We start from the raw sequence: 57671 nt of genomic DNA, 5'->3' as shown, positions 1-57671 counted from the left end.
GATGCCATGCTGAGCGCTGCCGATTACGAAAAAGCCATCGGCTGATCGCTTCTGCTTAATCAATCCTAAAACCCAAATCTTGAAACACGGAGAACACGGAGAAAACCTTCGAGAATTTCTCCGTAAATCTCCGTGTTCTCCTTTTCCCCTGTGGTTAAAGACTTGGGTTTGATGGGGTTTTGACCTTTTGCCTTGTACACTTTTACGGTTGCCGCCATGACCACTGCATCTCTTAGCCATCTTGAAGATCACGCCGCTTTTGTAGCCCGCCATATCGGCCCTAATGCTGCGGAAGAAGCCGCCATGCTGGCCACGCTGGGCTACGCAACACGCGCTGAGCTGATTAAAAATATCGTTCCTGCGGCCATTGCCCGCCAGGATGCTTTGCCGCTGGGTGAATTCACTCAAGCCAAAAGCGAAGCCGAGGCTTTAGCCAAGCTAAAAGCCATTGCAGGCAAGAATGTGCTCAAAAAGAGCATGATTGGTCAGGGCTATTACGGCACCCACACACCCAGCGTGATTCTGCGCAATATCTTAGAAAACCCTGCCTGGTACACGGCTTACACACCATACCAGCCAGAAATCAGCCAGGGCCGTCTGGAAGCCATTATTAACTTCCAGCAAATGATTACCGATATGACCGGCATGGCCATTGCCAACGCGTCGATGCTGGACGAAGGCACGGCCGCAGCCGAAGCGATGACACTCTTGTTGCGTATGAGCAAAAGCAAATCGACCATTTTCTATGTCGCCGCCGATGTGCTGCCACAAACCCGCGAAGTGATTGCCACCCGCGCAGCACCGCTGGGTATTGAAGTGCGCACAGGTCTTGGCGAAGCAGGCGACGGTTTTGGTGTACTGCTGCAATACCCTGGTGTAAACGGCGATGTGCCGGATTACCGTGCACTGGTCGCTGATTTACACGCCAAGGGCACTTTAGTGGTAGTCGCCGCTGATTTGCTGGCGCTCACCCTGCTGGCAGCGCCCGGCGAATGGGGTGCAGATGTGGTTGTAGGTAATAGCCAGCGCTTTGGTGTGCCGCTTGGCTTTGGTGGCCCGCACGCTGGTTTCTTAGCCACACGCGATGAATTCAAACGCTCGATGCCAGGCCGTCTGGTTGGGATTACCATCGATGCGCAGGGCAAGAGCGCTTACCGCCTAGCCCTGCAAACCCGCGAGCAACATATCCGCCGCGAAAAAGCGACATCCAATATCTGTACCGCGCAAGTATTGCTCGCCGTGATGGCCAGCATGTATGCCGTTTACCACGGCCCGAGCGGCTTAAAACGCATCGCGCATCGCGTGCACCGCCTAAGCAGCATTCTGGCTGCAGGCCTGAAGCAACTTGACATTAACGTCTTAAACGACAACTGGTTTGACACCCTCACCATTTCGGTAAAAGACGCTGCGGCCATCCACGCTCTTGCCCATGCTCAGGGCATTAACTTGCGCCAAATCGATGCTACAACGCTGGGCGTTTCACTGGATGAAACCAGCACCCGCGAAGATGTCACCACCTTATGGAGCATCTTTGCTGCAGGCAAAACCCTGCCAGCGGTAGATGCCATCGACGCAGAAATCGCAGGTGCATTACCTGGCGAATTGCTGCGCCAGACAGATTTCCTGACTCACCCAACCTTTAACCGCTATCACTCCGAAACAGAGATGATGCGCTATCTGCGCAGCTTGGCAGATAAAGACCTAGCACTGGATCGCACCATGATTCCGCTTGGCTCTTGCACCATGAAGCTCAATGCGGCCAGCGAAATGATGCCGGTCACCTGGCCAGAATTTGCCAATGTGCACCCATTTGCGCCCAATGCACAAACTGCGGGTTACCGCGAAATGATCGCCCAGCTGGAAGCCATGCTGTGCGCGGCAACCGGCTACGCCGGGGTCAGCTTGCAGCCGAATGCCGGCAGCCAGGGTGAATACGCTGGCCTCTTGATTATCAAGGCTTACCACGCTTCGCGTAACGATTTAGCGCGCAATATCGTGCTGATCCCGGCTTCTGCACACGGCACCAACCCTGCTTCTGCACAGATGGCAGGGCTGACCGTGGTCGTGGTGGCATGTGATGAAGCCGGTAATATCGATCTGGCCGATTTACGCGCCAAGGCCGATAAACACAGCCAGAATATCGCTGCGATTATGATTACCTACCCAAGTACGCACGGCGTGTTTGAAGAATCGGTCAAAGAAGTCTGCGAAATCGTGCATGGCCATGGCGGCCAGGTGTATATCGACGGCGCAAACATGAACGCCATGGTGGGCCTGTGCGCACCTGGCCAGTTTGGCGGCGATGTCAGCCACTTAAACCTGCACAAAACCTTCTGCATTCCGCACGGCGGCGGCGGCCCGGGTGTTGGCCCAGTGGCTGTGGCAGCACACTTAGTCCCATTCTTGCCTAATCAGCAAAGCAGCGGCTACTTACGTGGTGAGCAAGGCATTGGCGCAGTCAGCGCAGCGCCTTACGGCTCAGCCGCGATTTTGCCTATCTCATGGATGTATATCGCCATGATGGGAAGCGACGGGCTGAAAAGCGCTACCGAAGTGGCCATTCTTAACGCCAACTACATCGCCAAACGCCTCGCGCCTTTCTACCCTGTGCTTTACAGCGGCCACGATGGCTTGGTGGCGCACGAATGTATTCTGGACCTGCGCCCACTGAAAGACGCCAGCGGCATCAGCAATGAAGATGTGGCCAAACGCCTGATGGATTACGGTTTCCACGCACCCACCATGAGCTTCCCGGTACCGGGCACACTGATGGTAGAGCCAACCGAGAGCGAATCAAAAGTCGAACTCGATCGCTTTATCGACGCCATGATTGCTATCCGCAGCGAAATTGATCGCGTAGTCAGCGGCGAATGGACATTGGCAGATAATCCGCTAGTCAACGCACCGCATACGGTAGAAGTGTTAACGGCCGAAACGTGGGAGCACGGCTACAGCCGCGCGACTGCTGCATTCCCGCTGGAAAGCATCAAACGTAATAAATACTGGCCACCCGTTGGCCGTGCTGACAACGTGTACGGCGATCGCAACCTATTCTGCGCTTGCCTGCCGATGTCTGATTACGAATAAGCCGCTTTTAAAGCCTAAAGCAAAGGCCATCCGCAAGGGTGGCCTTTTTAATTCAAACCCGAATTTGCATGGTGAAATCAACACCGCTGCAGCCTATACAACCCTTCAGACTGCAGGCTGCATCGCAGCCATTTAATTAGCTATATTGCAATGAATAACAACATGAATGTGGAGTGCGAAATGCAATTAATGCGTCTTCTATTGTGTGCAGCTTACCTATTAGCAACCGCTGCAGCAGCAGCCCCGCTTAAGGCCGTTTTTATCCCCAAGGGGTCGACACAAATTTTCTGGAAAGAAATGGCGCGTGGCGCAGAAGACACGGCAAAAAATTTGCATATTGAAATGGTCTGGCGAGGGCCCAGCCAGGAAGATGGGGTTGATGCCCAAGCCCGCATTATTGATTTTTATATTCAGCAAAAATACTCAGGCATTATTTTAGCGCCCAATTCTACGGCACAACTCGATAAACCAATTCGTGAAGCCATCAATAAGGGGATTAAAGTTGTTATTGTGGATTCTCCATTAACAGGGCAAAACACCCTGCCCTATGTAGGCACCAATAATAAAGAAGCTGGCGCGCTGGCTGCTGCACAGGCCGCTAAAGATTTTCCGCAGACAAAAAAAATATTACTGCTTCGGTATTCAGCACAACATGGCTCTACCGCAGAGCGAGAAAAAGGATTTTTAGAGCATATCCATAAACTACTGCCCAATGCAGAGGTCATTGATACGCAATATGCTGGCATTACGATGCAAGCTGCCGAATCCAGTGCAAGTGCCATTCTGAGCCGAATCCCGGGCATTGATCTTATTTTCACCCCCAATGAATCGAGTACAGAGGGTACAGTACGTGCACTTAAAGCTAAAAACCTTACAGGCAAAATACACCATTATGGCTTTGATTTTAATCACAAAATTAATCAGGCAATAAAAGACGGCAGCCTGAATGGTGCAGTCATTCAAGACCCTTTTTTAATGGGGCAAAAAGCCATGCGCACCCTCTTTGAATTACTGGAAAAAAAACAAACCCCCGCCCTACTGGAAACGCCCGCGATTATGATCACCACAAAAAATATAAATCATCCGGAAATCCGGCTAAAAACCGATCCATTTCTAAAACTCTATCCCAGATAATAACGATGGCAATAAACAAGCATCTGCAAGCAGCCTGACCCGCTTAAGGGGCCTCAATTGATTTGATCAGACAGAGGAAGAACCCAGGAATACTGCGAATAAACCTAGGGTGTCTTCCGGCTTTGTCATTAAGACTTAAATATCGGCGTACGATTTGCCGCTTTGCTGCGGCCATCTAATTCCGCAATCAATACCGGTAATTTGGCTTTAGCCGCCTGCTTTAGCTGATCACTGGCTTCGGTATACACTTTGGTGCTGCGAAACCAATCTGCGCTGATGCTGTCACCCAGTCGATCTGAAATCAAATGCCATGCATAGGCATCAACTAGATTATTTTCTTGCAGATAAAGCTCAGCAATAATCCCTGCAGAGCGGATATTCCCCGCCACCAATGCATCTTTGAAGGTAGATTTAGCCTGATTGGCATAGTCAGTTTGCGGATCATAATCAGGGTTTTCCGGGTTTTTATTTAATTCAAAATAATACTTTTCACCCAAATGCACCATGGCATAAGCATCCCCCGATTTCGCCAGCTTTTTTAAGCTTTGCAAATCTTTCGTTAAATAATCGGCAGGCACCATATAACCTAAAGCTTCCATCTTTTTACGCCGAGCAGCTTCTTCTGGGCTTATCACTTCTTTATCCGGTGTATTCATGGCGGTATTCAGATGCGGGTCGGTTTTTACTTCGTCGTTACTTAAATCAATCCTTTTATCTTTAGAAAAAGGCGATGCTTGCAGCATGGCAGACTGGCTGATGTTTTTATCTTTTGCCTGTAAAGCAGCTGTAGAGATTGTTTCAGCGTGATCGGGCTCTGCCGGCGATTTCACGGTCGCAACTAGGCTGGATAAAACAGCAGCAGGTGATTGCCAAAAAGAGAGAATCACGCCACCGGCTAACACCAGCATGAGCAACAGAATTGGTTTTTTCATATTTTGCCTCACTCCATTCTCTCTGATATCTAGCATCAGATATCAGAGAGATTATTTTAATTAATTATTTTGGCAAATTATTAAAACACTTCAGCAAATCACCCTGAGCATAGCCCCAACGCGTAAACGCATCGCGCTGGGCTGGCGTGCCATGCGTGCTGTAATCCGCGGCCGCCCGGGCGCTGCTTACGGCGGCTTCCAGGAAAGACTGATAGCCCAGCTTATTCACGGCATAGCGAATAAATGATCCGCCATTGCAATCCGCTTGCAACTCCATATAAGGCGCTTGCAAGCGAATATTATTAGCAAACTGAATGGAATGACCCCATTCATGGGCCAATACCATTTTGGCTGCGTAATTACCGTGCTGGCTTTCCTGAGTCTGCAGAAATTGTGTGCCCACGCTGATAATAGAAGGGCCACAGGCCATCGCATTCGGGCTTGGTTCACCACAAGCACGTTGGTCGGTATAAATGGTTGGCCGTGCATAGCGGCCTTTTTCCTGACTTATTTCAGAGCCAGTTTTATTGATGTAAGTCTGATTCACCGTAACTGCATTTACAGCTTGAGTCAGGCCTAAGCCCATTACAAGTGCAAAAGCCATGCGAGCTTGCTTTGTCATCGTTATCTCCATTTTTTACTGGTTGCTTATTGCGCACGTTTCGTTTTGAAAGCAATTAACCATTAAGAATCAATCACTTTCTGCCACAGATCATCAACCGCATGACATTGCCATGTCAAGATGTGAAAAATAAACCCATATGAAACACAACAATAAAGCAACACAAATATTACCAACGCATACGCAGGCCTTTTTATTCCTATCAGGCACTCCCCTCTGCCACTGCAAAACACCACCCAATATGGCTAGGGTCTGCTGACGCTTCATTCACAATGGCCCTGAGGCGGAAAATGGCTAGGCTTAAAGCAGGACTGAAACTTTCGATGAACCTCAATGGTAACGGCTACGACAATGCCCTAATGGCAAGCTTTTTTTTGGGGGGTATAAAAAGCCAAGCCAGCGTTTTATCTTTTGTACTGGAAGGCTTTGAAACGACAGAAGTAGACGCATTGCTCAATAATGAAGGCATTGCAGTGCGCTCTGGTCATCATTGTGCGCAGCCTGTTTTGCGGCGTTTTAGGCTGGAAGCCACCGTGCGGCCATCTTTGGCTTTTTATAATCATTGCGGCGATATTGATACGCTGCTTGCCACCCTGATCAAGATCCAAAGTGGCCGCAGCAAGTTGTAATGCATTAAGCGGCCCCCGCAGCAGCGGGTGTCGTTTTACTCCAGACTTCTAGCCAGCATCAGCAGCATTCCCGCTGTCGCCCCCCACACCACACGACCATCATGCTCTAAGAAATGAGTAAAGCCGCGCTGGCCGTTGCGCTCTATCATCCGGCGCTCAAAACGGCGCGTATCCAGTAAAACAGAGAGCGGCAGCTCAAAGACATCCGCCACCTCATCAGGATCTGGCATTAAATCAAACCCCGGCTGCAACACCCCCACTACGGGCGTCACCCTGAAACGGCTGATGGTGAAATATTCAGCCAGGCTGCCCATCACTGCCACCCGCTCCGGCGAGAGACCAATTTCTTCCTGCGTTTCACGCAAAGCCGTGGCGATTAAATCTGCATCCTGCGTTTCATACGCCCCGCCCGGAAAACTAACCTGGCCGGCATGGGTAGAAAGATGCGCCGCACGCTCAGTAAACAAAACGGTGGGGCCATCAGGATGCAGCACCAGTGGGATCAGCACCGCAGCCTTACGGCTTTCCGGCATCACCTCTCCGCCCAAATCACCTGCAGTGATATGTGTTGCTGCATCCAGTTTGGATTGCAGCCATGGGATCATTAAACCCGAGCTTGGCAAAATCACGACAGTACCTGTTATTTTTGTTATTCATATTCTGAAAATACCGCTTAGCGCATCAGCGCTCACGTAAGCGCTGCCCAACAGCACTGCCTAAAGTCAGAATCTTCGCATGATACGGCCATGCATCATCTAATGCTTTTTCACGCCCGGTCTGCTCTACTTTTTTGCATAAATCGGCTAGGGACTGCGCCCCCAGCTGAGCGGCCGCACCCTTTAATTTATGGGCACAGCTCACCACGGCATCCCCGTCGCCCGACTCTATCACCGGGCCTAGGTTGGCTAGGCACTCATCCAGTGTAGGCAAAAACAATTGAATCAGCTCATCCGTCATGTCCATACCCAACATGGTTTTTAAATCTTCAAAGGTATGGTTAATACTAGCCATTTCTTTATCCAGCTCTTCATTACCCGCAGGCGAAGTCATATGATCTCCATTCAGAGCATTAGCAATCTGCCCCTGTGACTGATTGAAAAAAAACCGCGACAAAACACGAATCAATTGTTCAGCACTAATCGGCTTGGCAATAAAATCATTCATGCCCGCCTCATAACAACGATCTTCATCGGCCTTAAACGCATTAGCGGTTAAAGCAACTACAGGCACCTGGCTTTGCGGCCCCGCCAATGCACGAATCAGCGCAACCGAGGTATAGCCATCCATTTCCGGCATCTGGCAATCCATAAAAACCAAATCGTAATTGCCTTTCTGAACCTGATTAAGCGCTTCTAATCCATTATTTGCGACATCCACTTTACAACCCAGCTTTTTCAGCATCATCATGGCCACTTTCTGATTAATCAGATTATCTTCAGCCACCAGAATATGTAAATCCATGCCTTCTATTTCATCTGCCAATAATATATCAACCTGTGAAGACGTACTTTCACCACGCTGTAAACACTCTTCAATACAATGCCGCAACTGTTTTTCCTCTGTAAACTTCGCCAAATAAAAATCCAGCGGATTAACCTTACGATGAACCTCTTCTGCTCTGCTCAAAATCAAATGAATAATTGGCAAGGCAGCTCCATTTAAATGAGCATGAATACGGAGACTTAAATCAACGGCTTCAAAACGCTCATCCATCATCACAAAGGCAAATTCTGTACCGTCCTGATTTAAAGCGGCCATGCCCTCTTCAGGATCAGTATAACAATGCGCATGCAGCCCAAGCCTTTCCAGATTGATCGCAAGGGATTCGGCATATGCAGGAAAAGGCTCTAACACCAGCACTTTACGCCGCTGACTAGACACTGGTACCGGAGGCGCAGCATCAACAAGAGTAAAAGGCACTTCAATCCAGAAATTAGCCCCTTCACCGGGCTGACTTTCCACACCAATTTGCCCATCCATTGCATCAACTAGGCGTTTACAGATAGATAAGCCCAAGCCAGTACCGCCAAATTTACGCGTAGTTGAATTATCTGCTTGGGTAAATGGGCTAAATAATTCATTTTTCACCTGATCAGATAAACCCAGCCCCGAATCTTTTACCTCAATCCGAATCATAACGCGCTGCAAATCAATCACCTCACACAATACACGGGCAATAATATCCCCATCCCCTGTAAATTTAATCGCGTTGCTCATTATATTAACTAATACCTGACGCAAACGAGCAGGATCCCCCATTAAATGCTCAGGCACATCAGGGGAAATAAGACATGCAATTTCTAATTTTTTTTCATACGCTCTTGGTGCAGAAAAAATAAACAGCTCTTCAATAATATTCCGCAAATTAAATTCAATACATTCCAGCTCTAGCCTACCTGCCTCTATTTTTGAAAAATCCAGCAAATCATTCAAAAGTGATAATAAAGAATGGCCAGCCGTATGAATTGAATCAACCAACTCCCGCTGTTGCGGGCTAAGCTCGCTTTCAAGCACTAAAGATGAAAATCCCAATACCGCATTTAGCGGGGTACGAATTTCATGACTCATATTGGCTAAAAAATCACTTTTAGCTCGGCTTGCTGCTTCCGCCAGTAAAATGGCAGCTTGTAAGGCTGCCTCATTAATTTTTCTTTCATGAATATCAATATTCACCCCAAGCATACGCAAAGGCTTACCGTCCTGACTAAATGAACTGACCCGCCCCACGCTTAAAATCCAACGCCAGTTTCCATCCTTATTTTTTACTCTGAATTCAGCGGCACAAATAGCCAACTCGCCACTAAAGTGCGCCTGCAATAATTTCCGGGCAGCAAGCACATCATCAGGATGCGTTAAATCAGACCAGCATTCTAAGTGTGCAGGCATTTCTGCCGGATCATAGCCCAGTATTTCTGCCCATTGCCCGCCAAATAAAACCTCATTATTGCTGATATTCCAATCCCATATTCCGAGACCGGCACATTGAATGGTTAAATCCATTCTCTTTCTGCTTTCATTTAAGGCGGCTTCATGTTTCAAAATTTCAGTAATATCTTCGTGCGAACCAACCATTCTAACCACTTCGCCTGATTCATTTTTCAAATGAACGGCACGGCTGCGCACACTGACCCAATGCCCTAATTTATGTTTAAAACGCAAAGTCACTTCAAAGCGATCCATCGCCCCCTGATTAAATTCATGGGTTAAATGTAAAAACCGCTTTCGGTCTTCCGGTTCGATCAGCCTGTCCCATGTGGCAAAGTTGTTTTCTAATTCATCATCTGCATAACCAAAATTTTCTTTCCACTGGGGAGAAAACCACACCTCGCCCGTTTGCATATTCCAATCCCAAATCCCTTCTTTAGCAGCCTGCGCGGCCAAAGAAAACCGCTCACCTGATTCACGCAATGCATATTCAGCCTCAATCACACGGCTCATATCTAAATCAATGCCAATAACCCTTTCCGGCAAGCCTTTATCATCCAGAATTAATTTTCCATGCGTAGAAATATAACGCAGTGATCCATCAGGCAAAATAATTCTGAGTATTTCACTCAGCGATTCGCCGCCATGCAACATGGCATGCATCGCACCATCAAACTGAATAATATCTGCACGGCTGATACGGGCAGACCAGCTGGCGTAATCAAGATAAAACGATACGGGGTCCAGGCCATAAAGCGCATACATGGCGCTATCCCAGCTGATTTTATTCTCATCTAAATGCCATTCCCATGTCGCTAATTTTGCAGATTCAACAGCCAGACTTAACTGCTCTTTGATTAATTTTCCTTCTTCTGAAACGGTGGTGACATTAAGCAGACACATTATTTTATGATGATTCAAAAAATAAATAGCATTTAATTCAACACCAAAATCAATCCCATTCAGATCAAGTCCTTTCAGAACAAGTGGAGGATTGGTCTCGCTAGGCGATTGATTTTTTTCCGCACTCAAAATATAGGATTCAAAATCATCATAATTAAAATCAAAAAACAACCTAAACACAGGCTGACCACACACATCCGCGGCCACCTGCTTAAAAAGAGAAAGTGCATAGTGATTGATGTTGAGCACTAGGCCCTGCCTGTCCACAATAAAACCAGCTCCGGGCATGGCATTCAGCATAAGCTCTGTTTCTTTATCCTGAATTTTCGTTCTATTTTCTTCATCAATTTTATTTTTATTTACTATTTTTTTATTTAAAACCACATAATAAACTACTGCGCACAACAAACCCATCAGCACACCCAAAACCACGATCCACACATAATCATTTTTCAGATAAAATTGATCAAAAATCTGCTGACTAGATATTTGCAAAGCGAGTTGTTTACCCCCATAATCAAACACCACTTCGCGCTGATAAAGAGAAATACCATTTTCCGGTGGGTTTATATTACTCCGATACAAATTAACAGGTATTTTTTTATTATCTAAAATACTTAACTCACATTTAAACAAAGCACCATATTCACAATCAACACTTTCCATCATTTTTTTTACATCTACAGGCATATAAACATATCCCTGAAACAGGCCATGCCTGTCAAATAATTTGCTACTATTTTTATCCGTTAAATACCAAGGTAAAAAAATTAAAAAATCCGCCCGATGTAATTTTGATAAGCGTTTTGAAACAATTAAAAACGCTTGGTCTTTGTCTGCTGATGATTGCAGTTTTTCAAACAAATCTGTATATACAGAAAAATCATAGCCGCGAATTTCTTCTTTAAAAAAGCCGGGCTCCAGTGCTTCAACAATATATGCATCTGTATTTGTGCCGGAGATTTCAGCCATTTTTAAAGGCGTACTTGCAAATTCATTTGCCCATTTTTCCTGATAACGGGCTCGATCTTTATCCGCCACCCATCTAAGCAGGCCAACAGATAAAGCACCTGCATGTGTAGCAGGCAAATCTAACAGCTGCACAGTGTATAAAAACTCAGGCTGTGCCCCTCCTTTTCCGGTAAATGCACCTGCACGCCGCAAGCCCTCATCCAATGCGTTGATATGATTTTGCACAGCGGAAACATAACGGGCGCTCATTTGCAAAAACGCAGCTTCTGCCCGCTCCGCATCTAGGCGATAGGAAAAAAAAGCAAAGATAACGCCGATCAGTATTCCGGCCAGCCCAAGTAATACAGGCCCAAGCATTGTGCTTTTATTCCAATTTAACCGATGCAAAAATGACTTCATTACTCGCTGACTCTGTGAATGTTTGTTTTACAAACTGCACCCAATATGAAAAGCCCAAGAAACAATGGATCATTTCTGCCCAAGGCCGCTTAGCGGCACCTCTAAATGCAGCAAAGCCCGCAGAGAAGTACAACAATTTATGACTTATCAATATAGAGAGCACCAGGGCGGCTTGCCAGATAAAGGCCAAAAATCATGACAAAAGCATTGCGCTCCCCGTAATAAAAGCCCGAAGCCGTGGGCATATATATTTTCACTTCAGCAAACCTAAGTGATTTATGCGTGTTTACACAGGCTTTTCGCTGCAATGCCACAAATATCTGTGTATTCACCTCGCAGTCGGGCGAAATATTGGGGATAATTCCCTATTCTCTTTATTCCTTGGTTTTCGCCACGATGCCGCGCAAGATTCTCGTTACCTCAGCCCTTCCCTACGCCAACGGTGCGATTCACCTTGGCCACCTTGTTGAATATATCCAAACCGATATCTGGGTGCGTTTTCAAAAGCAGCGTGGCAACCAATGCCATTACGTCTGTGCCGATGACACCCACGGCACGCCGATTATGCTGCGCGCTGAAAAAGAAGGCCTAACGCCAGAAGCACTGATTGCCCGCGTACACGGTGAACACACCCGTGATTTCGCTGGCTTTCATGTCAATTTTGATAACTTTTACTCGACCAACTCGCCAGAAAACCGCGAGCTGGCTTACCGTATTTACGGCAAATTAAAAGAAGATGGCAAGATTGCCAGCCGCACCATTAACCAGCTTTACGATCCGGTTAAAAACATGTTTTTGCCTGATCGCTTTGTGAAAGGCGAATGTCCGAAGTGCGCGGCTAAAGATCAGTACGGCGATAATTGCGAAGTGTGTGGTGCAACTTACAGCCCCACCGAGCTGAAAAACCCTTACTCGGCCGTTTCAGGAGCAACGCCTGAGCTGCGCGAATCAGAGCACTACTTCTTTAAGCTGGGTGAATGCGAAGACTTCCTAAAGCAATGGACCACCACGCCCGGCAAGCTGCAAAAAGAAGCCTCCAACAAGATGCAGGAATGGTTTGAAGCGGGTCTTTCCGATTGGGATATCAGCCGTGATGCGCCTTATTTTGGCTTTGAGATTCCGGATGCGCCAGGCAAGTATTTCTATGTATGGCTCGATGCGCCGGTTGGCTATATGGCCAGCCACAAGAATCTGTGCGATCGCTTGGGCTTAGATTTTGACAGCTATTGGAATAAAGATTCCGATGCCGAGCTGTATCACTTTATTGGCAAAGATATTCTGTATTTCCACGCGCTATTTTGGCCAGCCATGCTGGAATACGCAGGCTACCGCACGCCAACCGCTATTCACGCCCACGGCTTTTTGACCGTAGACGGCGCAAAAATGAGCAAATCGCGCGGCACCTTTATTACCGCCGAATCCTACCTGAAACATCTGAACCCGGAATGGCTGCGCTATTACTTTGCCGCTAAATTAGGCAGCGGCGTGGATGATCTGGATTTGAACCTAGAAGACTTCAGTGCCCGGGTTAATTCGGATCTGATCGGCAAATACGTCAATATCGCCAGCCGCGCCGCGGGCTTTATCAGCAAGCGCTTTGAAGGCCGCTTGCACGATGGCATTTTCACCGCCACCGATTACCCGCTGATGGATCGCATCGTTGCACTGCAAGGCCAGTTGCAAGGCGCAGGTGAGAAACTGGCTGCACTATATGAAGCGCGGGAGTATGGCCGGGCGATTCGCGAAATCATGACGCTAACCGATGAAGTCAATCAGTACGTAGATAGCGTAAAACCTTGGGCGATGGCGAAAGACCCAGAGCAGAGCTTGCATCTGCACGTGGTTTGCAGCTTTCTGATCAACGCTTTCCGTATTCTGACTATTTACCTCAAGCCGGTACTGCCTAAGCTAGCGGCAGATGTAGAGCAATTTCTGAATGTGGCGCCATTTACCTGGAGCGATGCGCAGGTCTTGCTGCTCGATCACACCATCGAAACTTACCAGCACTTAATGACCCGTATCGATCCAAAAGACATTGCCGCCATGGTTGAAGAAAACAAGCAAAATCTGGAAGCCACCGCACCTGTGGCCAAGCCAGATTATGAAATCCCGCCGATTGCAGAAACCATCAGCATCGATGATTTTATGAAAATCGATCTGCGCGTAGCCATGATTACCGAAGCTAAAGCTGTAGAAGGCGCGGATAAACTGGTGTCCTTAACGCTGGATATTGGCAGCGAGACCCGCCATGTGTTTGCTGGCATCAAAGCAGCCTACAAGCCGGAAGACTTGCAAGGCCGCATGACGGTGATGGTGGCAAACCTTGCCCCGCGCAAAATGAAATTTGGTGTATCTGAAGGCATGGTACTGGCTGCCGGTGGGGATGGTGGTTTATACATCCTCAGCCCGGACACCGGCGCTAAGCCTGGCATGCGCGTGAAGTAAAGCGCGAGTAAACCGCCATTCGTGGCGGTTTTTTTTGCTGATCATTCCTTTTGGCAAAATTTCGGTTTGAGTACTCAAGCTCTCTGCGCCTGAAACTGGCTGCACATGCAGAGTATTTTTTTTGCCTGACCCAGCCCCAACTCAAAGAGCCCTATGCTAAAACGCCTCTTATCCATCAGCCTCTTACTGTCCAGCCAAGCTTATGCAGAGCAGGGCGACACACTGATTCAAAAACCTGCCGCATTTAAATTGGGTTTTGAAACCATCACCCTGCCAGATGATGAAAAGATGGGCATGGTGGGTGGCAGCTATTTAATCGAGACACTGCCCGGCCTCTATCTTGGCCCCGCAGCCTATGGTGCGATCACAGGCGAGCGTGGCGGTTTCTTTACCGGTGGTGGCGAAATCACTTACCGCCTTCCTGTGAGCAAAGAAATCAGCGTTGATAGCGGCTTTTATCTGGGCGGTGGTGGCGGCGGCGCGGCAGGTGTGGGCGGCGGGCTGATGCTACGCCCGCATATCGATTTGCTCTGGGATTTTGGCGGTATTCGCGCGGGGCTTTCCGCATCAGAAGTCCGTTTTCCAAGCGGCAACTTCAGCAGCCGCCAGCTGGGCGTGATGATTTCTGTAGACGATACATTCAGCTACAGCGATGCCAGCCGCATCGGCCAATACCTCACCGCTACCCGCCGGGGTGGCGTAGGTTTTGATCGCATCGCCATTGTTGCGGCGCAATCCAAGCCACAGGGCAATAGCGTTAAAACCACCACGGGTGCAGCAGCGCCGGACAGCACCTCTTATGCGGGTTTTTTAATGACGCAATCGCTGAATAATGGCTGGTTATGGGGCGTGGAAGCCGCAGGTGCAGTGAAAGGCTCTTCCGACGGCTACGCCGAAGTATTAGGCACTTTCGGCTGGGAATACGCCTTTAACTCTGCCCTGCGTGCAGGCACGCGCGTATCACTGGGCATGGGGGGTGGCGGTGCCGTAGATACGGGTGGCGGCGCTTTGGGAAAAGCAGCGGTATTTGGCACTTATCAAATCAGCCATGATCTTGATTTGACCTTAGAAACGGGTCTTTCCAAAGCCTTTGACGGCAGCTTTAATGCCCGCTATGCCAGCCTGCAACTCGGCATGGCCCTTGATCACCCCCATGCAAGCAACGATATTCTGAACCGGATTGAAGGCTGGGAATGGGATGCCAGCATGCAGCACTACACCAGCGCAGCCCGCCGTGATGGCAGTAAACGCAATATGCAAAACATCGGCTTTAAGTTAAACCGCAAGATTGACCATGGTTTTTATCTGAGCGGTCAGGCCCATAGCGCCTTAAGCGGCGGCGCAGGTGGCTACTCGGTTGGTTTGATCGGTACAGGCTGGGAAAGCCCGGAAATCATCAGCAAATTACGCCTTAGCGCAGAAATGCTGGTTGGTGCGGCCGGTGGTGGCGGAGTGGATTCAGACGGTGGAGCCATCATGCAGCCTATGGCCTATGCCAGCTATCCAATCAGCAATAACTGGCAAGTTAAAGCGGGGGCGGGCGTAGTTAAATCATTCAAAGGCGAGCTAAACAGCCCCGTACTTGATTTATCAATCGGCTACCGCTTTGGCCTGCCACGGCGCTAAGTGCCAACACTTACCCAGCCCTAGCCATGAGGCCTCAGTTTTATGCTGTTCAAATAAAACCATAAGCCTCATAGCGCGCAAAACTTCACGTAATACTGAAAAAACCAGGTATATGCAGGGCAGATGATGTGCTTGAGAAAGTTTCATCCCGAGCAAGCACAAACGCATGAGAAACATCCTTCGCAGCAAAAAGGCCGCAATAGCATTGCGGCCTTCGCAAACCTTTTTATTCAGGTGTTAATGCCTTGCCGCAGGCAGCTGTTTTAATACTTCATTGGTAAAATAAGGCTCGTCTTCTACCCAGAATATATAATCCAAGCCCAAGTAATTCTGGGCAAATTTCAGCATATCATCCACTGTATTTTTTTTGCCAGTCTTAGGGTTAATCTGGCGAAGATTGCCATCCTGTACCGCCATGCCTTTAAGCAGTTTATTAGGATAAGCTTTGAAAAAGCCATAACTCTGCGCCATATGACTTTTGCGGTAGGGCATTAAATCTGGCCCGCCAACTCCCATATTCAACGATTGAGCTAGGGCAAATAGCCCGCGCATATAGCCCTTATCATCACCAGGCAGCCATTCATCCGGCAGAAAGTTTAAATAAACCATGGCGGTAGATTGCTTAAACGATGCCGCCAGCACGCGCATATTGTCGCCAATCGCATCTACATAGGCCTTAGGGCTAAAATCTTTAGGAAAAGTCGTTGTGCCATCGGCATTTTCAGTGCCGATATCAATTGAGCTTTCGCTAAAATTAATCCCTGCAATTTTGCCATCAAATTCACGACCCAATTGCCGGATAAGTTTTTGATAGCGCTCTCGCACGGGGGGCTCCCACATTTTGGCCGACCAGCCATATTCATCATCCGTGACCGGCTTATTTGGGTCGCGCTCGGGTGCACTTAACATGCTTTGCTTAATCACACCGCCTTTAAAAACAGGATCTTGTCGCAGATAATCAGGTACATTCACACGCGGTGTGAATGATTTTTCCTGCAGCTGAATCCAAAGCTTTTTATTCATCGAATTCAAATAAATGAGATCTGCTTTAATCGCGCTAAAATCGTAATGATCTTTACTTGGCTCCAGATCCCGCCATGTATAAACAATTTGCGCCCCACTAAAACGCGGATCAAGCAGGCCCTTATCCGCCTTAATATTTTCACCACCCGCCTCGCGGTGATTAATATAAATAAAATGCTGCAAAGTGGACGCGGCAGCAAAAGCTGCCGGACTCATAAGCAATAAAACCAGCGTAAAATTGAGAAACCGGCTTAGCATAATGACTCTGCTCTGGATGAAAGTTGCTCAAGTTAACCTGAATACGCCAGAGCAGATACCCAGATTATTTACATATTCTGAATAAATCTTTTTTTGCCATTAAATGAATCCGCAGGGTGATGCCATGCCACTACCATGCAATAAAATAGAACTGCTTCTAAACTTTGACAGCGCCTATTCCAAACTAATCAAAGAGCTCGCCACCCTAGCGGAGCAAGATACAAGATTGCCCGAAATAGAAGGAGAAATATCAGCGTGCGATCTGCTTGCCTATCAAATAGGCTGGGGGCAGCTTTTATTGCAATGGGATAAAGACGAGTTACAAGGGAAACCCGCACAAATGCCTGCGCCAGGTTTTAAATGGAATCAGCTTGGGCTGCTCGCCCAAAGCTTTCATACCCGCCATTGCAATTTATCACTCAGCCAATTAAATACAGAATTTGCCGAATTAGCCGGGCAAATCCGGCAATTTATTTTGGACAACGAAGAAAGCACGCTGTTTGAACAGGGCCACAGGAAATGGGCCGGGGACAAATGGCCTATCGTAAAATGGATACAGGTCAACACCATTGGCCCCTGGCAAAGTGCGTGTGCAAAACTGCGCAGATGGAAAAAACATCAGGTCCTGCCTGCTGCTGAGCACACCAGCGATTCTGCCTCTGCAAAACCATAAAAACGCTCGCCCATCACCCGCCAGGTTCCTGCCTCACGCGCCTCAATAGCAATATCGCGCAGGGTGCCCATCACAGCCAACATTGGGCAAACGCCAAGACTTACTCGACGAACACCTGCTGCAAACAGGGCCGCCGCAGATGGCGCGCCAGGCATGGCCATGACGCTGATGGGGCCGTTTACCAACTGGCAAAGGCGAGTCAGCACGGCCACGTCAACAAGGCCAGGCACAAAAACCATATCTGCCCCAGCAAGCAAGTAGGCATTCGCCAGCTCAACAGTCATCAAAAAGCGCTCTTTCTCATCCACACCTAGGCACAGTAAAAAAGTGTCGGTACGCGCATTAATCCAGAGTAAATCTCCCGCCGCCTTGCGGGCCGCGCGGATTCGCTCCACTTGTGCGTTTAAATCAAACAGCCCCGATGAGCCATGCTGACGATCTTCTAAATTCACCCCCACAGCCCCCGCCGCAATCACTGCCCTGATGGTGGCTGCTACCGATTCGGGCGAGTAGCCATAGCCTGCTTCAATATCCGCCGTCACTGGCACATTCACCGAGCGGCAGATGGCCGCCAGCTCGCTGATCATCACCTGCGGATCAATTTGTTCGCCATCTTTAAGCCCACGCGAATAGGCGATACCGCCGCTCGTTGTGCCAATAGCCGCAAAGCCCGCTGCGGCAAAAACCCGCGCACTGCCTGCATCCCAAGCATTAGCGAGTAAAAATTGACCCTGTTCGTTTAACTGACGAAATTGTTGAGCAAGCTGCATGGTGTGTCTCCTAAAAAAACCGCATCTTGCCGTGAAGACGATAGCAAGACTGGCGCTTTTCGGACGCGAGCATAGCGGCCAAACAGTTCAGCAGGCGCAGAGAGCGGCGTGAAGCAGAAAAACCTAAATCTTGAACCACAGCGTAAAAAGAAGAACTCAGAGGACCACAGAGAAAACCCACCTCACCTTGGATTTTTCTCTGTGCTTTCTGTGGCTCAAGGTTTTGCTCGTGGATTTACTTCAACTACGGGCATTCACGTCCACCCAGCCTGTCACGTCCGAAAACAGCTGGCCCGCTTTAAATTTGCCTGTCATGATTTCGCCCATGGAACTCGATCACGACATTTGCTACAGGGCACTGGCTAGCCGCGATGCGCGCTTTGACGGGCGTTTTTTTATTGCAGTTAAAACCACACGCATCTATTGCCGGCCCATCTGCCCTGCCCGCACGGCAAAACAAGAGAATGTTTTATTTTTTCATACCGCAGCCGAAGCACAGGAGCTTGGCTTTCGTCCCTGCTTACGTTGCCGGCCAGAGGCCGCCCCGCATTCTGGCGCCTGGCGTGGCGTATCTAACTCTGGGTTTTCCAATACGGTAAGCCGTGCACTCAGGCTGATCGAAATGGGTGCTTTGGACGAAGGCTCTCTGGCCTCGCTCGCCGATAAATTAGGTATTGGTGAGCGCCAATTGCGCCGCCTATTTGAGCAATATGTAGGCGCATCGCCGCAGGGTGTGGCGCAAACACGGCGCGTGTTACTAGCCAAACAGCTGATCCACGAAACCGCCATGCCCATTACCGATATTGCTTTTGCCGCTGGCTTTGGCAGTGTGCGCCGCTTTAATGAAGTCTTTCAGCAGCTTTACCAGCGCCCACCCAGTGATTTACGCCGCGATAAACAGGCTGGGGCATCGACTGGCGTCACCCTGCTGCTGCGCTACCACCCACCTTACGATTGGCAAGCCATGCTGGCCTATTTATCTGCGCGTGCCATAGCTGGGCTGGAGCTCGTGGAAGATGGCATTTATGTGCGATCCATCAGTATCCATGGGGTGCAGGGTTTGGTATCGGTGCAACAAGCAAATAGTCACGCACTGGCAGCCACTATTCATTTCCCCAACTTGGCCGCCCTGCCACAAATTATTGCCCGCCTCAGAGCGATGTTTGATTTAGCCGCCGACCCAGACATGATTAATCAGCAATTAGCCCTCGATCCACTCATGAAAAAACTTATCGCCAAACGCGCAGGCCTGCGTGTGCCAGGCGCTTGGGATGGTTTCGAGCTAGCTATCCGTGCGGTACTCGGCCAGCAAATCACCGTCACCGCCGCTATTAAACTCGCAGGCAAAATAGTGGCTCAATATGGCGAGCCATTAGACACCCCCGATGCGCAGTATCCCTCTTTAAGCCATGTATTCCCCACAGCGGCCATCTTAAGCAAGGCAAATCTCACAGGCATGCCACAAAGCCGCGCCAACACCATCTCAGCACTAGCCGCAGCCTTTGAAGCGGAGCCTGGTTTACTTAGCACGGGTAGTAACGTTACCGAGACCTGCACCAAACTACTCGCCATTTGTGGCATCGGTGACTGGACCACCCAATATATCGCCATGCGCCAATTGCGTGAGCCAGATGCCTTCCCTGCCAGCGATATTGCCCTCATCAAAGCCATCACCCAATTAGAAGGGCCATGCAAACTCAGCGCCAGAGCCGAAGCATGGCGACCTTGGCGAGCCTACGCGGCGCAGCATCTTTGGACAGCGCTTGGGGATACGATCGCTTAGCACGGTAGGTTGGGCTCACGTTTTATCAGCCCAACGATGTAATAAAGAAACCCATGTACAATATCGAAGAGCAAATATAGCCGGTGAAATGAATTTTTACCGTTAATCTCGCCGATAGGAAAAACGTTTTATTAGTTGAGCAAGTAGATTTATTGCGAGAAACAATGCAAAAAATCCGGCAACGTCACCCCTTTAATATTATTGCAATCATGGTTTTTCCCGATCATTTACATGCTATTTGGCATTCACCTTTTGTAAGATGCTGATTCTCCATTGCGCTGGGCTTTGATTAAATCCGCTTTTTCTCGGTCGATACAAAAAACCGAGACCATTCGGAAAAGCAGAAAATTAAAACGTGAGCGAGGAATAGGGCAACGCCGTCATTGGGAGCATTTAATCAGAGACGATGGCGATTTAGAAAAACATGTTGCATATATTTATTTTAATCCAGTGAAGCATGGATATGTCACAAAGGCGGTTGATTGGCCTTATTCATCAATTTACAGAGCGATTAAGCAAGGTGATATCGATGAAAAATGGGGTACGTATTTTTCCAGTGTTAAACATTATGGAGAGCGATAAATTATTGGGTTGATAATGCTTTAACCCAAGCTACCGGGCTTGAAGTCTGTTTAGACAAGGCCAAGTGCTCCCTTTTCTATTTTATAAATCAGACAAACTGCCCCAACGGCACCCCCAATGAAATGGTGGTATTCGCAAATGCCTCAGCATGCTGATGTGCATGCTCAGACAATAGGCGAAGCAGCACCACTTTGCCTAACTCTGTACTAGATAAAGCGCCTACATCGTGGCTACCAATCACCTCCACGGAAACCACAGGCCAGCCTGCTTTGGCATAAAACGCGGCCAATGGCGGATCGCAAGTAAACAAGGCAATGTCAGCATGGCTATTTTCAATACAGCGCGTTGCTGCACTGACGACTAAGCTGCCTAGCCCTTGATTTTGATAATCAGGATCGGTTGCAACACAACTCAATGCAGCCATGCGAAAGGTCTGCCCAACATGGCTAAGCGTTAAATGCAGCACCGCAGCATAGCTCAGCAGGCGATTAGCCCGATATATAAAACAGGAAAGCGCATCCAGCGCCGAATCGTGCTCCTCTGGCACAATTGCGCCCTGAGTGGGGGCAGGCGAACTTGGCCATACACGATGCATCAACAAGGCAATATCCCACCGCACCTGATCGGAAGTCTGCCGGTAAGGCAGCATACTAAGTAAATCAGATTTCATGACGCTCACAAAATTAAAACTCCCAATATTCAATAAAACTTAGACGATAAAAGCGGTTAAATTAATTCATCAATATGCATATTATTTGCAGTGTTTTATATATTTATTGAGGTAAAGACAACTATTTGTAAAGAATGACTAAAACAACTTGAGCACCTCATTTGTAAAATAAGGCTCGTCTTCTACCCAAAAAATATAAGCCAAACCTAAATAATTTTGACCAAAATCCAGAATATCGTCCACGGTATTTTTTTGCCCGTCTTAGAGTTAATCTGGCGAAGATTGCCACCTTGCACCGCCATACCTTTACTAAGCACTTAGGATAATCCTTAAAAAAGCCATACGTCTGCGCCATATGGCTTTTACGACAGGGCATTAAATCAGGCCCCGCCAATTCCCATTTTCCGCGATTTGTCCAAAGCAAAAAGGCCACGCATAGAGCCCTTATCATCACCCAGCAGCCATTCATTTGGCAGGAAATTTAAATAAACCATGGCAGTGGACTGCTTAAATACCCAAACCAACACACACATATTGTCGCATAGGGTCTTGCAAAAGATAGGCAGGCACATTGGGGCTGAGCGAGAAACACTTTTCTTGCAGCTGAATCCATAGTTTTTTATTGATCGAATTCAAATTAACGATATCTGCTTTAATCGCACTAAAATCATAATGACCTTTAGTTGGCTCAAGATCGCGCCATTTATAGACAATCTGCGCCCCACTAAAACGTGGATCAAGCAGGCCCTTATCCGTCTTAATATTTACACCGCCCGCCTCGCGATGATTTATGTAAATAAAGTGCTGCAGAGTGGGCGCGGCGAAAGCCACGAAACTCATTACAGATAAGAGCAACGTTAAACACAATAATCGCTTTAGCATAAATACTGGGCACTCAATAATGAATACTCAATTTACTCGAACATGCTGCAGTAAGAAGCCAGATTATTTACACTTAATAAACAAAACATCAATTTGTACCGTCAAAAAAAAATCGTCATGGCAATTCTAATTAAAACTGTACTTACTCATTAATTAGCAACACCATCATGCACTTAATCAGTCAGCCCCTCTCCACCTTACCGATCGTCCCCTTTGCGCCCTTCCAATATACCCCGCATGGGTATATAGTCATCTCTAACAGGAGGGGAAAAATGACTTCAGAAATCCAACTTCGTCTTGGTGGCATGACCTGCGCAGCGTGTGCGGCGCGGATTGAGAAAATCCTTAATCGCCAGACCGGGGTCGCAGCCGAGGTGAATTTTGCAACCGAAACCGCGCATATCAGCAGCAGCGACAAGACCATTACCGCCGAATCGCTGATCGCAACAATTAGCCGCGCAGGGTTTACCGCCGAGTTAGCCAGCACCCCAGCGGCCTCAGAAAAAGATGAGCGCTGGCCACTGCTGATTGCCGCCCTCTTAAGCCTGCCACTGATGGCCAGTATGTTTAGCCCAGATCATGCCGAGCTATTACCTCGCTGGCTGCAAATGCTACTGGCTACGCCGGTGCAGTTTATTTTGGGCTGGCGCTTTTATCGTGGTGCGTTTTTTGCGCTAAAAAATGGCGGGGCAAATATGGATGTGCTGGTGGCACTGGGCACAACCATGGCCTATGGCCTCTCTGCCGTCGTCACCCTGATGGGCATGCATGAGCAACATGTCTATTTTGAAGCAAGTGCGGTGATTATTACGCTGGTGCTGGCAGGAAAATGGCTGGAAAGCCGCGCCAAAAAGAAAACATCGGGGGCGATTAGCGAACTGTTAAAGCTGCAACCTAAAACAGCCAGGGTAGAAACAGCGGAAGGGCTAATCGATTTGCCGATTGGCCAACTCAAGCTTGGCGACATCGTAATTGTGCGCCACGGCGAAGTGATTCCCGTCGATGGCGTAGTCATCGAAGGCCAAGCCGCAGTAGATGAAAGTATGTTGACCGGCGAAAGCCTGCCCATCGAAAAAACCACCGGCAGCAAAGTGTTTGCTGCCACCAAAAACAGCAGCGGCATGCTTAAAATCCGCGCCAGCAGCGTGGGCAGCAAAACCCAGTTGGCCGAAATTGTGCGGCTGGTGGCCCATGCCCAAGGCTCTAAAGCGCCGATCCAGCGACTTGCCGATCAGATTTCCGGCGTGTTTGTGCCCATCGTAGCGGCGATTGCCGTACTGACTTTCCTAGGGAGTTTTTGGTATTGGGGTAGCGCCGTTACCGCAATGATTCACGCCGTAGCCGTTCTCGTCATCGCCTGCCCTTGTGCGCTGGGGCTAGCCACGCCCACGGCAATTTCTGTAGGGATTGGCCGTGCAGCACAACAGGGTATTTTATTCAGAAACGCTACAGCACTGGAGCATGCAGGCAAAATTGAAATGCTGGTGGTAGATAAAACCGGCACGCTGACCACGGGACAAGCCAAGGTCGTGGAGATCATCAGCTTGCAAACTGATATCGCCAAAGAAGATTTACTGCAACTTGCAGCCAGCCTAGAGCAAGGATCGGAACACCCACTTGCCCATGCCATCTTGGCGGCCAACACGCGCGCCCTCTTGCCTATCAGTGACTTTGTCGCCGTAGCTGGGCAAGGCGTAATGGGTAAACTCGCCGACGGCAGTGAAGTCAAGGTTGGCATCCCCAGCTGGGCAGGCGAAATGCCTGAGAAAAACACCCAGCCACACACCTTGGTGAGCATCGCCAAGAATGGCGTTCTGCTTGGGCAGATAGCACTGGCCGATACACTCAGAGCCAGCTCGGTGGAAGCCGTTAAACGTTTGCAGGCAATGGGCATTGAAGTGGTGATGCTGACCGGCGATCAGCCTGCCACGGCCGCCGCCATTGCCAAGGCCAGTGGTATCCGCCAGCACCAAGCTTTAATGCGCCCGCAAGACAAGGCCGCGTTTATTCAGCAACAAAATAAGGTCATCGCCATGGTGGGCGACGGCGTAAACGATGCCCCTGCACTCGCCGCAGCGGCAGTGAGCTTTGCCATGGGTGCAGGCAGCGATGTGGCGATTGAGGCCGCCGATATCACCCTGCTGCATAATGATTTACTGGCGGTGAGCGACGCGATTGCCCTCTCCCGCGCCACCATTAAGAAAATCCGTCAGAATTTATTTTTTGCGTTTTTCTATAACACGCTGGGCATACCGCTAGCGGCCATTGGTCTACTCAACCCCGTTTTGGCAGGCGCGGCGATGGCGCTGAGTTCGGTTTCGGTAGTGAGTAATTCGCTCATGCTAAGGCGGTGGAAAAGTGAAGGGATTTCAGAGGAAAAATCCAGGGACAGTCAGCTCTCACAGGGTGGGTAAGGCCAATTGAAACACTAAAGAAAGAGCAAACAATTTGCTGGCCGTAACCCACCGCAGCACCATGGCGGGTACACCGCCGAAATAAACCAGCGTCTTTAATGAGCACCAAGAGCAGCCTAAATCGCCCTAATTTTTTTTATACATTTAAAGGAGTAAGCCATGGAACACAGCACACTTAAAATTGAAGGCATGACGTGCATGGGTTGTGTGCGATCTTTAACCAACGCTTTAAGCGCCCTGCCTGGCGTGAGCCATGTGGCCATTGATTTAGAAAGCGGCATCGCTAAAGTCGATCACAACGCGGCAATGACTTCGCTTGATGCTTTGGGCGATACGATTGAAGGAGCGGGCTTTGAGCTTGCCTGATTGCTGCATCCCCGATGAAGGGCCAAAAGTGGTGCAGCCGGGCAAGCAAAAACTGCTGTCCCGGCTCAACCGCATTGAAGGCCAGGTACGCGGCATCACCAAAATGGTGGATGAGGACAGATACTGCGTGGATGTGCTCACACAAATCTCGGCCATAAAATCAGCCATCGATTCAGTCGCCATGCAGTTATTAGAAAACCATGCTCATGGCTGTGTGGCAAAGGCGATTCAAGAAGGAAAAGGAGACGCGGCCATTGATGAGCTGATGATGGTCGTCAAAAAACTAAGTGGTAAAACGCTAGGGTGAAACACACCCCAAGCTCTGTAGACACAGCGCAAATAAAGAGAGGGCACGGAGAAAACCAATACTAGTTTTTCTCTGCGCCCTCTGCGTTATCCCCTTCGCGCTGTGCCTGCAGCACTTAGGGTTTCCGAATTTAAGATATTACAAGGTCAGTCCACCCGTTACTTCAATCGCAGCGCCGTTGATATAGCTGGCTTCGTCGCTGGCCAAAAACGCATAGACATTGGCGATTTCTTCGGGTTGAGCCATGCGCTTCATCGGCACGCGCTCTTCCATCGCCTGGATCACTTTTTCCGGCATGGCTTTTAAGATGGGTGTAGCAACAAAACCGGGGCACACTGCGTTGGCGCGAATGCCTTTTTTACCCAGCTCTTTGGCCCATGTTTTAACAAAGCCAATCACGCCAAATTTAGCTGCTGCGTAATTAGTCTGGCCAAAATTGCCGTAAACGCCCACGACCGAAGAAGCATTCAGAATCACGCCACTCCCCTGCTCTACCATGGTATCGACCACGGCACGGGCACAGTTATAAACGCCTTTCAGGTTGATATCGATCACGCGATCAAACTGCTCTTCGCTCATTTTGATCAGTTGAGCATCTTGCACAATGCCAGCGTTATTCACCAGCACATCGATGCGGCCAAACTGAGCCTTAACCGCAGCCACCATTTCGGCAATTTGGGTTTTATTAGTGACATCCACCACATAGCCCACCGCTACGCCACCGTTTTGCACCAAGCTTGAAACAACAGCGTCAATCCCGCTCTGGTTTACATCGCAAACCACGACTTTAGCGCCTTCTGCTGCAAACTTAACCGCAGTGGCCTGACCAATCCCGCTGGCGGAACCTGTGATAATCGCAACTTTATCTTTAAGTCTCATAACACACCTTTCATATCAATTGAAAATGGCCACGCCCAGAATGTGCTGATTACGCCAGCTCGCTGACTTATAAGCCGGTATATCAACAGCAAACAAGCAATTAATTCCAGCATAGACGTACTTGGTGCAACGCAACAAGCCAATCATCGCAAGAATCAAAAGATTCACACTTTTTGTGAAGGCATAAAACAAGCTTGTGCCTGCAGCAGAATGCACAGCAAACCAGACTAAAGAGAGGGGAAAAATGAAGATTCGCCGCCAGACAGTGTCCGGCCAGCGATAAGCAGAATCTTTATTCTGCGGGCTTATCCGCGTAATGCTCGCTCAGCAAGGAGCGGCAATCAACAATGCGCAAGTCATTGTCGCGGGCAAAGGTCATAAGGAACTCAAAGACACGCGGGTCGATTTTTTCAAGCTGCTTATCAACCGCCACACAACGCACATTGTCGTGCACCATCGGGCGAACAAAAGGAGCATAAGAAAGTTTCTGATCAACGCCAAAAGTACTGAGGATGCCAGACAAGCGATCAGCCCAGTCGCTGGGCCGAAATTCACGCCCATTACTGGTAATGCCCTGAATAATGATTTCGTATGGATTGCAGATCATTTTAACAACAGCGTATTTAATGGTGGAATATCTACCAGATTATACCATCGCAGGCCAAACTGCTGCCTTAGAAATTCTCAAACGCTTACTGATCATATCTGGCAAATAATAAAAAAAGCGGCTGACAAAGCTTGCCAGCCGCCTGCAAACGGTTGAATAATGGTTGTTTTTTTCTCAAAGTGGCTCACACCGTTTCAAAAATGAAGGCCGCATGGTCAGCATGAAAAACCTTGGCATAGCCTTGAAACCCTGTAAGAAATTGTGCAAAGCACAGCCGCTCACAGCTTCGGGCACACCAAGGTTAGTCCTTTTTTGAACCGGCAGCCCATTCGGACTGTTCCCTATGCGCCATTATCTGCAATTTACTGATTTCACCCGCGAAGAATACGAATATCTATTCAAACGCGCCGCCATTCTTAAAGCAAAACTAGCCGCTGGCGAGCTTTACCAGCCGCTGATTGGCAAAGTTTTAGCCATGATCTTTGAAAAATCATCGACCCGCACCCGCGTTTCTTTTGAAGCCGGCATGGCGCAATTCGGTGGTCATGCAATGTTTTTGCAATCCAAAGACACCCAGCTGGGCCGGGGCGAGCCCATCGAAGATGTGGCAAAAGTCATCAGCCGCATGACCAATATCGTGATGGTTCGCACTTTTGAGCAAAGCATTGTTGAGCGCTTTGCTGATAATTCTTTAGTCCCAGTGATTAACGGGCTGACTAATGAATATCACCCATGTCAGATTCTGGCCGATATTTTTACCTATATCGAAAAAAATGGTTCGATCGAAGGTAAAACCGTGGCCTGGATCGGGGACAGCAATAATATCTCCCGCACTTGGCTGCAAGCCGCCAAAATTTTTAACTTCAAGCTCAATCAGGCCTGCCCGCGTGGCTATGAAATGACCATCCTAGATGGGCAAAAATACGGCGCTGAACATTTTGAAACCTTTTACGACCCTTATCAGGCCGCCAGAGATGCTGACATCGTCACCACCGACGTTTGTACCTCAATGGGGTTTGAGCGTGAAACACTGCAGCGCAGAAAAGACTTTCTGCACTATAAGGTCAGCGAAAAAGTGATGCTGCAAGCCAAAGCTAACGCCATGTTTATGCACTGCCTGCCTGCTCATCGCGGCGAAGAAGTTGATCCCGAAGTGATCGATGGCCCGCAATCTGTAGTATGGGATGAAGCAGAAAATCGCATGCATACGCAAAAAGCAGTGATTGAATATCTATTACTGGGTAAAGTAGAGGGCTAAACGCTCAAAAATAAGCGAAACAGGTCATTTACCCTTGTTTAAAGCAAGCAGATTTAAAAAATGGCGCATTTTCAGCGCCGGATAGCCCAAGTAATACAGGATCGCACTTCATGTTTGGTATTACCGATTTAAGCAGTTATTTGCTCGGCACTATATTTATCATTTTATTGCCGGGGCCAAACTCGATTTTCGCTTTGTCCGTTGCAGCCAAACAAGGCGTACGTGCAGGTTATGCTGCCGCCGCTGGTATTGTGACCGGCGATTTAATCCTGATGTTACTCGCCAGTGTGGGTGTTGCTTCTTTAATGCGTACTCATCCTGCAGCATTTGATATGGTTCGCTACGCCGGAGCCGCCTATTTAGCATGGATGGGCATTAAAATGCTGATGCCAAGGCCTCAGGCAGGCCATCATGCAGCAGTTGAAATACCGTCTGGCCATATTTACAAGCAGGCACTGTCTATTTCGCTGGTAAATGTGAAAGCAATTTTGTTTTTTATGGCATTCTTCCCCCAGTTTGTGGATCCGACTTATGACCGGATTCCGCTCACTTTTGTAGTACTTGGCATGATCGTACAAGCCGTAAGTCTGGCTTATCTGACCTTTTTAATTTTTGCTGGTGCTGGCCTTTCCAGGCGACTAGCAGGCAAACAGTGGCTGGGCCGTTGGCTGGCTCGCCTGACTGGTGTACTTTTCATCAGTTTTGGTGCGCGGCTAGCTCTCTTTCACTAATCCTTGCCTTTCTCCCCCTCTTGGAGTTCTCATGTCTGACGTAAAAAAAGCGGTTCTTGCCTACTCTGGTGGCCTCGATACCTCGGTAATTCTGAAGTGGTTGCAAGATACATATCAATGCGAAGTGGTGACTTTTACCGCAGACCTGGGCCAGGGTGAAGAGCTAGAGCCTGCCCGCCAAAAAGCAGTGAATTTTGGCATTAAGCCAGAAAATATTTTTATTGATGATTTACGCGAAGAATTCGTTCGTGACTTTGTCTTCCCCATGTTTCGCGCCAACACGGTGTACGAAGGCGAATACCTACTGGGCACATCCATTGCCCGCCCGCTAATTGCCAAACGGCAGATTGAAATCGCCAATTTAACCGGCGCTGATGCCGTCAGCCACGGCGCTACAGGCAAGGGTAATGATCAGGTTCGCTTCGAGCTGGGCTATTACGCCCTGCGCCCGGACATCAAAGTGATTGCGCCATGGCGTGAGTGGGATTTAAACAGCCGTGAGAAACTGCTGGATTACGCCGAAAAGCACGGTATAGATATCGCCAAGAAAAAGAATGGTGGCAGTCCATATTCTATGGATGCCAACCTGCTGCATATCTCATACGAAGGCCAGGTCTTAGAAAACCCTGCCGACGAGCCGGAAGAAGATATGTGGCTATGGTCTGTTAGCCCAGAAAAAGCACCGGATGCTGCGGAATATGTAGAGCTTGAGTACGAGCTAGGCGATATCGTCGGCATCAACGGCGTCAAAATGAGCCCGGCTACCGTGCTGGCTACACTGAATCAGCTGGGTGGCAAGCATGGCATTGGCCGCCTTGATCTGGTTGAAAACCGCTTTGTGGGCATGAAAAGCCGTGGTTGCTACGAAACCCCTGGCGGCACAATTATGCTTAAAGCACACCGCGCCATTGAATCCATCTGCCTTGACCGCGAAGTTGCTCACCTGAAAGACGAGCTGATGCCTAAATACGCCAGCCTGATTTACAACGGCTACTGGTGGGCACCAGAGCGCCTGATGCTGCAAGGCATGATCGACGCAAGCCAAGCCCATGTTAATGGCTGGGTACGCGTCAAGCTCTACAAAGGGAATGTGATTGTAGTGGGCCGTGATTCTAAAGAATCGCTATTTGATGCCAACATTGCCACCTTTGAAGACGACGGCGGGGCTTATAATCAGGCAGATGCTGCTGGCTTTATCAAACTGAATGCATTGCGTATGAGAATTGCCGCTAAATTACGCACGTAAATTGAGATCTGATTAAAACAAAGCCGGCTTACTGCCGGCTTTGTTCGTCAACAGAACCTAAGGAAACACCATGCTTGAGGCGTTTAAAAACATTTCAGAGGAAACATTTACCACTTTATCGGTATCCATTCTCTGCACCGGCCTCATCATTTATATGGGTTTTATTATTTATCGCTTAGCTGCTGACTCTAAAGCCGGCCGCTATGGCTCACTCGTCTTGTTTTTCACCTTAGGCTTCGGTGTATTTGGCTTTATTGTTAAAACCGTACTGACCGAAATCATTCAAAAATAAAGAGTAAATCATGTCGCAATTCGATAATGTATCTGTATTAAAAAAAGGCAATGTCTATTTTGACGGGCGCTGTGTATCTCACACCCTCATCTTAGCAAGCGGTGAAAAGAAAACCGTCGGCGTCATTTTGCCATCTGCTTTAACTTTCAACACCGGCGCTGCAGAGATCATGGAAATCATTGATGGCCTCTGCCATGTCAAACTGGCCGGTGAATCTGAAGCCACCCCCTATACTGCAGGCCAAAGCTTCAATGTACCGGCTAACTCCAGTTTTAACATTGAAACGATAGAAACACTGCATTATGTTTGCCATTTTGCTTAAGCAGCAAACGGCCCAAATAGCTTTAATTCACTACTTACAATAAAGGAGAAGCCTGTGCCTTCTTTCGATATCAGCTCCGAACTCGATATGGTTGCCCTTAAAAATGCGATTGATGCTGTTGAACGTGTCATCAATAATCGCTTTGATTTTAAAGGCACCAGCGCCAAAGTCGATTTAAACGAAAAAGATGAAACCATCACTTTACATGGTGATTCAAACGCTCAGCTCGATCAGATCAAGGACATTTTATTTCCTGCCCTAGAAAAGAAAGAAGCTGACAGCAGCAAACGCCTAGAAAGCGGTGATGTACAAAAAGTATCCGGTAACAAAGTCAAAGTAGAAATGAAAATCAAGGCTGGGATTGATCAGGAATTAGCAAAAAGAATTATTAAGCTGATTAAAGATGAAAAGCTGAAAGTACAAACAGCCATTCAAGGTGATACCGTGCGTGTAACAGGCGCCAAGCGCGACATCCTGCAGGAAGTGATTGCATTAATGAGAAAATCCATTACTGACTTCCCATTGCAATATCAAAACTTCCGCGACTAATACTTAGGATCAGGGCGGCAGTATTTCTGCCGCCCACACCATGAACTGGACCACTCGCCAATCTGCTTTTATCACCCTGCTTGCCATGCTTTTTGGTCTGGGGATGATATTTATTCTTGCCTACCAGGTGAATAGCTCTTATCAAGTTGAAATACAGCGCACACGCCTTGAAGCGGCCCATCAATCCAGTACAATTGCCAGCCAGATTAGCAGTTCATTAAGAGAAATTGATATTATCCTCAAAGATCTGAGTGATAAAATCAGTCCGGATGATTTAAGCAACACCGAAAAAAGCAGCGCCCGCAATCAAGAATTGCAAAATATTTTATTAGATAAACTACTGCAAATTCATCAGGCCGATAATATTATGCTGGTCAGCAGCAATAGTAATATCAGCCACCGTGCATTAGATACGCCAGGCAGCGGCCAACTTATCAATAACGATTACTTTCAACTTGTCCGCAATAATCGTTATCAGGAAAAAGTTTATGCCCGTCTTTCAAACCGCAGTGAAAATACAGGCATAATTGTTGCGCGCAGAGTGGAATCGCTGATGGCCGATTTTTCTGGCTTAATTGTTGCCAGCGTTACCCGCAATTATTTAGACAATCTGCTCAGCAACCAAAATATTGGCAAGCATGCCAGCATCCATCTTATAGACCAGAACAAAGGCGTATTAGCCAAATACCCGTCTCATGCCTCTGCGCCTATATTTGATGACTTCGTTATTCAAAATTTAATGAACGGCAAAGAAAGCAGTGCATTAATTAGCCACACCGAGCCAACACAAAGCATCAGCAGTTATCACCCGATCAAAGACACCCCATTTATTGTTGTAGTGAATGTGTCATCAGAAGACTATTTACTTCCATGGCATAAAAACACACTTTATTATTTATTTGGCGGCGGCATATTACTGATCATGGCCCTGCTGATGTGCTATTTTTTCTGGCGCTCGCACCGGCTCACGCAAAACTTACATAAAAAAGAAAAATATTTAAATGCAAGTGAAGCCCGTTTTCGCCAGATGATTGAAACCAGCCCGGTCGCTATTGTATTAGCGCGCATGCCTGATTATTTTATTACCTATATCAATCATCAAGCCGCTGAATTATTTGACCAGACGCAGGCAGGGGCGCTTTCTCAGCGTGCATTCGAACTATATAAATCTAAACTGACCTTTATGGAACAGGTGCAAAGAATTCAGCAAGGCGATGCCCAGCACAATATAGAAGTCTTGCTGCAACGCAAAGACGGGCAGCCCTTCTGGGGAAATTTATCCATGTCTGTGCATGAAACAAATCAATCAACCACAATTATGATTGGTATCAGTGATATCACCAGTAAAAAACAGCTGGAGGCCGATCTTCAGCACAGGGCAACCATAGACAGCTTATCCGGTTTATTTAACCGTGCTTATTTTACCGAGCGTGCTAACCATGAAATTGCTCGTGCTAAACGTAATCAGCAGCCCCTTATTGTGATCATGCTCGATATTGACCATTTCAAGAAAATTAATGATAACTGGGGACATGATACTGGCGATATTGCAATTCAAAGTTTAGCCGGGCTTTGCCAGTCTACTCTCAGAGATATTGATATTATTGGCCGTATTGGCGGTGAGGAATTTGCTATTTTACTGCCAGAAACTGATTTAGAAAAAGGCTTTCCGGTTGCAGAGCGCTTAAGACAGAGAATTGAAGCTCAGCGGATTTTATTAACTGACAAACAAACCTTACAATTTACAGCCAGTCTTGGGCTGACTATTTTAGAAGAGGATGATCAGAAAATTGACCGGATACTTAAACGCGCCGATCAGGCCTTATATCAGGCCAAGCACGATGGCAGAAACCAAACTGTTATTTTTAATAAGCAATGACATATAAAGCTTGATTTACATCAACACCCTAGTACGCCATTTGTATTTATATTGCATATATACAACCAGATGGCGGTCATCATGGAAAACACACCACTTCAAGCGCTATTTACTTCTGATATCGGCTTATTAAGCTTATTCACTATATTCTTCGTCTTGGGTATGGCTATCTATATTTTTTTCTATGTACGCCGTAAAGTAAGTGAAGATACTGTAGCGCATTTAAAAGCACTGGATAAAACCACCAGTAAACAATAAATATATAATTAAAGCTGTTAAAAAGGATCGCCCCGGCGATCCTTTTTTATTACTGAACCACAATGAGTGCAAAAGATTCCTTACGCTCCCCCGCCCGGTTGCCACGCCATAAAACGGTACTCCCAAGCGGCTCGCCTCCAATGGTCATTCGCAAGCCGCAAGACTCTGCCTTCGTGCCCTGCAGCAAAGTAATGCCCGCAAAATATTCAAATGAAGCCAGCGGCGCAGAAGGAATATTTCGTCCGTCGATACATCCTTTTTGCTCCTTCATCGCATCCAGCAAAGAATATGAAACCGCACGGTAGCTTTTCTGAGCATCCAGCCATGGCTGCCAAAGGCTGATTAAGACACCCCAGATTAAAGTAACCCCACACGCCCAATTAGTGACCGCCAGCCGCCCAGGCGGGCGTTTACGAGCAATAACAATGCCCCAGATCACTGTCAGGCCAATTGCAAAAATAATACCCGGCACATCCCATTGCTCCAGATAGGCTGGGCTTGCTTCTCTTAAGGTCCTTGCCAGACCTGCAGGCGTACCCGTGTGTACAGCCAGCCAACCCAGCCATAGCAAAGCCGTGAACAAGCCAAAAGTCATCAGACCAAACCAATTCAGAGCCTGAGCCGCACCACGGCGCAAATCATCCACCCCACTGGCCCCAAGAATAGACAAAGGCAACAACACGATCAGTGCATGAGATTCACGCGCATCGCCAGCCATCACAAACCAAAGCACATGCAAAAGCAGCAAAAAACTAGGCAAAAGCATTTTAGGATGAATGAGCTGCCGGCGGTTTGCCCATAAACCCCAAATAGCCAGAGGCAAAGCTGGCCATGCAAACCACAATACAATCGAGGAGAAAAAGCCAAAGGCATGGAATGCTTTAAAGTCTGCCACCCCACCAAATGGCCCCAACGCGTATTGATCAACCCACAAATTAAATACCGGGCGAGCATGCTGATAAAGATCGATAGGCCAGATTGCACTGAGCGGTACAGCAATCACCAGCGCCGAAAGCAAACTCACCCCAAAAGAGGTATTGCGCCATGGCTTAAATAAAAACAACAGCAAAGCCGATGTCAGCGCCAAAATAAACTCAGCCCAATTTCCCCCTAACAATAACAATAACCATGCAAGCCCCAATATTAAGCCTGCACGCAAAGGCTGGCGCAGGGCATAGGCTAAGCCATAAATATGCCAAGCAAACCCTGCTAAAACTAAAACCTGAGGGGATAAATGATGGCCCCAGATAATCAAGCCAATGCAGCCTATCAGCGTAATGACAGCAACCCTGCCATAGCGGCGCCCGTATAACTCACGCCCTGCCAGACCCAAGCCCCATAACGCCAGCGCCATCCAGATGCCTGTTGTTAACCGGGCCGCATCGTGGACTGCCATCCCTAGTTTTTGCAAAGGCCACGCAAGCAGCGCAGCGCTCCAATAATATAAAGGGGCATACTCTAAATAGGGCTGCCCTGCAAACTGAGGCACAGACCAATACGCTCCATGCATAAACTGCTGAATCACGGCAGCAGTTTCAACTTCGTCAGGCTTCCATGGATCATGGCCAATCAAGCCAGGCAGCAGCCAGACCAAACAAAGCAGCAACAGCAGCCAGGGCTTTTCAGCCGCTGCAGCCTGCGGCTCACGCTCTAGAGGAGGAATATAAGTCAACATGGTATTTGCCCGGGGCCTACAGGAATCCAATAATAAATATCAGATTTTTAAAGACGACTTTAAAATGCAAAAAAGGCAGCGCGCGGCTGCCTTTTTCAGATACTGCGCAGGAACAATTATTCCTTGCTGCCGTACATGCTGTATTTTTGACGGAACTTGTCGATACGACCAGCAGTGTCCACGATCTTTTGTTTGCCGGTGTAGAATGGGTGTGATTCCGAAGAAATATCCAGCTTAACCAGTGGATATTCTTTGCCGTCAGTCCAAACGATAGTTTGTTTAGCAGTCAGAGTAGAGCGGCTCATGAATGTGAAATCAGCAGCTACGTCTTGGAATACAACATCTTTATATTCTGGGTGAATACCATCTTTCATTTTACTTCCCTTTACATTTAGCGTGCTGGGGTTGTGCCAACACTAGCCATAAAAACGAGATCATCGCACAAAAGCGCATCGAGAACAAGCTGCGCTGTATGTGTTTATCGACGCATTGAATCAAAGAAATCCATATTATTTTTGGTGCCTTTGATTTTATCCAACAGGAATTCCATCGCATCCAGATCATCCATTGGATAAAGTAATTTGCGCAGAACCCAAATCTTTTGTAATTGATCCTGCTGAATCAGCAATTCTTCACGACGGGTGCCGGAACGATTTACGTTTAATGCAGGATAAGTGCGTTTTTCAGCCATACGACGATCAAGGTGGATTTCATTATTACCCGTACCCTTGAATTCTTCGTAAATCACATCATCCATACGGCTGCCGGTATCAATCAGCGCAGTGGCAATAATCGTTAAGCTGCCACCCTCTTCAATATTACGCGCAGCACCAAAGAAGCGCTTAGGGCGCTGCAATGCGTTTGCATCTACACCACCGGTCAATACCTTGCCAGAGGCAGGCACTACAGTATTGTAGGCACGGGCTAAGCGGGTAATCGAATCTAGCAGAATCACCACGTCTTTTTTATGCTCAACAAGGCGCTTCGCTTTTTCGATAACCATTTCGGCCACTTGCACGTGACGGGTTGCCGGCTCATCAAAGGTAGAAGAAACCACTTCCCCCTTCACGGAGCGCTGCATTTCGGTAACTTCTTCAGGGCGCTCGTCAATCAAGAGCACAATCAGCATTACTTCCGGGTGATTGGCACTAATTGCGTGAGCAATATGCTGCAACATCACTGTTTTACCGGTTTTAGGCGGGGCAACTAAGAGTGCGCGCTGGCCTTTACCGATAGGGGCGATCAAATCGATGATACGGCCGGTAACATTTTCTTCGGCACGAATATCACGCTCAAGGTGTAAACGCTTATTGGGAAATAAAGGCGTTAAGTTTTCAAACAGAATCTTATGCTTGGCGTTTTCTGGTGGCTCGCCATTTACCTTATCAACTTTAACCAGCGCAAAGTAGCGCTCACCATCTTTAGGCGTTCGGATTTCGCCATCAATGGTATCGCCGGTATGCAGGTTAAAGCGGCGGATCTGGCTGGGACTGACATAAATATCATCAGGGCCGGCCAGATAGGAAGTATCCGGGCTTCGCAAAAAGCCAAAACCATCGGGCAACACCTCCAGCGTACCATCGCCGTAAATGCTCTCGCCTTTTTTGGCTTTTGTTTTCAGAATGGCAAAAACAAGATCTTGCTTACGCAGCCGGTTTGCACCGTCGATCTCGCAAGACGTAGCCATATCAACAAGTTCGGAAACATGGAGGTGTTTTAAATCAGACAGGTGCATAGGGAGGGCGCGCTTGAATAAATCGGGAAGGGAAAAAATAGAAATTAAATAATCCGGGCGGGCCGAAAAGAATATCCGGCTAGCCCAGTTGAATATCCATAAGCCTATATGGATTTACTTAGTGCTGTCAAATATTACTATCAAGAAACGCCGTTAATTGCGATTTTGACAACGCACCCACCTTAGTGGCCTTCACTTCACCTGCCACAAACAGCATCAGTGTTGGAATACCACGAATACCATATTTAGGCGGAGTCGCTTGATTATCGTCAATATTGAGCTTTGCAACTTTCAAACGGCCAGCGTATTCGGCGCCAACTTCTTCCAAAATTGGAGTAATCATTTTGCACGGGCCGCACCATTCTGCCCAATAATCAACCAAAACAGGGCCCTGAGCCTGCAACACTTCTGCTTCAAAAGTGGCATCTGTAACCTGTGCGATATGTTCACTCATATTTAATCTCCAGCATGGGGGTAATCAATTGGCTCATCAAATCCTAGACGAAGGATGAAGCAGCCAGCAATGTTTTATTGATGTGGGCGTATGCTAATTTTTCAAGCCCATTGTACTCGAAAACTTACATAGCGGCGTTAACCGCCTCCTCCAGACGCTCAACCAGTGTTACCGTCATTCCCTCAATACTTTGGCGTGGCCGGTTCCCTTTGGGCACAATGGCATGGGTAAACCCCAGCTTGGCCGCCTCACGCAGGCGCTCCTGGCCACGCTGCACCGGCCTCACTTCACCTGCCAGCCCCACTTCACCAAACACCACCAACTTTTCTGGCAAAGGCCGGTTTTTTAAAGAAGACACAATCGCTAATAAAACGGCGAGGTCTGCCGCGGGCTCGGCAATCCGTACACCACCCACGGCGTTAATAAACACATCCTGATCAAATGCCGCAATGCCTGCGTGGCGATGCAAAACGGCAAGCAACAAGGCCAGACGATTTTGCTCTACCCCAACGGCAAGACGCTTAGGCTGAGGGGAGTGCGAATCATCAACCAGAGCCTGAATTTCGACCAGTAGCGGCCGAGTCCCCTCCTGCGTCACCAAAACACAGCTCCCCGGCACAGGTTCTTTATGCTGGGACAAAAAAAGAGCAGAGGGGTTGGATACTTCTCGCAGGCCTTTATCGGTCATGGCAAAGACGCCCAGCTCGTTTACCGCACCAAAGCGATTTTTAATCGCACGGATCAGCCTGAAGCTCGAATGCGTATCTCCTTCAAAATACAGCACCGCATCCACAATATGCTCCAGCACCCGCGGCCCGGCAATTGCGCCATCTTTTGTTACGTGGCCCACCAGAAAAATAGTGGTCCCGGTGCGTTTGGCATAGCGTGTGAGCTGCGCGGCACACTCCCGGACCTGCGCCACACTGCCCGGAGCAGATGTAAGCGCTTCTGAATAAACCGTTTGAATCGAGTCAATAACCGCAACCTGCGGGCCCACTTTTTCCAGTGCAAGCAGAATTTTATCCAAACCAATTTCGGCGTAAAGCGCCACTTTGCCCGCAGGCAAGCCAAGGCGCTTAGCACGTAAAGCAATTTGCTGCGGGGATTCCTCCCCGGATACATACAAAACAGGGCGCTCTGCAGCCAGCAAGGTCATGGCCTGTAGCAGCAGCGTGGATTTACCAATCCCTGGATCACCGCCAATCAGCACCACACCACCGGGCACCAAGCCGCCGCCCAATACGCGGTCAAGCTCGGCCATACCTGTTGCGATACGAGGGATTTCTGCCGCCTCCACATCGCTTAACTGGCGGATTGCACCATCGGCAGCCAAGGACTGAAAGCGGGTGCTTGCTGCAGTTTCTGCCACCCCTTCCTGCAGGGTGTTCCATTCACCACAACCGGGACATTGCCCCTGCCATTTAGAAGATGTCGCGCCGCAGAGCTGACAAATAAAAGAGGATCGAATTTTAGCCATAGGCTGGATAATACAGGAGTCAGCACCGTGCAGCCTTGCCGATATTACAGAGGGCCAGTTGCCACTTATAAAAAAAGCGGCCAGAAATGGCCGCTTTTTCAGATTAGCTAATATATTGAAACAAACTTAAACCCTGCACTTGGGAAAACGACTTTCGTGATGCCTCAAGCAGGGTTTGCGTTAAAGAAAAATCACTCAGGGCGGTTGAATAATCCAAATCCTGCAATTGCGACAATGTTTGTCCATATTGCACTTTCAAATCACCATTCGTATCCTGAACAGACTGAGTTTCAATCATCCTAGCCCCAAGATTCCCCTGGGATGACAATACATTGGTCAGCATATTGCTGGTGTTTTGCAGAACAGTATTTAACTGATTCTGAAAATTAGCCATTCCGGTCGGGCTGGTCTGATAAGTATTTAAAGCATCAGAAAAGACCTTCATGGTTTGAAAAATATCCCCATTATTGCGGCTTGGATCTACATTAAATGAATCCGTTACGCCACTGGAAACCGGCCCGGTGGGTGCTGGGTTTGTACCGAGCGGCCCAATCACCACGCTTGGCTGCCCGGTCACATTCATTTTTATACCGTAATCCCACGGGGCAACCGGCGGAACCCCAACAGGGTCGCTGGCTAGGTTTTTAAACACAATATCGCCACCCGGCACATAGGCCCGCGGGTAGTTATTCAGCGCGCCCGGTACTGCAGGCCTTGCCCCTGCAGTGTAATTGTAACCATCGATTGCTGACTTATTAAAATTAGGATTGGCGGTCACACCGTCGGCCAGCATCGCCTGATTATCGATAATATCGTAAGCAATCACTGGCTTACCCGGCTTAGCCGGGTCATCAACCGATTTAAATTCAATTTTAAATTTTTGTGAATGAGCCGGATTATTCCACTTTGTAATATCAACCACTTCGCCAGGACTGATCACCCCACTCCCTGTGTTCCCTGGTGCCACAGCGTTAGCAGAGCTCACAAAATTACCATTACCGGTACGGCCAGCCTGAAAAATCTGATAACCCGACTCTGATACCGGAATCTGTCTGGATCCCGATATTTGCATCTGGCGCTGACCATCGTCACCTGCGTAAGTCACATTGCCAAAGGATGTCTCGCTAAATGGCTGAGTGGACCCTTTAAAACCCGAAAACAAATACGATCCGCCGCCATCGGTTGCATTGGCAAGGCTCATCATTTCCTGGTACTGGCCTTGTAATTCCGAATCCAGTAGCTTTTTCTCAGCCAGTGTCTGTGAAGGGTTACCCGCCTTCACTGCCAGCGAGTAAATATCGTGCAGCAGATCGGTAACCTGCTGCAAGGTCGATTCGGAAAGGCGCATTGCAGAATCAGCAGTCTGGCTGTTTACCGCATATTGCTTGTTCAGCTCTTGGGCTTGGGTCACATCCAGTATTTTTGCTGATGAGATCGGATCATCAGCAGGCGTTAATACCCGGCGACCAGTGGACAATTGATTTTGCAACTTCGCTTGCACGCTGGAATGGCGCTGTAATTCAGCGGCCCCTTGCTTATAAATTGTCGTGGTTGCGATACGCATGCTAATTATTCCTTATAAATACTGAGCCACAGCCAATTAGGGCTGTTAGCCACCAATTCGCACAATGGCATCGAATGCTTGTTGCGCAATTTGAATCACTTTACTGGATGCCTGATAAGCCTGCTGATAGCGCAATAAATTTGCGGCTTCTTCATCCAGATTAACTGCTGAGACAGAATCACGCGAAATCTCAGCCTGTTTAAGGACTTCCGTTTGTGCGGCAGACATAATGGTCACCTCATTGGTTTTTGCACCAATAACGGCCACCATTTGCCCATATGCTTCCTGATAATTCGCTTTGCCTCCATCCAATATTTTTTTGGATTGCAATTCGCCCAGTTTCAGCGCATTGCGGCCATCCGCATCTAGGGAGGTGCCTGCCTTAATTGAAAATTTATCTCCCTGAGCCGGCTGACCATCAATTTTCACATTCCAGCCGTTATATGCAATGGTTTGCCCCGCCACATAGGTTAAAGGACCTACCGTTGCACCAGACACGGTGTCTGCAAGGCTATACGATAAAATACCAGTCTGCGGGCCTACTGTAGGCACCGAAAATGTAATATCAACCTGGTTTTTTAACTGAGGATTGACGGCCGATTGCGTGGTTACAGTGGAAGCCGGATCGATGGCAACTTGCCCGATCTTCCCAGTACCCGTATTACTGCGCTGTGTATCCGAGATAATCGAAACACCCGCTGCAATCACTCTGGGATCTGTCGGTTTGATACTCAGGCCACGGCTAAAACCCACATAAGGCTGAACAGTAAACCGGTCTCCTGCTGTTGGCGTGCCTTGTGAAAAACTCAGATGCAAGCCATCCACACTAATGGCATTAGCATTATTGAGGAATTGTGTAGCTGTAATCTGCGTGCGCTGCCCGTCAGACTGCCGGGTGACCTGATAATCCGTACCATCAAAAAACACTTCATAATCGCTGGGCTGCGCCTTACTCACATCCTCAATATAGCCTCCCAACAATGGCGCTAAAGCAGGCGGAACTGCTGCGGTGTTATTACGGTTAGATAAAACATTGCCAATGGCAGGCGGCATACTCACACCAATTTTCTCACCCGCAGCCATCACGCCCGGCACACTCCACGTCAGCCCGAGTACAGTTGGATTTGTTGCCATCGTGGCAAAATTAACGGTCTGGCTCACATTATCGGAAAGCCGCGTAATGCTGTATTCGGCGCCGATTGTTCCGGTAAAAGTAAGCGAATAATCACTCGCCACGCTTTTTACCCCGGCAGGTAGGCTGGCCGTTACAGCCACCGTACTCACACCCGCAATCGTATGATTAAACGACACGCTGCTCTGCTGATAATCAAAAAAGTTTGTACCCATATTGCCGTACAAATCCTGCCCCTGGCGCATCTGGGCGTTAAAGGTTTGCCCCAGCACCATGGCCATTCGTTCAATCGAATTTTGTGCTGAATCCAGTGTCTTGCTCCGGTATTCAAGCAGCCCGCCCAGTTGCCCGCCGGTCAGCATATTTTCCGGGATTTCCGCGTCAACAGCACCCTGGGTATACACAATGGAGAGCCGCTGCGGGTCACTAATCGAAGGCTTAGCCGCAATCGAATACGCCGTTCCGCCTACAACCAGATTTTGCCCGTTTCCGATAAAAACATTAATGGTGCCATCGCTTTGTTTAATGGATGTCGCTTTCACCAGGCTGTTTAAATCCAGCACCATTTGATCGCGCTGATCCAGCAAATCATTGGGCAGCTGCCCGCCGCTGCTTGACACTGCAATTTGGCCGTTAATCTGGGCAATTTGCTTGGACAAAGCCGTAACATGATCCGCAGCACTTACTAAATTACCATTTACGCCTGCGCGCATTTCAGAAAGGCGCTGATCAAACACTTGAAAACGATTCACCAGCCCCTGAGCATTGCTCATCAAAGATTGCCGGGCCGGCAAAGACGCTGGATTGGTCGATATGCCTTGCACGGCGCTAAAAAATGACTGTAAAACAGGCGAGACACCCGCGGCAGGATCTGCCACCAAATTATCCACCTGCTTAATTTCCGCCAGGTAGGTGCCGTAATAACTATCTTGCGAAGTGGCGGCCTGCACTTGTTTAGTTAGAAACTCATCATAAGAGCGCTGCACCGTGTCTACACGCACACCCAAGCCTGTAAAGCCATTCCCCGTGTACTGAGGATAAGGCGCACTTTGCTTGATGCTCTGGCGTGAATAGCCCTGCGTATTGGCATTCGCAATATTATGACCTGTTGTGCTTAAACCTAAACTTGCTGCGTTTAAGCCACTTAAACCAATACCAAAAACACTGGCGCCCATGATGCAACTCCTTTGCTGCTATTTATCGGCACAAATGGCCGATACTTGAAGGCAACTCAAAACCCTGGCGGATATTCAGTTACCACAGTTCATTACGCCAACTGACGTCGTAATTGTTCGGCCACTTGCGCCAATTTATTCGCATATTGCGGATCAGTGGCGTAACCGCCTGATTGCAATGCCTTGGCATAGCCCTGCGCATTCGCGCCCTGCCCGACCGCATCGCTATAGCGACGCTTAATCAGACTTGCGTAATCATTAAAAGCATCCGCATAGGAATCATAAACTCGAAAACTTTCTACCCGTTTTTGTGCTTGCCCGCCCACAAACTCTGTGGTGGTGATATCACTGGTTTTACCTTTCCAATCTTTAGTCGCTTTAATGCCAAACAAATTGTGGCTATCTGCTCCTGCAGCATCTTTGATCGGTTTTTTACCCCAACCCGATTCTAAAGCGGCATGCGCCACCAGCACATGCGGGGACACGCCCAGCGATGCGGCTGCACCTTCAGCATGAGAGGCTAATTTGGAAGCAAAAGAATCACCGCTCAAAACGGCATCTTTTGCCGAAATCCCGGCCGCTTTTGCCGCTGGCAAGCTGTTATGAAATGAAGGTGACGGCTTCTGATAAAGCGAGGGATCCCGTTGCAACTCAATCTGCCGCACAATCGATTCGGCAAATCCTACGCCGCCCTGCTTAGACCACATCTGGGTCAGCTGTTGATCATGCATGCCGCGAAACATATCAGCGGTACCAGATTCCATCTCATCATATTTAGGCGTGGCTTCGCGCATCGATTTAAGCATCTGACTGGTCAGCAAAGCTTCAAATTCACGCGCCACGGCCAGCGCTGCTTTATTAGGATCTTTGCGTGCCAGCTGACGCAGGCTATCCACACCACGAACATCAATGGCAAGATCATTACTGGATGGATTAGCTGAAGAGATCATTCTGGGCAGCTCAGATAAAATATATGCTCATATCAAGCAATAAGCGTGCCGAGAAAAAAAGAGGGGAGGCAAAAGAAATAAGGAGCCAAAATCTTCAGCCCCTATAAAAAAATCAGATGACTTCAAGCTCCGCTTTTAAGCTGCCCGCAGCTTTCATTGCCTGCAAAATAGCCAGCAAATCCTGGGGCGTTGCACCCACAGCATTCAGCGCCCGCACCACATCGCGCAAGGTGCTGGATTTAGGCAAACGCACGATAGGGCCTTTATCAGCCTGAATCTGGATATCCGCGTTTTGCACCTTAGTTGTTTTTCCGCCTGCCAGAGGATTGGGCTGAGCAACCGTATTCTCTGCCGTGATGGTCACGGTTAAATTGCCATGCGCTATTGCGCAGCTATCCAGCTTTACGGCCTGATTCATCACAATCGAGCCTGTGCGGGCATTAATAACGACCTTAGGCCCGGATTCTGCCGGGGTAACATCGATGTTTTCCAGCCGTGATAAAAAAGCCACGCGCAAATTATTATCCTGCGGCGCACGAACCTGAATCACCCGACCATCCAAAGCCACTGCCGTGCCCGGATACTGGGAGTTCACCGCATTCACCACACGATTAGCGGTAGTAAAATCGGTAGCCAGCAGCTCCAGCTGAATAAACTCACCATTTCCTAAAAGAGTAGGCACGGATTTCTCGACTGTTGCACCGGCAGGGATACGCCCTGTCGCCAGCTGATTCACCTGCGTACTGGAGCCACCTGCCGATGCACCGGCACCAGCCACAATAATATTACCCTGCGCCATGGCATAAATTTGCCCGTCTGCCCCTTTCAGCGGAGCCATCAGGAGCGTGCCGCCACGCAAAGACTTGGCATTACCAATTGAAGCAATCGTCACATCCAAAGGCTGACCTGGTCTTGCAAAAGCAGGCAGAGTCGATGTAACCGTCACCGCTGCCACGTTTTTTAGCTGCAAATTACCGCCACTGGGCACCTGAATCCCCAGATTGGTCAGCATATTCACTACCGATTGCACAGTAAACGGCGTTTGCGTGGTCTGATCGCCGCTGCCATCAAGCCCCACCACCAAGCCATACCCCACCAGCTGGTTATTACGCACGCCTGCAACCGAGGCCAACTCTTTCAGCTTTTCAGCACGGGCAGGCGCAAGCACAAATAACAAACAGCAAATCAGGGCAAAGCGAGACATACACACAACCTATTCAAAATGGCATGACATTTAAGAAAAACCGCTGCAACCAGCCTATGGTATTGGCATCCGCCATGGAGCCCACGCCCAGTTGCTCGATGCGCGCATCGGCCACTTTATTCGATGAAATCGTATTCCCCGCCTTGATATCCAGCGGATTAACCACGCCGGTAAAACGCAGGGTATTAATTTGATTATTCACGGCAACTTGCTTTTCACCGCCCACGATCAAATTACCATTGGCCAATAAATCAGTTACCGTAACCGAAATCGTACCTTTAAAGGTGTTGGTGCTATTGGTTGCCCCCTTACCTTCAAATTTATTGGTTCCTGCCAGCTTCACAGCCGCAGCCCCCTCCCGCGAGAAGTATTTTTCAATATCCCACGGCACTAAAGGAATATTGCCGGTGGTACTGTAATCGAGTGATCCAGCCTTATTACTGCTGCTATTAGACGTATTCACGGCAGAAAGGTTTTCTTCAATCGTGATATTCAGCAAATCACCGATATTCCGGGCCACGCGCTCTTCAAACAACAAGCGCGAGCTATTGGGCTGAAAAATAGAGCCATTATTGATACTTGCCACCACAGGCTGCACGGGTCTGGCCGTTGTCGGCAGCGTCACCACCGATGGCGGTGTGGTACTGCAAGCGGCAAGCAAAACGGCAATCATTGCCGTAACGGCAAGGCGCATCATCATTCAGACTCCTTTAAGACTAAAGCTGCGTCAGCTTTTGCAGCATTTCGTCAGACGTTTTAATCGCCTTTGAATTAATTTCAAAAGAGCGTTGCGCCTGAATCATATTGATCAACTCTTCAGTCACATTCACATTGGATGTTTCTACATAGCCCTGATTCAGCGCGCCCAGGCCATTGGTGCCCGGCGTACCCACCGTTGGCGCACCCGAAGCGGTGGTTTCCATGTATAAGTTTTCACCCACAGACTGCAAGCCTGGCGGATTAATAAATGTAGCCAGCTGAATATTGCCCAGCTGTACAGGTGCGGCCGAATCATTATTTACAATCGCCGTCACCGTACCATCTTTAGCAATCGTTAACTTGGTTGTTCCCTGCGGAACTTGTAAAGCAGGCTGCAAGGCATAGCCACTTGCCGTCACCACCGCGCCCTGGCTGTCTACCTGAAACGAGCCATCACGGGTGTAAGCCGTAGTGCCATCGGGCATGGCAATTTGCAAAAAGCCCTGACCATTAATCGCCACATCCAGCGGGCCATCAGTAAGTTGTAAATTACCCTGCATATGAATTCTTGCCGTGGCCACGGGGCGCACACCGGTTCCCAATTGCAAACCTGTTGGCTGCTGAGTTTGCGCGCTGGTTGATCCGCCGGGCTGACGTAAATTCTGGTAAAGCAAATCTTCAAATACCGCACGTTCCCGCTTAAAACCATTCGTGCTGACGTTAGCCAGATTATGCGAGATGACGTCTACATTCATCTGCATGGCATCCATGCCGGTTTTGGCAATCCACAGCGAGCGCATCATGATGCGTACTTCCTATTTTTTGGTTTGATTGCTACAGGGCGCATAAGGCGGCCCCTGCTTATTCAGCTACACAATATGCCTACTTCAGAGGGCTGATTGAATATAAAGCATTAACTATCCAGCCCGCTGCTCACGCTGATTAGCCTGTCAGTGTTAACAACTGCGCTGCACTTCTGGCGTTCTGATCCACGGTTTGCATCATTTTGATTTGTAAATCATATTGGCGCTGCGATCCGATCATTTGTACCAGCTGATCAACCGGGTTCACATTACTGACCTCTAAAGACTCCGAAGCAAGTTTCACGCCAGCATCCGCCTGTGCTACTTCGCCGTTTCTTTGGCGGAATAAGCCATCACTGCCTTTTTCGAGCTCACGCTCGGACGGATTAACCAGTTTAAGCCGCCCAATTTCTACTGCCTGTGCTGGATTATCAAACGGCGCTCCTGAAATAGTCCCGTCTTTTGCAATCGTAATACGGGTATTTTCAGGAATAGTCAGCGGGCCATTCTCACCCTGCACAACCAAACCGCTGCGTGTTTTCAACAGCCCAGCCGCATCAATTTCAAAGCCGCCATTACGCGTATAAGCCTCGCCCGTCGGTGTTTGCACAGACAGCCAGCCTTCCCCATTCACCGCCACATCCAAAGCCCGGCCAGTCTGCTGCACAATCCCCGGCGTAAAATCAGCGCCGGTGGTCTGCTCAACCACATAAGCCCGGCTTGGCACTCCGCTGCCGCCGATCACCGGCACTGCGCGTGCAGCGGTCAGCTCGGCCCTGAAACCGGGCGTAGCCACATTGGCCAGATTATTGGCAACAGACGCTTGGCGCAGCATGGTTTGCTTTGCCCCGGTCATTGCAATGTACAACATTCGATCCATTGATTTTTACTCAAAGGCAGGACGATCAGAAAGACAGCGTGGGCATAAAAAACAGGCCCACGCAGAAATTGATTAACGCAAGTTCACAATCGTTTGCAGGATAGTATCCTGGGCCTTAATCGTTTGCGCATTGGCCTGGTAGGTTCGCTGAGCCGTAATCAGATTAACCAGCTCACCCGTTAAATCAACGTTGGCATCTTCTACAGAAGCAGACTGAAGCGAGCCCAGATCACTGGTGCCCGGGTCATTGGTTCTGGGTTGGCCCGAAGCAAAGGTTTCACCCCAGCGATTATCCCCTAAGTTTTGCAAACCCTGAGAATTAGTAAAGTTGGTCAGCGTCACCTGGCCAATCGCCCTGTTCTGGCCATTAGAATACTTCCCCAGAATCACGCCTTCACGGTCCACCGCAACGCCTGTTAAAACGCCATCCGGATAACCATCCTGCTTGATCGTGTTCACACCAAATGGGCTGCCGTATTGTGTGGTCCCCTCAAGGCCAACATGAAACGCAAACGGCGTTGTGGCCCCGGAAGTCAAAGTAGTACTAAATGACAGCGGCGTGTTATCAACCAATTTACCATTTGAATCAAAAGTCACATTGGGATAGGGCAAATTGGTAACGGGGTCATTGGGCGCAGAGACAGGATCGCTATCAAATCGCGTCCTCACTTCCCATGTATTAGGCGCTGTTTTTGTAAAATACATCGTCAGCGTATGAGCCACCCCTTGTGAGTCATAGACCTGCGCCGAGGTAGAATTCGTAAAGGTTTTTACATCTGCAGGGTTTAACGCCCCCACATAATTAGCCGCCAGTGGATTGGTTCTGTCTTTAGCCAGCTGGCTGGCATCCAGATTCATCCCAAACTGCAGGCCTGCACTCACCCCACCGCCAGCAACTTCAGTCCAGCCCGTGGTTTTTGCACCGATATTGCCATTAGCCAGTTGTAAAGGGGTGGGTGTACCGCCCTTTTGTAAGGCATTAGCGTTCAGATCAAAGGGCCAGCCTGTTAATTTCTGACCGGTATTTCCCACAATAAAACCTTCTTTATCGACCTGAAACTGGCCATTACGGGTGTAGCTTACGGCCTCGCCATCCACCATACGGAAATAACCATTCCCTGTAATGGCAATATCCAGCGGATTATTGGTCGACGTAATATTGCCCTGACCAAATTGCTGAGTCACAGCGACCGTGCGCCCGCCCATCCCGGAAATTGTTGAGGAGCTGGCAAAAGAGTTGGCGTACATATCCGCAAATTCCGAGCGCGATTGCTTAAAACCGACCGTGCTCGAGTTGGCGATATTATTACCGATTGCGTCTAGGCTCTTAGACGACGCACTTAAACCACTCAAGCCCTGCTGGAAACCCATAACCCTAACCTCACCTTGTTCTATTCACGATTAGCGAATTTGTTTCACATCGCTAAATGCAACGGTTTTTTGATTGCTTAACATGACATTTACACCCGTTTTGGCCAACTCAACGCTGCTTGCCGTTTGCCATGTCAGGGTATTTAAAGCAATTTCCTTGCCATCTTTCACGCCCGTCGCAGAAATAAAATAATCACCCGCAGCCGCCAACTTATCCCCATCCAGCTTACCATCCCATACCACGCCAGCTGCTCCGGCAGCCTGCTGCGGCAAAGTGATTTTATCTACCACCGCGCCATTTTTATCGGTAATGGTCACCTTGATATTGCTTACATTGGCAGGCAAATCCACCCGGGCATCGATCGGCTTTGTGCCATCAAACTTCATCTGATTGCCTTGGGTCAGTACCTCTTTGCCAATCAGAGCGGCCGCCTGAAAACTTTGCGCCGAGGCAAAACTCGCCATCATCGATTGCATCGTGGTATTGAGCTTTTCAATCCCCGTTACGCTGCTGATCTGAGCCATCTGGCTGGTTGTAGCCGCGTTATCCATAGGATTCATCGGGTCCTGGCTCTGCAACTGCTTTACCAGCAACTTTAAAAAGCGATCCTGCTGCTGATCTGCCGCCGAAGCTTTGCTATCCACCTTCTTATTAATGGAAGAGTAATCAGTAGTCGAATTAATCGTTGTACGAGGGATCATGATGATTATCCTTATGACTGACCAAGCGCCAAGGTGCGCAGCAGCAGGGTTTTAGCCGTATTCATTACATCGGCATTGGTTTGATAAGAGCGCGAAGCGGATATCATATTGCTCATTTCTTCAACCACATTGACATTGGGCATCGCCACATAACCATTGGCATCGGCCAACACATTTTTGGGGTCATACACCAGCTTAGGCGGGGATTGATCTTCAATCACGTCAGAAACCTGCACCCCTACCGCGCCCTTGCCGCCCCCCGCAATCGGCGCTGACTGGAAAACCACCTGCTTGGCACGATAAGGCTGGCCATTAGAGCTGGTAATTGACTCCGCATTGGCTAAATTAGATGCCACCGTATTCAGACGGGTGGTCTGCGCGTGCATCGCAGTAGACGCAATATCAAATACTCTGAACATCGACATCATTTATCCCTTATTGGCCAGTCAGCGCAGTGCGCATGCCTTCAATCCGCTTTTGCATAAAAGTAATCCCTGCCTGATAGCGAATCGCGTTATCTGAAAACGCCGCCATTTCAGCATTCATATCCACCGTATTGCCATCAATACCCGATTGCCTTGGATTGCGGTAGAGCAATGCCTTTGATAAAGGATCAAGATTATCTTTAGGCTGCAGATGGCGCGGATCAGTGCTTTGCAGCGGTTTCACCGGATTTTTTTGCAAAGCGGCTTCAAATGTTTTTTTGAAATCAAAATCGCGCGCCTTGTAGCCCGGCGTGTCATTGTTAGCAATATTTGAAGCCAATACCTCTTGCCGCTGGCTGCGCAGCGACAGCGCAGTTTCCTGCGGGCGGAAGTAATCGTCCAAACGACCTAACATAGCCAAACTCCTGTTTATCTCATCACGCCACACAATACGCGCTTTCCCCGTTATTGTAAGCAGGAAGCGTGCCAAGCAAAAAGCCCGCATTCAGCGGGCTTTGAAACAAACCGGCACAAGTCTTCGGCAATTATTGCCGCCTTTTATGCAGTGCCTGCAACAATACAAAACAAGACAAAGGGAAAAATTCAAAAATGCAGGCTTCAATATTATTTTATTGCTGCCATTGCAGCAGCATGCCTCTGATGCTCAGCACTCATACGTAAGCTATTATCCCGCAAAGCTTCTCCATAACTTTGGGCATTTATTTGCCCTTCCTGATAACGCTTTCTGGCATTGATGTTTTGCTGATTTAAGCTTTGCAGATTATTCTCATGCTGCTGATTTTCAAGCTCTCTGCGGCGCATGACTTCTTTGCTGACAGGCTCTTGCAGCGGAGCAGACAGAGCCGCTGCACCAAAAACATGCCGCCAGCGCAGATAGCCATAAAGCCTGATCGGCTCCTGGCCCCCGCTTCTTACCATATACGTTTTATTGGTTTTCAGATTTTCAATTCGCTCAACATTCTTTTTGTAATCTTTATTATCAACCAACTTCATTTGCTCATCACTTAAACGATAGGGTGAGCGAATCCTTTCTTGTTCCGCTTCAATACTTTTAATCATTATTTTTCGTGATTTTTCCATGCCTCCATCATTAAACCAAACCTGATCATCATCGCTAAAATTACCGGGTTTAAACCATGCTCTGGAATCATGAACCAGCGTTTCAAATAAAACTTTACTTGCTGGCGACACCGCCTCCTGCTTATGCCACTCTGTAGAAACTCCGCCACTCCAATCGCCCACTTTTGCTGGCCAGATAGAAAGCTCAGAAACAAGGGGCGAGTATTTTTCCAGCATATTTAATTCCTGCTGTAAAGCCTGATCCGTTGTTTGTAAGTCATGCCGGTCCTGCGTTTTTTTCGCTGCACTATCCAGCGAAGCTGCAATACCGGGCAGCAAATGAACCTTACCCAGCATGCTTTTTCGCCAGCGCAAGAAAATGCCATAGTGGCGGTGAATAATCTGCAGCAAAGGCTCTTCAGCCTGTATTTCTGTCAGCCACATCACGCCAGATGGCTTGCCGCTGCCAAAGCGCGTGGCCGCAATATAATCGTTAAAGACTTTGACCGTGACTGGATCAATCTTGAAATTGCTTTGATGAAAATCATTAAAATCTATTGGGGCCAGCAAGGGCACACTGGCAATCAAGGCTTCGCGGTACATTTGTGCCAAAGGAATTTGCGAAAGCTTTTTTGCATCCCCCGCCGCCCCCTCACCAATAGAGCGCCCCTGATCATTTGGCGGGTAGCCACCACCTACATCCGAATGCACACCGGGGTAGACCACCTCTTTACAGTGTGCACCACTGCCAATTGAATCAAGTGGAAACGAGCCACGCACTTCATGTGCTGATACCAGATGCACACAACGCTTAACTGCAGAGCTGACCTGCAAGTTCTCCTCACTGGCCCAAGCATAGTGCCCTTCAACACCGCCAATCGGCACCGAGTTGGCCAAACCAACCGAGGCAACCGTATCAAAAATGCCCAAAAAATCGATTTTTAAAGGAATACCTGCAATGCCATCGCTGTAATATTTTTGCAGCCAGCTGCAGAAAACCCTAGCCTCGGCCGCACCGCGTGAAAAACCAAACACGGAAAGACGAACAGAACGAATAGTGGGTGAGCCTCGAACAATCGGTGCAATGGCTTTAGCTAGCTTTTGCGACCTATCCTGCAAAATAAAACCGCGGCCTCGGCTAGGTGTGCGGATTGAATATTGAGACCCTCGATCTCGCGCTGTTTCATCCAGCATTTCTGTCGCCAACTCAGCATCGTCTTTTAAAGGATCACTAAACTGCGTCCCCATAATGGCCGCATGAATATGATTACTGACTTGCAATAAGGCCCAATTAATACGGACCTCGCCATGCTTGGACATGGCCAAGCCCAAGGTGTTGTCCATCCCCTCTCCTGAATCACCCAGTTCAATAAAGGGCGTGCCGACGCCAGGAATATACGTTTTACGATAATACTTTTTCTCATCCTTTGGGATGACTGAAGACCACGCTGCGGCGGCATCTGCTTTAGCTGCTTTTTTAAGGACTTTCAATTTAGCAACGGTGGGTTCACCAGAGTACACCTCATACAAACGCGCCACATTGCTATGAGCAAAAGCATCTGTATCACGGTATTTATTATTATTTGTACCGTCAAAAAAGAAACCGAGGTAAATGTCTTGCTTGCATGGCAGGCTTTTGGGGCGGTTTTGAGTAATGCTGCGTTGATCCTGCTCCTTTGCTTCTAGCACCAAAGGATTTGGTCTGCACTCTGAAGAAAATCTTGCTGACATAACTAGTCTTCCTTGTAATCTAATTCGCACATTTTTTTATCAGAGATATCCCAGTCCTTTTTACAATTCTCAACAAATTTTTGACAAGCTTTGCGATTCCCTTCTGGATCACTAGTATCCAATATATTCACTTCTAAGCATGACTCTCTATAACCCCGTGCAAGGCTCTCATTAGAATTAGGCGCATATTTCGGCAAATTCCGCTTACACTCCTTTTCCGAAAGCCGTTCAACACACGCGGCCATTGCATCTTTTTTTATTTTTCCCGGCCAGCCCGGATAACCCGGCTCGACACTAGATACCACAAGCTCAACTTCCTGCATTGGATGGAACAAGACATAAAGACCGCCAGGCTGCTGATAGCGGGGTATTTCTAATTCACGATGATATTTATCGGGTTTAGTATGTGTTTTATCCGCCTCTTGCCAATCAACACTCACGTACATTCCCGGCTGCCATTGTTTCGGCAAGCTGATACAGCAATTTTTTCCACCCGGCCCGTCTAAAAAATCAACAATACTGCCGCCTATGGCCTGATTACTACGCAAATCGGTTAATGTATATTTCACAGCCCAATCATGCATATAATTAACCGAATCAACAGAGGCCGAAATCATATTGCCAGACTTATTCACCGTATCATTTTCAGTCTGAGCAGATGGCCCGTTCATTGCAATCCCCATTGCAATAAAAACGAGGCCGTTAATCATGAGTGAATGCTTAAACACAAGCCATAGTCTTGCTTTTACGTTACCTGCCCAAATTAGCACCACGATATAACTCAAGAATAATCCAAAAAGAGAAAGAACCATTAAATAAGCAGGGCCATAGCCCGAGCCTGTCATGCTCTGGTGCAAAGCATAAGCATTCAAACAAGACACCACAATCATAAACAAATTAAATCCATGCTCAGCATCTGTAATCTCAGTTTTATCCGGCGTTTCTTCTGGCAATTCCATTGATAAACCTTTATGAAAACAATTAAAATTAAGTAAGAAAATATTTTTATATATTTAATACTGAATATCTTAAAATATCTTTCTCAACTCATTCAGGAATCATCCTGCTTCGCCGTGTAAATGTTCAACACAAAAGCTAAGAATCTCATCATCACTACTCCCCTGAGCCAATGCGATATCGCAAAGCTCCCTTATTTGCACATAGGCTTTTGAAGGCTCTATTGGTAATAACGACTGAAGCCCAAGCAATTGGATATTTTGCAAAATTTGATCAGGTAAAGCCTTATCCATCATGCTTATAAATTGTACTTCAGTCAGTACCAGCGCCTGATTGGTAATTTTAGTTTGTCCGCCACCTTCAAGCTGTATGATTTGCGCGGCCCGATCAAAATAAACCACGCTGCTAAAGGGAGATAAAAATGCCGCTTTTTGCTCAGGGCTAAGTTGCGCAAGCAAATTGGGCAAAATACGCGTGTCCGCATAGCGCAATATATAACTCAATTTTTCAGGAAGAATACTGACATCAAAATAGTGATCAAAATGGCTAAAGATTGCTTCTCTATCCAGTGTGCTTAGATAAAAGCTAAGCATAGGCTGCCCATTGGTGATTTTGAGCAGCAACTTAATTTGCTCCATAAGCTCCGCTTCATTCTCACTATTGAGCACGCAAAGCAATGGAGAAACATCTGTTTCAGCCCCATGATCTTGATAAAGCGAAGTCCATACAATCCGATCTCTCATTTTCTTTAACAAACGAGGATCGAAACTATGATCCAGCAAAGCATAGACTTGTGTTGATTCAGAAAGGTAAGTGGCCAATTGTGCAAACAATACTTGGGCACTGTCTTTAGGATAAGCATTCATCATCATGATGATTTCTTCGCAAATGGGCTACCTGCAGCTTTCGCTTTTAGCATGCAGGATTTACAAAATGAATCTGGAAAAAGAGGCAAAGTTGGCCTCATTTGCGCTGGCCCGCTCACATCATGATTCGCACCCTTCACCGTAACCGTCCCTGGGCAGTGGATTTCGATATTGCCGCCTTTTAGCCGGATATAGCCGCCTCCTGCGGTGACCAGAATTTCGTCTTTAGCCACCACGGTGATGCTTTCTTTGCAGGCGGTGACTTTTAAATCTTTGTCGCCGGTAATTTCAATATCGTCGCTTTGCGCCTGCAGCTGTATTTTGCCTTTGGCTGCGATTAGTTTGAGCGAAACTTTGTCTTTTACCCCGGCTACAAACAGGCTGATGTGTTGACCAACGTTATGTATCCAGCGGCGGCCGGAGGTTTGGTTGGTGTCTCTTTGGGCAACCAGATCTAGGTTGGTGCCTGCGGCAAGGGTCTGGCTTTGCGGGCTGGTGATCGCTACGCCGTCTTCCCCGTGCAGCAATATAATTTTTTGTTGGCCAGCCTGATCTTTGGATTTGCTCTTGCCGTCTTTATCGGTGTTGCTGCCCGCTTCAAAGCTTTTGCTGGCGTGCACATGGTGGTGCAGATGGCCGGTGGTGGCTTTGTCGCCTGCACTGTTGTCGGGCTTAACGGTTTTATCGCCTTCACCGGTTTCTATGGTGTCGGCGAGCTGATTGGTGGCCGTTTCACCCAAGCTTTGGGCGAGTGCCAGCGCGGATTCCAGCTGGCTTTGTGCGGGGCTGTGGTCGAGCTGTTTGCCGCTGGCCCCGCCTTTGGCTTCAGTACTGATGAGTAAGCCATTGGCGCGGATTGCGCCCTGGTTATCGGTGCACAGCTCGAAGCCTTCGCCGCGTGGCTCACCCTTGCCGTCGGCTCTTGGGTGGATTAAGTAGCCGAGGTTGAGCTGGGTTTTGCCATGCTCACTGGATAATTTGGTACGGACTTCGCCCTTGGTGTCGTCAAACAGCAGCTCGCCATACTGGCCGCCTTCATGCTCTTTGGTTTTGATACCGGATAGGGTTTTGTTGGCGGGCAATGCACCTGCGCCGCTGAATGCGGGTACGGGGTGGCTGCCGTTATAGACCACGCCAGTGATGATGGGCCGGTCGATGTCGCCTTCGATAAAATCGACTAAAACTTCCTGGCCGATGCGCGGGATAAACTGGTGGCCCCAGCTTGCGCCTGCCGATGGGTAGGCGACGCGGATCCAGCAGGAGGATTTGTCATCCAGATTGACACCAAACTCGGGATGCTCTGCGCCCCGCTGCCAGTGGAACTGCACCTTAATTCGGCCTTGTTCGTCGGTATGCACCTCTGCACCAGCGGGGCCGACCACGGTGGCCGTTTGTACGCCACGGCTTTTGGGTTTGCTGTGCTCGATATGGGCAAAATCAGGCGTAATCGGCTGGCCGCGCCTTTGAGCGGTGAAGTGGGCTTCATAGGGTTTGGCGGCATCGGAGGCCAAAAGGCTGGGCGCGACCAAGCCCAGTTGCTGGCTTAAATCCACGGGTAGATTATTTTGCGCGGTGAATGTCAGCCCGGTAACGGCAAATTCGCGCTGCTCGGCGCTGTCCCACTCATGTGCGGGGTGGTCTTCCAAGCGGAACCACTGCCCGGCCTGCAAGGCACGCAAAGTGCCAGAGCCGGTAAAGGATTTCTTTTGCCCATCATGCGCCTGCTGACGCAATTGGGCGTAGTGGCTGAGCCCTTCGGCATCACTAGCGTAATAAAGGGCTTGCGGGTCGTAATCTTCAAAACTGGCCTGCAGCTGCTGGCCGCCATCGCCCTGGTCGATACGGCTTTCATCAAAGCTTTGGCTGGTGCTGGTGGCTTTGTAATCAAAGCTCGCCAAAGATACGCTGCTGCTGCCCACCTGGCGCTGGCTGTTCCACTCGGTGAGCGCGTCAGATTCTTCTGTGGCATCGGCGCGGTGGAAGCGCACCTGCATTTCTTGTGCTTCGGGTAGCGCAAAAGCATCGTCAAAAATGACCAGCTGCACCTGCGGATTGTCGCCCGGCAGATGTTCGAATCTCCATGCCAAACCTTCCTCGGCTAATAATCGCGTCAGAAAATCGAAATCGGATTCACGGTATTGTAAGCAGTAAGAGCGCGGGCCGTGTGTGCCAGAGAGTTTGAAATCCAGCGTTTGCACGGCGGCAAACACGGGGTTTTTAGCCTGGTGTTCGGCTAAAACTTGTTTAACGATATCGGGGACGGATAGGTCTTGAAATACGCGAGAAGTGCGGCGGTAGCGGAGTAAGGCAAAAGGCGGTTCTGCCGTCAGTGCGTATTTAGCAAATCCCCCATCTGAGCCCAACAATTGCGCTTGCGAGATGACACCACAGCGCTCAACCGCATCGCCATTGGCATCAGCCACCGATAAAACAATGGGTAAACCGAGTAAGGATTTAAGCTCTAAAGCGCCATCAGGGGATAAGCAATCGATCTGATAGCGGTAAGCCTGGTTAATCCCTTCGCTGCCATCCACCCGCTGAGGTAAAAGCTGCTCACCCCATGCGGCACCATCGCCCAGCTGCAGAGAAATAAGCCGCTGGTTTTGTGAGAAAGCAGCGGCAAAGGAGGCGAGCACATCCGTAGCGTTCATCGGGATAACCACTTTAAAACTCAATGTACAACATTACATCAAGCTTTAAATTTGCGCACTACATCATTATTTATACCCTAAGCGCCCGAAAGAATGAACGCTTATGCAGCAAGGTATAAACAGCGGCCAACGCAATGGAGAGCCAGATATCAGCAGGACTAGGTCATGATGTAAGCTGCATACATGACGGATCCCTAAGCTTAATGCGTCTTTCTGTTCGGGCAGGTATCACAGCGTTTTGCACATTCTATTTTATCCAGCGACTGACTCAAGGCACAGACAGAGCGGCGGCAGGCGACAAAACGGATATTTTCTTCATGAGCTAATTCGCGGTAAGCCCGCATCACATTGTGGCTTAAAAAATCAGTAAATAAGATCAGAAGATCCGCACCTTTTAAGCTGGCGGGCTTGCGCTGATGCGCGGCATTACGCCCTGACACGTGTTTGTGTACTTTTATGCCATAGCTCGACAAAAGTTCGGGAATATTACCCAGCACATCTGCGCCTACTAAATATGCATTCATCACATAACCTTAATTAAGAGAAGTTAAATCGATTCTCCTACAATTGATAATGATTATCAATAGCATTTTTATTACAGAACAATCGTGAGCGCATGCAAACTGTAAGGTAAACAGCGACACATTTATCCAGTAGATAAAAAAATCAAAATAAATCATTTATATAGAAGTCATTTTTTTCATACATGCATTTGAA

The 57671-nt window shown here is 48.5% G+C and carries 50 protein-coding genes and 1 pseudogene (1 of these 51 running past the window's edge); 20 read left to right on the top strand and 31 right to left on the bottom strand.

Features of this window, described 5'->3' with window-relative positions; translation table 11 throughout:
- The 3 genes from gcvH to DYD62_RS07855 form a co-directional block, all read left to right on the top strand.
- Window positions 1–45 carry the 3' end of a glycine cleavage system protein GcvH gene (gcvH, locus tag DYD62_RS07865; protein WP_099397761.1) on the top strand. The gene continues 333 nt to the left of window position 1, outside the view, so the window shows 45 of its 378 coding nt (coding positions 334–378); the start codon falls outside the window, past its left edge; it ends in the stop codon at window positions 43–45.
- A gap of 171 nt (window positions 46–216) precedes the next feature.
- On the top strand, window positions 217–3087 hold the full coding sequence (gene gcvP, locus DYD62_RS07860) for an aminomethyl-transferring glycine dehydrogenase (protein ID WP_115226816.1): 2871 nt from the start codon (window positions 217–219) through the stop codon (window positions 3085–3087).
- A 180-nt stretch (window positions 3088–3267) separates the two neighbouring features.
- A complete protein-coding gene (locus DYD62_RS07855) occupies window positions 3268–4221 on the top strand; it encodes a substrate-binding domain-containing protein (protein ID WP_165928600.1) in 954 nt (317 codons plus the stop codon).
- 128 nt (window positions 4222–4349) lie between these two features.
- Here DYD62_RS07855 and DYD62_RS07850 read toward each other — a convergent pair whose 3' ends face one another.
- Both DYD62_RS07850 and DYD62_RS07845 read right to left on the bottom strand, forming a co-directional pair.
- Window positions 4350–5153 (bottom strand): hypothetical protein, encoded by an 804-nt coding sequence (locus DYD62_RS07850; protein WP_115226814.1) that lies wholly within the window; start codon window positions 5151–5153, stop codon window positions 4350–4352.
- A 64-nt stretch (window positions 5154–5217) separates the two neighbouring features.
- Window positions 5218–5775: a neutral zinc metallopeptidase gene (locus tag DYD62_RS07845; RefSeq protein ID WP_115226813.1), complete on the bottom strand. Its 558-nt coding sequence runs from the start codon at window positions 5773–5775 to the stop codon at window positions 5218–5220.
- Between the two features lie 323 nt (window positions 5776–6098).
- On the opposite strand from DYD62_RS07845, the gene DYD62_RS07840 reads away from it, so the two are divergent.
- Entirely contained in the window at window positions 6099–6404 is a 306-nt protein-coding gene (locus tag DYD62_RS07840) for an aminotransferase class V-fold PLP-dependent enzyme (protein ID WP_233702888.1), read from the top strand.
- 35 nt (window positions 6405–6439) lie between these two features.
- Here the strand turns inward: DYD62_RS07840 and DYD62_RS07835 are convergent, their stop codons facing one another.
- Both DYD62_RS07835 and DYD62_RS07830 read right to left on the bottom strand, forming a co-directional pair.
- The gene (locus DYD62_RS07835) at window positions 6440–7033 is read right to left on the bottom strand and encodes a CoA pyrophosphatase (protein ID WP_207916315.1); all 594 of its coding nucleotides are present in this window, start codon (window positions 7031–7033) and stop codon (window positions 6440–6442) included.
- 52 nt (window positions 7034–7085) lie between these two features.
- Window positions 7086–11561: a PAS domain-containing protein gene (locus DYD62_RS07830; protein ID WP_165928599.1), complete on the bottom strand. Its 4476-nt coding sequence runs from the start codon at window positions 11559–11561 to the stop codon at window positions 7086–7088.
- Window positions 11562–11999: 438 nt separating this feature from the next.
- Here DYD62_RS07830 and metG point away from each other — a divergent pair, with 438 nt between their 5' ends.
- The gene (metG, locus tag DYD62_RS07820; protein WP_115226809.1) at window positions 12000–14048 is read left to right on the top strand and encodes a methionine--tRNA ligase; all 2049 of its coding nucleotides are present in this window, start codon (window positions 12000–12002) and stop codon (window positions 14046–14048) included.
- A 153-nt stretch (window positions 14049–14201) separates the two neighbouring features.
- Window positions 14202–15674 carry a hypothetical protein gene (locus tag DYD62_RS07815; protein WP_115226808.1) on the top strand — a complete coding sequence of 491 codons (1473 nt, stop codon included), beginning with the start codon at window positions 14202–14204 and terminating at the stop codon, window positions 15672–15674.
- Between the two features lie 237 nt (window positions 15675–15911).
- On the opposite strand, the gene DYD62_RS07810 is transcribed toward DYD62_RS07815, so the two are convergent.
- Window positions 15912–16913, bottom strand: a complete 1002-nt coding sequence (locus DYD62_RS07810) for a hypothetical protein (RefSeq protein ID WP_207916313.1) — start codon at window positions 16911–16913, stop codon at window positions 15912–15914.
- Window positions 16914–17079: 166 nt separating this feature from the next.
- On the opposite strand from DYD62_RS07810, the gene DYD62_RS07805 reads away from it, so the two are divergent.
- Entirely contained in the window at window positions 17080–17628 is a 549-nt protein-coding gene (locus DYD62_RS07805) for a ClbS/DfsB family four-helix bundle protein (protein WP_165928598.1), read from the top strand.
- Here the strand turns inward: DYD62_RS07805 and DYD62_RS07800 are convergent.
- A complete protein-coding gene (locus DYD62_RS07800) occupies window positions 17574–18398 on the bottom strand; it encodes an isocitrate lyase/PEP mutase family protein (protein WP_115226805.1) in 825 nt (274 codons plus the stop codon). The two genes, DYD62_RS07805 and DYD62_RS07800, sit on opposite strands and share 55 nt — an antisense overlap.
- Window positions 18399–18627: 229 nt before the next feature.
- Between DYD62_RS07800 and DYD62_RS07795 the strand changes: the two genes are divergently transcribed.
- Both DYD62_RS07795 and DYD62_RS24005 read left to right on the top strand, forming a co-directional pair.
- Window positions 18628–20181 (top strand): DNA-3-methyladenine glycosylase 2 family protein, encoded by a 1554-nt coding sequence (locus tag DYD62_RS07795; RefSeq protein ID WP_207916311.1) that lies wholly within the window; start codon window positions 18628–18630, stop codon window positions 20179–20181.
- 285 nt (window positions 20182–20466) lie between these two features.
- The gene (locus tag DYD62_RS24005; protein WP_233702887.1) at window positions 20467–20763 is read left to right on the top strand and encodes an REP-associated tyrosine transposase; all 297 of its coding nucleotides are present in this window, start codon (window positions 20467–20469) and stop codon (window positions 20761–20763) included.
- Window positions 20764–20851: 88 nt separating this feature from the next.
- Here DYD62_RS24005 and DYD62_RS07785 read toward each other — a convergent pair whose 3' ends face one another.
- Window positions 20852–21433 (bottom strand): GNAT family N-acetyltransferase, encoded by a 582-nt coding sequence (locus DYD62_RS07785; RefSeq protein ID WP_115226803.1) that lies wholly within the window; start codon window positions 21431–21433, stop codon window positions 20852–20854.
- A 507-nt stretch (window positions 21434–21940) separates the two neighbouring features.
- The gene (locus DYD62_RS23805) at window positions 21941–22264 is read right to left on the bottom strand and encodes a hypothetical protein (protein ID WP_207916307.1); all 324 of its coding nucleotides are present in this window, start codon (window positions 22262–22264) and stop codon (window positions 21941–21943) included.
- Between the two features lie 323 nt (window positions 22265–22587).
- Here DYD62_RS23805 and DYD62_RS07775 point away from each other — a divergent pair, with 323 nt between their 5' ends.
- From DYD62_RS07775 to DYD62_RS07765, 3 genes are all read left to right on the top strand, one after another.
- Entirely contained in the window at window positions 22588–24729 is a 2142-nt protein-coding gene (locus DYD62_RS07775) for a heavy metal translocating P-type ATPase (RefSeq protein ID WP_233702886.1), read from the top strand.
- A 159-nt stretch (window positions 24730–24888) separates the two neighbouring features.
- Window positions 24889–25095: a heavy-metal-associated domain-containing protein gene (locus DYD62_RS07770; protein ID WP_115226801.1), complete on the top strand. Its 207-nt coding sequence runs from the start codon at window positions 24889–24891 to the stop codon at window positions 25093–25095.
- Window positions 25082–25402, top strand: a complete 321-nt coding sequence (locus tag DYD62_RS07765; protein WP_373280361.1) for a metal-sensitive transcriptional regulator — start codon at window positions 25082–25084, stop codon at window positions 25400–25402. Before DYD62_RS07770 ends, DYD62_RS07765 begins: the two co-directional genes overlap by 14 nt.
- A gap of 138 nt (window positions 25403–25540) precedes the next feature.
- On the opposite strand, the gene fabG is transcribed toward DYD62_RS07765, so the two are convergent.
- Window positions 25541–26281 carry a 3-oxoacyl-ACP reductase FabG gene (fabG, locus tag DYD62_RS07760; RefSeq protein WP_115226799.1) on the bottom strand — a complete coding sequence of 247 codons (741 nt, stop codon included), beginning with the start codon at window positions 26279–26281 and terminating at the stop codon, window positions 25541–25543.
- Window positions 26282–26600: 319 nt separating this feature from the next.
- Window positions 26601–26888 (bottom strand): annotated as a pseudogene (locus DYD62_RS07755) (DUF3579 domain-containing protein); the annotation flags it as partial.
- Between the two features lie 343 nt (window positions 26889–27231).
- Here DYD62_RS07755 and argF point away from each other — a divergent pair.
- The 8 genes from argF (at window position 27232) to DYD62_RS07715 (ending at window position 33423) form a co-directional block, all read left to right on the top strand.
- Window positions 27232–28146 carry an ornithine carbamoyltransferase gene (argF, locus tag DYD62_RS07750; protein WP_172476486.1) on the top strand — a complete coding sequence of 305 codons (915 nt, stop codon included), beginning with the start codon at window positions 27232–27234 and terminating at the stop codon, window positions 28144–28146.
- A 110-nt stretch (window positions 28147–28256) separates the two neighbouring features.
- On the top strand, window positions 28257–28877 hold the full coding sequence (gene leuE, locus DYD62_RS07745) for a leucine efflux protein LeuE (protein WP_115226797.1): 621 nt from the start codon (window positions 28257–28259) through the stop codon (window positions 28875–28877).
- A 31-nt stretch (window positions 28878–28908) separates the two neighbouring features.
- Window positions 28909–30123 carry an argininosuccinate synthase gene (locus DYD62_RS07740; RefSeq protein ID WP_115226796.1) on the top strand — a complete coding sequence of 405 codons (1215 nt, stop codon included), beginning with the start codon at window positions 28909–28911 and terminating at the stop codon, window positions 30121–30123.
- 70 nt (window positions 30124–30193) lie between these two features.
- Window positions 30194–30415 carry a DUF2788 domain-containing protein gene (locus DYD62_RS07735; protein WP_115226795.1) on the top strand — a complete coding sequence of 74 codons (222 nt, stop codon included), beginning with the start codon at window positions 30194–30196 and terminating at the stop codon, window positions 30413–30415.
- Window positions 30416–30425: 10 nt separating this feature from the next.
- A complete protein-coding gene (gene ppnP / locus DYD62_RS07730; RefSeq protein ID WP_115226794.1) occupies window positions 30426–30737 on the top strand; it encodes a pyrimidine/purine nucleoside phosphorylase in 312 nt (103 codons plus the stop codon).
- Between the two features lie 54 nt (window positions 30738–30791).
- Window positions 30792–31286, top strand: a complete 495-nt coding sequence (locus DYD62_RS07725; RefSeq protein WP_099397353.1) for a YajQ family cyclic di-GMP-binding protein — start codon at window positions 30792–30794, stop codon at window positions 31284–31286.
- A 40-nt stretch (window positions 31287–31326) separates the two neighbouring features.
- A complete protein-coding gene (locus tag DYD62_RS07720) occupies window positions 31327–33165 on the top strand; it encodes a sensor domain-containing diguanylate cyclase (protein ID WP_115226793.1) in 1839 nt (612 codons plus the stop codon).
- An 81-nt stretch (window positions 33166–33246) separates the two neighbouring features.
- On the top strand, window positions 33247–33423 hold the full coding sequence (locus tag DYD62_RS07715; protein WP_115226792.1) for a DUF3149 domain-containing protein: 177 nt from the start codon (window positions 33247–33249) through the stop codon (window positions 33421–33423).
- Between the two features lie 49 nt (window positions 33424–33472).
- Here the strand turns inward: DYD62_RS07715 and DYD62_RS07710 are convergent, their stop codons facing one another.
- The 21 genes from DYD62_RS07710 to DYD62_RS07610 all read right to left on the bottom strand — a co-directional run bounded on the left by DYD62_RS07710 (window position 33473) and on the right by DYD62_RS07610 (window position 57478).
- Window positions 33473–35098, bottom strand: coding sequence for an ArnT family glycosyltransferase (locus DYD62_RS07710; protein ID WP_115226791.1), 1626 nt, complete (start codon window positions 35096–35098; stop codon window positions 33473–33475).
- Between the two features lie 116 nt (window positions 35099–35214).
- Entirely contained in the window at window positions 35215–35472 is a 258-nt protein-coding gene (locus DYD62_RS07705; protein WP_099397356.1) for a type B 50S ribosomal protein L31, read from the bottom strand.
- A 104-nt stretch (window positions 35473–35576) separates the two neighbouring features.
- A complete protein-coding gene (gene rho, locus DYD62_RS07700; protein WP_099397357.1) occupies window positions 35577–36833 on the bottom strand; it encodes a transcription termination factor Rho in 1257 nt (418 codons plus the stop codon).
- Between the two features lie 127 nt (window positions 36834–36960).
- The gene (trxA, locus tag DYD62_RS07695) at window positions 36961–37287 is read right to left on the bottom strand and encodes a thioredoxin TrxA (protein ID WP_099397358.1); all 327 of its coding nucleotides are present in this window, start codon (window positions 37285–37287) and stop codon (window positions 36961–36963) included.
- A 124-nt stretch (window positions 37288–37411) separates the two neighbouring features.
- Window positions 37412–38764, bottom strand: a complete 1353-nt coding sequence (gene radA / locus DYD62_RS07690) for a DNA repair protein RadA (RefSeq protein ID WP_115226790.1) — start codon at window positions 38762–38764, stop codon at window positions 37412–37414.
- A 103-nt stretch (window positions 38765–38867) separates the two neighbouring features.
- Window positions 38868–40328 carry a flagellar hook-associated protein FlgL gene (gene flgL / locus DYD62_RS07685; RefSeq protein ID WP_115226789.1) on the bottom strand — a complete coding sequence of 487 codons (1461 nt, stop codon included), beginning with the start codon at window positions 40326–40328 and terminating at the stop codon, window positions 38868–38870.
- A 45-nt stretch (window positions 40329–40373) separates the two neighbouring features.
- Window positions 40374–42635, bottom strand: a complete 2262-nt coding sequence (gene flgK / locus DYD62_RS07680) for a flagellar hook-associated protein FlgK (RefSeq protein ID WP_115226788.1) — start codon at window positions 42633–42635, stop codon at window positions 40374–40376.
- Between the two features lie 92 nt (window positions 42636–42727).
- Window positions 42728–43585 carry a flagellar assembly peptidoglycan hydrolase FlgJ gene (gene flgJ, locus DYD62_RS07675; RefSeq protein WP_115226787.1) on the bottom strand — a complete coding sequence of 286 codons (858 nt, stop codon included), beginning with the start codon at window positions 43583–43585 and terminating at the stop codon, window positions 42728–42730.
- Window positions 43586–43697: 112 nt separating this feature from the next.
- Entirely contained in the window at window positions 43698–44789 is a 1092-nt protein-coding gene (locus DYD62_RS07670; protein WP_115226786.1) for a flagellar basal body P-ring protein FlgI, read from the bottom strand.
- A 13-nt stretch (window positions 44790–44802) separates the two neighbouring features.
- Window positions 44803–45489: a flagellar basal body L-ring protein FlgH gene (locus tag DYD62_RS07665; RefSeq protein ID WP_233702885.1), complete on the bottom strand. Its 687-nt coding sequence runs from the start codon at window positions 45487–45489 to the stop codon at window positions 44803–44805.
- A 16-nt stretch (window positions 45490–45505) separates the two neighbouring features.
- Window positions 45506–46291 (bottom strand): flagellar basal-body rod protein FlgG, encoded by a 786-nt coding sequence (gene flgG / locus DYD62_RS07660; RefSeq protein ID WP_099397364.1) that lies wholly within the window; start codon window positions 46289–46291, stop codon window positions 45506–45508.
- 139 nt (window positions 46292–46430) lie between these two features.
- Window positions 46431–47162 carry a flagellar basal-body rod protein FlgF gene (gene flgF / locus DYD62_RS07655; protein ID WP_233702884.1) on the bottom strand — a complete coding sequence of 244 codons (732 nt, stop codon included), beginning with the start codon at window positions 47160–47162 and terminating at the stop codon, window positions 46431–46433.
- A gap of 81 nt (window positions 47163–47243) precedes the next feature.
- On the bottom strand, window positions 47244–48542 hold the full coding sequence (flgE, locus tag DYD62_RS07650) for a flagellar hook protein FlgE (RefSeq protein ID WP_115226784.1): 1299 nt from the start codon (window positions 48540–48542) through the stop codon (window positions 47244–47246).
- Between the two features lie 30 nt (window positions 48543–48572).
- Entirely contained in the window at window positions 48573–49244 is a 672-nt protein-coding gene (locus DYD62_RS07645) for a flagellar hook assembly protein FlgD (RefSeq protein ID WP_115226783.1), read from the bottom strand.
- A gap of 11 nt (window positions 49245–49255) precedes the next feature.
- Entirely contained in the window at window positions 49256–49672 is a 417-nt protein-coding gene (gene flgC, locus DYD62_RS07640) for a flagellar basal body rod protein FlgC (protein WP_308418349.1), read from the bottom strand.
- Between the two features lie 7 nt (window positions 49673–49679).
- Window positions 49680–50084, bottom strand: coding sequence for a flagellar basal body rod protein FlgB (flgB, locus tag DYD62_RS07635; RefSeq protein WP_099397369.1), 405 nt, complete (start codon window positions 50082–50084; stop codon window positions 49680–49682).
- Window positions 50085–50293: 209 nt separating this feature from the next.
- A complete protein-coding gene (locus DYD62_RS07630; protein ID WP_115226781.1) occupies window positions 50294–52480 on the bottom strand; it encodes a T6SS phospholipase effector Tle1-like catalytic domain-containing protein in 2187 nt (728 codons plus the stop codon).
- Window positions 52481–52482: 2 nt separating this feature from the next.
- Window positions 52483–53439 (bottom strand): DUF3304 domain-containing protein, encoded by a 957-nt coding sequence (locus DYD62_RS07625; RefSeq protein WP_115226780.1) that lies wholly within the window; start codon window positions 53437–53439, stop codon window positions 52483–52485.
- Window positions 53440–53538: 99 nt separating this feature from the next.
- Window positions 53539–54309 carry a DUF4123 domain-containing protein gene (locus DYD62_RS07620; protein ID WP_115226779.1) on the bottom strand — a complete coding sequence of 257 codons (771 nt, stop codon included), beginning with the start codon at window positions 54307–54309 and terminating at the stop codon, window positions 53539–53541.
- Window positions 54306–56954, bottom strand: coding sequence for a type VI secretion system Vgr family protein (locus tag DYD62_RS07615; protein ID WP_115226778.1), 2649 nt, complete (start codon window positions 56952–56954; stop codon window positions 54306–54308). Before DYD62_RS07615 ends, DYD62_RS07620 begins: the two co-directional genes overlap by 4 nt.
- A 200-nt stretch (window positions 56955–57154) precedes the next feature.
- The gene (locus DYD62_RS07610; RefSeq protein ID WP_115226777.1) at window positions 57155–57478 is read right to left on the bottom strand and encodes a DUF2325 domain-containing protein; all 324 of its coding nucleotides are present in this window, start codon (window positions 57476–57478) and stop codon (window positions 57155–57157) included.
- Window positions 57479–57671: the final 193 nt, after the last annotated feature.

The sequence above is a fragment of the Iodobacter fluviatilis genome, assembly GCF_900451195.1.
GTDB lineage: Bacteria > Pseudomonadota > Gammaproteobacteria > Burkholderiales > Chitinibacteraceae > Iodobacter > Iodobacter fluviatilis.
This window is presented reverse-complemented; position numbering and strand designations above follow the sequence as displayed.

Coding starts and splice junctions, on each gene's coding strand:
- flgL (WP_115226789.1), bottom strand. CDS start 40,328: ATGCGTATCGCAACCACGACAATTTATAAGCAAGGGGCCGCTGAATTA.
- DYD62_RS07630 (WP_115226781.1), bottom strand. CDS start 52,480: ATGTCAGCAAGATTTTCTTCAGAGTGCAGACCAAATCCTTTGGTGCTA.
- flgK (WP_115226788.1), bottom strand. CDS start 42,635: ATGGGCGCCAGTGTTTTTGGTATTGGTTTAAGTGGCTTAAACGCAGCA.
- DYD62_RS07625 (WP_115226780.1), bottom strand. CDS start 53,439: ATGGAATTGCCAGAAGAAACGCCGGATAAAACTGAGATTACAGATGCT.
- DYD62_RS07770 (WP_115226801.1), top strand. CDS start 24,889: ATGGAACACAGCACACTTAAAATTGAAGGCATGACGTGCATGGGTTGT.
- leuE (WP_115226797.1), top strand. CDS start 28,257: ATGTTTGGTATTACCGATTTAAGCAGTTATTTGCTCGGCACTATATTT.
- DYD62_RS07785 (WP_115226803.1), bottom strand. CDS start 21,433: ATGAAATCTGATTTACTTAGTATGCTGCCTTACCGGCAGACTTCCGAT.
- DYD62_RS07740 (WP_115226796.1), top strand. CDS start 28,909: ATGTCTGACGTAAAAAAAGCGGTTCTTGCCTACTCTGGTGGCCTCGAT.
- DYD62_RS07850 (WP_115226814.1), bottom strand. CDS start 5,153: ATGAAAAAACCAATTCTGTTGCTCATGCTGGTGTTAGCCGGTGGCGTG.
- DYD62_RS07670 (WP_115226786.1), bottom strand. CDS start 44,789: ATGTCTCGCTTTGCCCTGATTTGCTGTTTGTTATTTGTGCTTGCGCCT.
- metG (WP_115226809.1), top strand. CDS start 12,000: ATGCCGCGCAAGATTCTCGTTACCTCAGCCCTTCCCTACGCCAACGGT.
- DYD62_RS07705 (WP_099397356.1), bottom strand. CDS start 35,472: ATGAAAGATGGTATTCACCCAGAATATAAAGATGTTGTATTCCAAGAC.
- rho (WP_099397357.1), bottom strand. CDS start 36,833: ATGCACCTGTCTGATTTAAAACACCTCCATGTTTCCGAACTTGTTGAT.
- ppnP (WP_115226794.1), top strand. CDS start 30,426: ATGTCGCAATTCGATAATGTATCTGTATTAAAAAAAGGCAATGTCTAT.
- DYD62_RS07830 (WP_165928599.1), bottom strand. CDS start 11,561: ATGCTTGGGCCTGTATTACTTGGGCTGGCCGGAATACTGATCGGCGTT.
- DYD62_RS07840 (WP_233702888.1), top strand. CDS start 6,099: ATGAACCTCAATGGTAACGGCTACGACAATGCCCTAATGGCAAGCTTT.
- DYD62_RS07815 (WP_115226808.1), top strand. CDS start 14,202: ATGCTAAAACGCCTCTTATCCATCAGCCTCTTACTGTCCAGCCAAGCT.
- DYD62_RS07805 (WP_165928598.1), top strand. CDS start 17,080: ATGCCACTACCATGCAATAAAATAGAACTGCTTCTAAACTTTGACAGC.
- DYD62_RS07710 (WP_115226791.1), bottom strand. CDS start 35,098: ATGTTGACTTATATTCCTCCTCTAGAGCGTGAGCCGCAGGCTGCAGCG.
- flgB (WP_099397369.1), bottom strand. CDS start 50,084: ATGTTAGGTCGTTTGGACGATTACTTCCGCCCGCAGGAAACTGCGCTG.
- DYD62_RS07845 (WP_115226813.1), bottom strand. CDS start 5,775: ATGACAAAGCAAGCTCGCATGGCTTTTGCACTTGTAATGGGCTTAGGC.
- DYD62_RS07620 (WP_115226779.1), bottom strand. CDS start 54,309: ATGATGATGAATGCTTATCCTAAAGACAGTGCCCAAGTATTGTTTGCA.
- flgG (WP_099397364.1), bottom strand. CDS start 46,291: ATGATGCGCTCGCTGTGGATTGCCAAAACCGGCATGGATGCCATGCAG.
- DYD62_RS07715 (WP_115226792.1), top strand. CDS start 33,247: ATGGAAAACACACCACTTCAAGCGCTATTTACTTCTGATATCGGCTTA.
- flgF (WP_233702884.1), bottom strand. CDS start 47,162: ATGTTGTACATTGCAATGACCGGGGCAAAGCAAACCATGCTGCGCCAA.
- DYD62_RS07720 (WP_115226793.1), top strand. CDS start 31,327: ATGAACTGGACCACTCGCCAATCTGCTTTTATCACCCTGCTTGCCATG.
- DYD62_RS07775 (WP_233702886.1), top strand. CDS start 22,588: ATGACTTCAGAAATCCAACTTCGTCTTGGTGGCATGACCTGCGCAGCG.
- gcvP (WP_115226816.1), top strand. CDS start 217: ATGACCACTGCATCTCTTAGCCATCTTGAAGATCACGCCGCTTTTGTA.
- flgJ (WP_115226787.1), bottom strand. CDS start 43,585: ATGATCTCTTCAGCTAATCCATCCAGTAATGATCTTGCCATTGATGTT.
- DYD62_RS07735 (WP_115226795.1), top strand. CDS start 30,194: ATGCTTGAGGCGTTTAAAAACATTTCAGAGGAAACATTTACCACTTTA.
- DYD62_RS07610 (WP_115226777.1), bottom strand. CDS start 57,478: ATGAATGCATATTTAGTAGGCGCAGATGTGCTGGGTAATATTCCCGAA.
- argF (WP_172476486.1), top strand. CDS start 27,232: ATGCGCCATTATCTGCAATTTACTGATTTCACCCGCGAAGAATACGAA.
- DYD62_RS07665 (WP_233702885.1), bottom strand. CDS start 45,489: ATGATGATGCGCCTTGCCGTTACGGCAATGATTGCCGTTTTGCTTGCC.
- flgE (WP_115226784.1), bottom strand. CDS start 48,542: ATGGGTTTCCAGCAGGGCTTGAGTGGTTTAAGTGCGTCGTCTAAGAGC.
- DYD62_RS07810 (WP_207916313.1), bottom strand. CDS start 16,913: ATGAGTCCGGCAGCTTTTGCTGCCGCGTCCACTTTGCAGCATTTTATT.
- trxA (WP_099397358.1), bottom strand. CDS start 37,287: ATGAGTGAACATATCGCACAGGTTACAGATGCCACTTTTGAAGCAGAA.
- DYD62_RS07855 (WP_165928600.1), top strand. CDS start 3,268: ATGCAATTAATGCGTCTTCTATTGTGTGCAGCTTACCTATTAGCAACC.
- DYD62_RS07615 (WP_115226778.1), bottom strand. CDS start 56,954: ATGAACGCTACGGATGTGCTCGCCTCCTTTGCCGCTGCTTTCTCACAA.
- DYD62_RS07645 (WP_115226783.1), bottom strand. CDS start 49,244: ATGATCCCTCGTACAACGATTAATTCGACTACTGATTACTCTTCCATT.
- fabG (WP_115226799.1), bottom strand. CDS start 26,281: ATGAGACTTAAAGATAAAGTTGCGATTATCACAGGTTCCGCCAGCGGG.
- radA (WP_115226790.1), bottom strand. CDS start 38,764: ATGGCTAAAATTCGATCCTCTTTTATTTGTCAGCTCTGCGGCGCGACA.
- DYD62_RS07800 (WP_115226805.1), bottom strand. CDS start 18,398: ATGCAGCTTGCTCAACAATTTCGTCAGTTAAACGAACAGGGTCAATTT.
- flgC (WP_308418349.1), bottom strand. CDS start 49,672: ATGATGTCGATGTTCAGAGTATTTGATATTGCGTCTACTGCGATGCAC.